The organism is Pseudomonas sp. 7-41 (assembly GCF_021233075.1).
Lineage (GTDB): Bacteria > Pseudomonadota > Gammaproteobacteria > Pseudomonadales > Pseudomonadaceae > Aquipseudomonas > Aquipseudomonas veronii.
The window spans coordinates 1,382,718-1,438,930 of the sequence record NZ_CP089551.1 but is presented as its reverse complement, the minus strand read 5'-3'; the positions used below and the strand labels follow the sequence as shown (position 1 = coordinate 1,438,930).

The window sequence follows — 56,213 nt, the reverse complement described above, 5'->3', positions numbered from 1 at the left end:
GTGCTCGTCGTAGTCCACGCCATAGGTCACGGCAACGTTTTGCGCTTCACTCACCGCGCCGCTTTTACGCAGCTCGCTGATGCGCTGGTGGATCTGGAACTGCGGGCTCTCCTTGAGCTTGCGCGCCATGATCGCAATCACGATGGCCGGGATCGCAGCAAAAATGAAGCACCCCTGCCAGCCGATGATTGGCAGCAACAGCGCGGTCAAACCGGCGGCAATCAATGCACCGACCGGCCAGCCGCCCTGCACCAGGCTGTAGATAAACCCGCGACGCTTGGTCAGTCGGGGGTCTTCCGAGGCGCCATACAGCTCGCTCAAATACGTGGCGTTGACGGTTTCCTCGGCATAGCCCAGACCGCCCAACGAACGGATCAGAATCAGCGGCGACTTGCCCCACGCCCCACCGATCGCGGTCAGCGCCGAGCACACTGCGGAACCGGCCACGGTGAAGATGATCCCTTTGCGTCGCCCCAACTTGTCGACAACGGGGCCAATGGCAAACGCCACCACCGCCGTGCCCACCGCCACCCAGGTCGCGATTTCAGCTTGCTCCACCTCGCCCCAGCCGAAGTGCCGGCCGATCTCCGGCAGCAACGTGCCGAACAGGATGAAGTCGTACACCGCAAACACCCAGGCGAAAAACGCGATCCAGGTGGCGAAGCGCACTTCCTGGGACGTCAGTTGCCGGGGTTTCCAGCCAGTCAGGTCAAGCTTGTTGTAGATGGACATGAATCGCGCCTCAAAGGTGGGGGGATCAGCTACGCGGTTTGAACCCATCTTGTAGGAGCGAGCTTGCTCGCGAAAATCATCAACGATGACGCGGGCATCCTGGATGCACGCGGCGTTCTCAGGTTTTTCGCGAGCAAGCTCGCTCCTACAAGGGCTGGGGATCAGGTACGCGGTTGCCGACGGATAAAGTCATCGGCGATTTCGTCGAAGGTGACGAAGCGCACGCCGGCATGGCTCTGGATGTGTTCGATCAAGCGTTCGAGCATCAGCAGCACTTGCGGGCGGCCGGACACGTCGGGGTGGATGGTCATGGTGAACACCGCGTGTTCGTGTTCGCGGTAGACCCAGTCGAACTGGTCGCGCCACATTTCTTCGAGGTGACGCGGGTTGACGAAGCCGTGGCTGTTGGGCGCCTTTTTGATGAACATCATCGGCGGCAGGTCGTCGAGGTACCAGTTGGCCGGGATCTCCACCAGGTCGGTTTCTTCGCCGCGTACCAGAGGTTTCATCCAGGTGTCGGGGTGCTGGCTGTAGTCGATCTTGGTCCAGCTGTCGCCCTTGCGCACGTAGTAGGGGTGGAAGTCGTTGTGCATCAGGCTGTGGTCGTACTTGATGCCTTTTTTCAGCAGCAGCTCGTTGGTGACCTTGCTGAATTCCCACCACGGTGCGACGTAGCCAGTCGGACGTTTGCCCGTCACTTGGGTGATCAGTTCGATGGACTTGTCGAGCACGATTTCTTCCTGCTCGGCGGTCATCGCGATCGGGTTTTCGTGGCTGTAGCCGTGTACGCCGATTTCGTGACCGGCGTCGGCCACCGCCTTCATCTGCGCGGGAAAGGTTTCCATCGAGTGGCCGGGGATGAACCAGGTGGTGCGCAGGCCGTAGCGCTCGAACAGTTTGAGCAGGCGCGGCGCGCCGATTTCACCGGCGAACAGGCCGCGGGAAATGTCGTCGGGCGAGTCTTCGCCGCCGTAGGAACCGAGCCAGCCGGCGACGGCGTCAACGTCGACGCCGAATGCACAGAGGATGTCTTTAGCCATGGGGGTGTCTCCTTAGATAGTCAGTTGGGATTCGACGGACAGCGCCGCCCGCAACAGGCGTGCGTCTTCCCCCGTCGGGGCGCTGAGCAGCAGCCCGGTGGGCAAGCCCAGGGCGTCGCAGCCGCTGGGCAAGGTGACGCCGGGCATGTCGAGAAAACTGCCGGGCATGGTCAGGCGCAGGGTGGCGAGGTTGGTGCTTGCAAAGCGTTCGTCGTCGACTTCCAGCGCTGCCAGCGCCGGGGCGACATGGGCGACGGTCGGGGTGATCAACAGGGCGCCGTCGAGTTCGTCGACCAGTTGCTGTTGCAGACGGCGACGCGCGTCGATCAGTTGGATCAGGCGGCTGGCCGGCAGCGACCGCGCCGCTTCGAGGCGGCGCCGGACACGCGGATCGAGCCGAGCGGCGTCGGGGCTGTCGAGCAGCGCTTCGTGCAGGGCGAAGGCTTCGAACGCGCCGAGCCAGCCTTGCTGCTGGATCAGTTCCAGGGTGGCCTGGAAGGTGGCGCACGGGCGCACGTCGATCAGCGCGCCGGCGGCGTTGAGTTGCTCGACGGCGCGCAGCAGGTTGTTGCGCACCGCCGGTTGCACGTCATCCAGCAGGCGTTGCTCAAGCACCAGGCGCAGGCCCTTGAGGCTGCGGGCGCGATGGGTTTGCCGGCGGCCGTTGAGCAGGTCGTCGATGGCCAGCACATCACGCACGCTGCGGGTCAGCGGGCCGAGGCTGTCGAGGGTGCGGGCCAGCGGGAACACACCGTCGCGGCTGTAGCGCCGACTGCTGCTGCGGTAACCGACCAGGCCGTTGAAGGCGGCGGGGATGCGGATCGAACCAGCGGTGTCGGTGCCCATGGCGATGGGCACGATGCCGGCGGCGACGGCCACCGCCGAACCGGACGACGAACCGCCGGGAATCCGCGGCTGGTCACGCCCATGGGGGTTGTGCGGCGTGCCGAAATGCGGGTTCAGGCCAAGGCCGGAATAGGCCAGCTCGCTGAGGTTGGTCTTGCCCACGCTGACCATCCCGGCGCGGCACAACAGGCCCACGCTCGGCGCATCGAGCAAGGCGGCGGGCGCGTCGCGGCGGTAGGCGGCGCCGGCGGTGGTGACGCTGCCGGCCACGTCGAACAGGTCTTTCCAGGCCAGGGGCACGCCGTCGAACACACTCAAGGGCTGGCCGGCGCGCCACCGGGCGGCGGCGGCTTCGGCTTCGCGGCGGGCGCGGTCGGCGGTCAGGGTGATAAACACCGCGGCCGCGCGGCTCGCGTGGTCGAGCGCCTGTTCGAGGGCTTGCACCGGGTCGCTGCGACCGCTGGCGAAATCCTCGGCCATTGAAGTGGCGTCTGACATCAGGTTGACCCTCATAAAACGTACATATTAATAAAATGTACATTTAATAAAGGCAGCTTTCGTGCCAGTCTGTGTCGATGGCTTTTCCCGCGGTTGCGCTTTATCGACCAGAGCGCCGGGCTAGATGGTTTTGTAGGAAGCAAAAAAACCTGGCGCGGACTCTGCAACCCACGCCCAAGCCAATAATGTATCTTTTATTAATAAGTACATTTTAGTGCAGAAAAGTAACAGTCCTAGATTCAAGGCCCCAAAAAAGTGCCACCGACGTGGCGCGGAGTGACAGGCGCATCTATGAGAGAATCCCCGGCTTCGTCCTACATACACCAGACCTCTTTACCTCAGAGAACACGATGAAAGCAGTGTCCGCCTCGGCCTCCCGTTACGCGATGATTCACCAGCTTTTGCGTGACGCGATCGTCAACGGCACCGCCCGCCACGGCTTGGTCCTGCTCGAAGCGCCGCTGGCCGAATTGTTCGGCACCAGCCGCGTGCCGGTGCGCAAGGCGCTGGACCTGCTGCATGCCGAAGGGTTGATCTGCCGTTTCAACGGGCGCGGTTACCTGATCAACCCCGAGGGCGTGGCCATGGAACCGCTGCGCCTGCCGCTGAGCGCTGCGCACCTGGGCCTGAACGACGAGGACGAGTTGGTGGATACACGGCCGTTGGGCGAGCGGATCGTCGAGGAAATCGGCGCGGCGCTGTCCACCTGCATAGCCTTTGGCCATTATCGCCTGGATGAGCAAGCCGCCGCCGACCACTATGGCGTCAGCCGCGCAGTGGTGCGTGAAGCGCTGATGCGTCTGCGCGACCGTGGCCTGGTGGAAAAAGAGCCCTACTCCCAATGGCTGGCCGGGCCGTTGACGGCGCGGGAAGTCACCGAAGACTACGAACTGCGCGCCTGCCTGGAGCCTGAAGCGCTGCGCCAGAGCGCGCCGAACCTTGACCGCGCGCTGCTCGAAGCCATGTTGCAACGCGTGCTCGACGCCCAGGACAGCCCGCAGTGCAGCCTGGAAGCCATCGAGCAGATCGAAGAAGACTTGCACCAACGCTGCCTCGCCGGCCTGCAGAACCGCAAGATCGCCGCGCTGATCCGCCAGGGCCAGAGCCCGATGATCATCAGTCGGATTTTCTATCGCTTGCTGGGGATCGGCGCCGACCCGGCGATGCTCGCCGAACACCGCTTGATCCTTGAATTGTTGCTGCACGGCGCGTTCGATGCGGCGGCGTTGAACCTGCGCGAGCACCTGCAACGGGCGCGGCAGCGGATGTTGCAGCGGTTGAAGGTATTGTCGGTGTTGCCGGAACAGCCCCTGCCCGCCTACCTGCACAAAATCAGCTGACGGCATGCGGTTAACCTTGTGGGAGCAAGCCCCCTCCCACCTTGACCGAGTCTCTGCAGTAATTTCATGCAATATGTTGCTATCTAGCCCCCGCCATTGAAACCGCCGCTGGCCCGCCCCATCTAACTTGCATACTTCCTGATGCAGGTGCCCCATGAGCGACCAGCAAGATACCCCCGATTACGACGCCAACGAATACGCCGACCCTGAAAACGCCGAGGTTCACTCGTCCAATACCGGCCTGGCCCTGCCTGGGCAGAACCTGCCGGACAAGGTCTACATCATCCCGATTCACAATCGACCGTTCTTCCCGGCGCAAGTATTGCCGGTGATCGTCAATGAAGAGCCGTGGGCCGAAACCCTGGAGTTGGTGAGCAAATCCGACCATCACTCCCTGGCCCTGTTCTTCATGGACACGCCGCCCGAAGACCCGAGGCATTTCGACACCTCCGCGCTGCCGCTGTACGGCACCCTGGTCAAGGTCCACCACGCCAGCCGCGAAAACGGCAAACTGCAATTCGTCGCCCAGGGCCTGACCCGCGTGCGGATTCGCACCTGGCTCAAGCACCATCGCCCACCGTACCTGGTGGAAGTCGAATACCCGCACCAGCCGACCGAGCCGACCGATGAGGTCAAGGCCTACGGCATGGCGCTGATCAATGCGATCAAGGAACTGCTGCCGCTCAACCCGCTGTACAGCGAAGAGTTGAAGAACTACCTCAACCGCTTCAGCCCCAACGACCCGTCGCCGCTGACCGACTTCGCCGCCGCCCTCACCTCCGCCACCGGCAATGAGTTGCAGGAAGTGCTGGACTGCGTGCCCATGCTCAAACGCATGGAAAAAGTCCTGCCGATGCTGCGCAAGGAAGTCGAAGTCGCGCGCCTGCAAAAAGAACTCTCCGCCGAGGTGAACCGCAAGATCGGCGAGCACCAGCGCGAATTCTTCCTCAAGGAACAGCTCAAGGTCATCCAGCAGGAGCTGGGCCTGACCAAGGACGACCGCAGCGCCGACGTCGAACAGTTCGAACAGCGCCTGGAAGGCAAAGTGCTGCCAGCCCAGGCGCAGAAACGTATCGATGAAGAACTGAACAAACTGTCGATCCTCGAAACCGGTTCGCCGGAATACGCGGTGACGCGCAACTACCTGGACTGGGCAACCTCGGTGCCGTGGGGCGTGTACGGCAAGGACAAGCTCGACCTGAAACATGCGCGCAAGGTCCTGGACAAACACCATGCCGGGCTGGACGACATCAAGAGTCGTATCCTCGAATTCCTCGCGGTGGGCGCTTATAAAGGCGAAGTCGCCGGTTCCATCGTGCTGCTGGTCGGCCCGCCGGGCGTGGGCAAGACCAGCGTGGGTAAATCGATTGCCGAATCCCTCGGGCGGCCGTTCTATCGCTTCAGCGTCGGCGGCATGCGCGACGAGGCCGAGATCAAGGGCCATCGCCGCACCTACATCGGCGCCCTGCCCGGCAAGCTGGTGCAGGCGCTCAAAGATGTGGAAGTGATGAACCCGGTGATCATGCTCGACGAGATCGACAAGATGGGCCAGAGCTTCCAGGGCGACCCGGCTTCGGCGCTGCTGGAAACCCTCGACCCGGAACAGAACGTCGAATTCCTCGACCACTACCTGGACCTGCGCCTGGACCTGTCGAAAGTGCTGTTCGTGTGTACCGCCAACACCCTCGACTCGATCCCAGGCCCCCTGCTGGACCGCATGGAAGTGATTCGCCTGTCGGGCTATATCACCGAAGAAAAAGTCGCCATCGCCAAGCGCCACCTGTGGCCTAAGCAGTTGGAAAAAGCCGGCGTGTCGAAAAACAGCCTGACCATCAGCGACGGCGCCCTGCGCGCATTGATCGACGGCTACGCCCGCGAAGCCGGGGTGCGCCAGTTGGAGAAACAACTGGGCAAGCTGGTGCGCAAGGCGGTGGTCAAGCTGCTGGATGAGCCGGACGCGGTGATCAAGATCGGCACCAAGGACCTGGAAAGCTCCCTGGGCATCCCGGTGTTCCGCAACGAACAAGTGCTGTCTGGCGTCGGCGTGATCACCGGCCTGGCCTGGACCAGCATGGGCGGCGCGACCCTGCCGATCGAGGCGACCCGCATCCACACGCTCAACCGCGGCTTCAAGCTCACCGGGCAGTTGGGTGAGGTGATGAAAGAATCCGCTGAAATCGCCTACAGCTACGTCAGCTCCAACCTGAAATCGTTTGGCGGTGATCCGAAGTTCTTCGATGAAGCCTTCGTCCACCTGCACGTCCCCGAAGGCGCCACACCGAAGGACGGCCCCAGCGCTGGCGTGACCATGGCCAGTGCGCTGTTGTCGCTGGCGCGCAACCAGCCACCGAAGAAAGGCGTGGCCATGACCGGCGAGCTGACGCTGACCGGGCATGTCCTGCCGATTGGCGGGGTGCGTGAGAAGGTGATCGCGGCGCGGCGCCAGAAGATTCACGAGCTGATCTTGCCGGAGCCGAATCGCGGCAGCTTTGAGGAATTGCCGGAGTATCTGAAGGAAGGGATGACCGTCCACTTCGCCAAGCGCTTTGCGGACGTGGCCAAGGTGCTGTTCTGATAGGCCGTTAGCGCTTGGGCGGGCGTCATCGCGCGCAAGCCCGCTCCCACACTTGACCGAGTACATCCTTTGGAAGGCGGCCAAGATGTGGGAGCGGGCTTGCGCGCGATGGCGTCCGTCGCCGCCCTCTTGTCACACCCTGTCGCATCTTCGGTTATGCTCGCCCTTCGTCGCACATCAACGGAGTCTTCATGACCGCTGCCCGCCTGCTTCTCCCCTTGAGCCTTGCCCTGCTGGCCGCGTGCGCCAGTGCCCCGCAGCAAAACGTCAGCGTGGAAAAACAGAGCGCCTGCCCGCTCCAGCTCAAAAACGGACAAAACCTGATCCTGACCCTGCCAAGCAACCCCACCACCGGCTACCGCTGGGCCATCCAGGATTCCGCCGGCGGCGTGCTGCGCGCCCTGGGGCCCGAGGTCTACAGCAGCACGGAATCCGGCGTGATCGGCGGCGGCGGCCAGTCCACCTGGCGCTTCCAGGCCTTTGCGGCCGGCCAGGGCCGTTTGCGCCTGACCTCCCAGCAACCCTGGGAACCGGAAGCCGAACCGGCCGAGACGTTCGACTGCGCCATCACGGTGAACTGATATGCCATGGCTGATTCTTGCGTTGATGGGCGCCGGTACCTTTATCTACGGCCTGACCGTCCACGCGGCGTTACTGTGCCTGCTGGTCAAACCGTTGCCGGTGCTGGCGCTGCTGGGCTGGCTGCATGATGCGCCGCCGAGCGACTATCGACGCTGGATCAGCCTGGGGCTGATTTTCTCCCTGGTCGGCGATGTGTTGCTGGCGTGGCCGGGCGACTTGTTTATCTTTGGCCTGGGCGCGTTTCTGTGCGCGCACCTGGCGTACCTCAAAGCCTATTTCAGCGACTGCCGACGCTTGGCATGGCTGCCGTTGATGCTGGCGCTGGGCGTCGGCGCGATGCTGCTGAGCATCCTGATCGCCCATGGCCTCGGCGACTTGCTGATTCCAGTGGTGGTCTACGCCTTGGTGATCAGCGCGATGCTCTGGCGGGCGCTGGCGCGACTGGGCAGCGCGGTGCCCAAGCGTTCGGCGCTACTGGCGGCGGCGGGGGCCGTATCGTTTGTGGTTTCCGACACGCTGATCGGTATCAATCGCTTTGTGCTGAGCTTCGACGCGGCGCCGTATCTGCTGATCGCCACTTACTGGCTCGGCCAATGGGGCATCACCGCCTCGGCGTTCCATCAGACAACCCGCGCATCCAAGGAGCAACTTGGCTAAAATGCCCGCCTTTCCCCCCTCGTCGCCGGAACAACCGTGAGCAAAGAACCCGATCGCCTATTCGCCCAGCCCCTGCCCCAGGTGCCGGACTTCGCCTTTAACGAAGACGTGGTGCGGGTGTTCCCGGACATGATCAAGCGCTCGGTGCCCGGTTATCCGACCATCGTCGAAAACCTCGGCGTGCTCGCCGCGCAGTTCGCCCAGCCCAACAGTGTGCTGTACGACCTGGGGTCCTCCCTCGGCGCGGTCACCCAGGCGTTGCGCCGCCACGTGCGTACCGACGGCTGCCACGTCATCGCGGTGGATAATTCGACGGCGATGGTCGAGCGCTGCCGCGAGTACCTCAATGGCCAGGACTCGATGTTCCAGGAGTTGCTGCCGGTCCAGGTGATCGAGGGCGATATCCTCGCGCTGCAGTTCCAGCCGGCCTCGGTGGTGGCGCTGAACTTCACCCTGCAATTCATCGCCCCCGATCAGCGCCTGGCGTTGCTCGGGCGCATCCGCCAGGCGTTGTTGCCCGGCGGTGCGCTGATCCTCTCGGAAAAGCTGCGCTTCAATGACCTTGAAGAACACGCGCTGCTCACCGACCTGCACATCGCGTTCAAACGCGCCAACGGCTACAGCGAGCTGGAAATCGCCCAGAAGCGCAGCGCCATCGAAAACGTCATGAAGCCCGACAGCCTCGAAGAACACCGCGAACGCCTGCTGGCGGCCGGGTTCTCGAAAGTCGTGCCGTGGTTCCAGTGTCTTAACTTTGCCTCGTTGATTGCCTTGCCATGATTGATCTGTCCCCCCTCGCCCGCCATCTGGTCGGCACTCCCCTGGCCGTGTGGGCCCAGGGCCTGCAAGCGCAACTCGATAGCAAGATGGAAAAGGGGCATGGCGACCTGGAGCGCTGGCAGAGCGCGCTGGATGCATTGCCGAAGATCCAGCCCAGCGAAGTCGATTTGCTCAATGGCCTGACCCTCGACAGCGATTGCGGCGATGCCACGCGCGCGCAGATGCACAGCGCATTGATGGGCCTGTGCCCGTGGCGCAAGGGCCCGTTCCACTTGTTCGGCGTGCATGTGGACACCGAATGGCGTTCGGACTGGAAGTGGTCGCGGGTCGCGCCGCACCTGGACCTGAAGGGCAAGCGCATTCTCGATGTAGGCTGCGGCAATGGGTATTACATGTGGCGCATGCTCGGCGCCGGTGCCGACAGTGTGATCGGCGTGGACCCGAACTGGCTGTTCTTCTGCCAGTTCCAGGCGGTGCAACGTTACCTGTCGGCGCCGAACGCCTGGCACCTGCCGTTCCCGTTCGAGGACTTGCCGGCGAACCTGGAAGGCTTCGACACTGTGTTTTCCATGGGCGTGTTCTACCACCGTCGCTCACCGATCGAGCATTTGCTGGCGCTGAAAGACTGCCTGGTCAAAGGCGGTGAACTGGTGCTGGAAACGCTGGTGATCGAAGGCGATCAGCAACAGGTGCTGGTGCCGGAAGACCGCTACGCGCAGATGCGCAACGTATGGTTCCTGCCATCGGTGCCGGCGTTGATGCTGTGGCTGCGCCGGGCCGGGTTCAGTGAGGTGCGCTGTGTGGATGTGAGTGTGACCACGGTTGAAGAACAGCGGGGGACGGAGTGGATGAAGTATCAGTCGCTGAGTGACTTCCTCGACCCGGACGATCACAGCAAGACCATCGAAGGGCTGCCGGCGCCGATGCGGGCGGTGATCATCGCCAGGAAGTGACCCCAATCTCCCTGAAAAAATGAAGATCAAAAATGTGGGAGGGGGCTTGCCCCCGATAGCAGTGTGTCAGTCAGCTTATCTATAACTGACCCACCGCCATCGGGGGCAAGCCCCCTCCCACATTTGGTCATCAGTGTTCTTTAGAGGGCTGGTTTGGCTCTGCGGGCCTTGAAGAACTCGCTCAACACCGTCCCGCATTCCTCGGCCAGTACCCCGCCTTCAAACAGCACCCGATGGTTGAGAAAGCCCTGGGTAAAAAACTGCCCTTGGCTTTGCACAATCCCCGCCTTCGGCTCCAGTGCGCCGTAGACCACCCGCGCAATGCGCGAATGCACGATCAGGCCCGCGCACATGCTGCACGGTTCCAGCGTCACATACAGCGTGCTGCCGGGCAGGCGATAGTTGCTCAGCGCCTGGGCGGCGGCGCGGATGGCGACCATTTCGGCGTGGGCGCTGGGGTCGTTGCCGCTGATCGGGCAATTGAAGCCACGGCCGATGATCACACCGTCCTGCACCAGCACCGCGCCCACCGGCACTTCGCCCAACGCCGCGCCCTGTGCCGCCAGGGCCAGTGCTTCGCGCATGAAGTCCTGGTCGCGGCTGCGGTCGATGATCGCCGTGGGGCGAAACTGGCGCATCACGCTACCTCGATGGCGGCCATCAGGCCGGTTTCCATGTGGTCGATCACATGGCAGTGGAACATCCACACGCCCGGGTTATCCGCCACCAGCGCGACGCGGGCACGTTCGTTCTTGCCCAGCAGGTAGGTGTCGGTGAAGTACGGAATCACCGTGTGGCGGTTCGAAGCGATCACCTTGAAGCTCATGCCGTGCAGGTGGATCGGGTGCTGGTATTGGGTCATGTTTTTCAGTTCGAAGATGTAGCTTTTGCCCTTCTCCAGCTTGGCAATCGGGCGGTCGGCGCAGGCCTTGTCGGTGATGTCCCAGGCCTGGCCGTTGATCTGCCACAGGCTCGGCGGTTTGCCGTTGTCGACGTTGACCGACACCGAACCGACCCATTCGAAATTGAAGTTGAGTTTCTCGGCGTTGGCCAGGTCCGGCTCGCTGATCGGGTTGGCGGGCAGCGCCGGCGGCCATGCGCTCGGCGCGTCGGCGTTGGCCACCGAACGGAACGTGCCCAGGCGCACCGGGCCGTTGCGGATCGACAATTCTTCGCCCGCCGGCGGGGCCTTGATCGCTAGGCAGAGGCGCATGCCCGGGCCGAGCCAGTATTCCTTGCCCAAGGGGCGCGGCTCGATGGGGTTGCCGTCCAGCGCATAGATCTGCGCGTCGGCGTCGGGAATATTGAGGCGATAGGTCAGCGTGTTGTCGAGGTTGAGCAAGCGCACGCGGGTGATCTGCCCGGCCGGCAAATCGATCACCGCCTGGGCCACGCCATTGATGGTCGACAGGCGCCCGGCCGTACCGCCACGCGCCGCTTCACGGGGCACGCTGAAGGCGACAAAGGCGCCCTCTTCGTCGACGTGCCAGCTTTTCAGGCTGAGGGTGCGTTCGTGCTTGAAACCGGTGGGTTCGCGCTCTTCCACGATCAGCGGGCCGACCAGGCCACGGCCGAGTTCTTCGCTGCTGTTCACATGGGGGTGATACCAGTAGCTGCCGGCGTCGGGCACGCGGAACTTGTAGTCGAAGTATTCGCCGGGCAACACCGGCAATTGCGAGACGTAGGGCACGCCGTCCATTTCCAGCGGCAGGCGGATGCCATGCCAATGGATGGTGGTGGCGACCGGCAGGTGGTTGATGAAACGCACCCGCAGCCATTCGCCCTGGCGCACGCGCAGCTCGGTGCCGGGGGCCGACGGGCCGAACGCCCAGGCTTGGGTCTTGTGCCCCGGTACCAGTTCCACATCGAGGGGCGCGGCGATCAGTTCGTAGTCATGTCCCGCCTCGGCCTCGGCGACTTTCCCCAGCCAGTAGCGGTAGCCGCCACCGGCACCGACGCCCACTACGGCCAGGCCGGCAAGACCACCCAGGATTTGTCGACGGGAAAAGGATCGGGACACAACAACCTCACGTATCTGCTGCGGGCCGAGGGCCTGCAAAGGGCAGATACGATACACCTGCGACGGCTAAACAGTAAGACTTCGCATTGCCGCATGCCAAAAACACCGAAGTCTAATGTGGGAGGGGGCTTGCTCCCGATTGCGGTGGGTCAGCTAGAGATGAGTTGACTGACACACCGCTATCGGGGGCAAGCCCCCTCCCACATTGGATCTTCATTGCTTTTAGTGTTTGGCAGCGGCCAGGATCAGGGCCTTCATCTCGGCGACCGCACCTTTGAAACCGACGAACAGCGCATGCGCCACCAGCGCGTGGCCGATGTTCAGCTCGTTGATGCCCTTGATCGCCGCCACGGCTTCGACGTTGTGGTAATGCAGGCCATGGCCGGCGTTGACGATCAGGCCTTCACGCAGACCTTGGGCCACGCCGTCGATAATGCGCTGCAACTCGGCGGCGACTTCGCTCGGCGTGGTCGCATCGGCATAACGCCCGGTGTGCAATTCGATGGCCGGCGCACCGACCCGGTGCGCGGCTTCGATCTGGCGCTCGTCGGCGTCGATGAACAGCGAGACTTCGCTGCCGATCTGCGACAGACGCTCCACCGCAGCCTTGATCCGCGCTTCCTGGCCGGCTACGTCGAGGCCGCCTTCGGTGGTCAGTTCCTGACGGGTCTCCGGCACCAGGCAGATATGCGCCGGGCGGATGCGCTCGGCGAACGCCATCATTTCTTCGGTGACGCCCATTTCGAAGTTCATGCGGGTTTGCAGCACGTCCTTGAGCAGCAGCACGTCGCGCTCCTGGATGTGACGGCGGTCTTCGCGCAGGTGTACGGTGATGCCGTCGGCGCCCGCTTCTTCGGCGTCCAGCGCGGCTTTGACCGGGTCTGGGTAACGGGTGCCCCGGGCCTGGCGCAGCGTGGCGACGTGGTCGATATTGACGCCGAGAAGAATGCGATTGCTGGTGGTCACGGAAGCGCTCCTGAAAAGGGGAAAGAAACGCTGCACAGCATACACGGGGTTGTCAGGGCTTTCGAAACAACTCGCGACTGACCAGCGGCCGCCCGCCCAGATGCACGGCCAGGGCCTGGCGCATCAGGCGCTTGGCGGCGGACAAGGCGCCGGGGGCGCTCCAGTCGGCCTCGCTCATGGCCAGCAGCTCGGTGCCCTGGAACAGGCCGGGTTGCAGCAGGTACACACGCTCCAGGCCGGCGTCGACCTGCAGACGATACATGCCGTCGGCGGCAATGGGTTCGCCATGCAGGTCGTTACTCAGTTCGAAGCCATAGCCGAGGTCGTCGAGCAGGCGCCATTCGAACGCGCGCAACAGCGGCTCCAGCGGGCGGCCTTCGGCCAGGGCCAGCAGCGTCGCGGCATAGTGATCGAAGACCGCCGGGTGCGGGTCTTCGGCCGGCAGCAGGCGGATCAGCAATTCATTGAGATAGAGGCCACTGAACAGCGCTTCGCCATTGAGCCAGGCAGAGTTGCCGACGCTTTCCAGGCGGCCGACGTTTTTCAGCTCGCCCTTGCCACGAAACTCCACGTCCAGCGCCACGAATGGCCGCGCCAAAGTGCCCGCCTTGCCCCGCGCACTGCGCAACACCGCGCGCAGGCGACCTTGGGGCGTGAGGAAGTCCACCAAGGCGCTGGTCTCGCGGTAGGCGCGGCTGTGCAGCACGTAGGCGGGCTGGCTGGGAGGCGGGGTTGAGGACATGGGTTCTCGTTGCTGGAATGCACTAGTGAAAACGACACAAACCTAATGTGGGAGGGGGCTTGCCCCCGATGGCGGTGGCTCAGTCAAAATATTTAGTGACTGACACTCTGCTATCGGGGGCAAGCCCCCTCCCACATTTTTTGCCCTGCGGTGTTCTTACAGGTCGCCGTAACCCAGGGAGCGCAATGCGCGCTCATCATCGGACCAGCCACCCTTCACCTTCACCCACAGGTTCAGCATGATCTTGGAATCGAACAGCAATTCCATGTCCTTGCGCGCTTCGGTGCCGATGCGCTTGATGCGCTCGCCCTTGTCGCCAATGATGATTTTCTTCTGGCCGTCACGTTCGACGAGGATCAGCGCATGAATATGCAGGGTTTTGCCCTGCTGCTTGAACTCTTCGATTTCGACGGTGATCTGGTACGGCAGCTCGGCGCCCATCTGGCGCATGATTTTCTCGCGTACCAGTTCGGCGGCGAGGAAACGGCTGCTGCGGTCGGTGATCTGGTCTTCCGGGAAGAAGTGCTCGTTCTCCGGCAGGTAGCCGGCGATCACGCGCTCCAGGGCTTCGAGGTTGTGCCCGTGCTGGGCCGAGATCGGCATGATCTGGGCATTCGGCAGTTGTTCCTGCAGCCAGCTCAGGTGCGGCATCAGCTCGGCTTTGTCTTCGATGCGGTCGGTCTTGTTCAGCGCGACGATCAACGGGCCGGTGACATATTGCACACGTTCGAGAACCATCTGGTCTTCGTCGGTCCACTTGGTGCGGTCGACCACGAAGATCACCACGTCGACGTCTTTCAACGCGGCCGAGGCGGTCTTGTTCATGTAGCGGTTCAGGGCTTTCTCGCCGCCTTTGTGCATGCCCGGGGTGTCGACGTAGACCGCTTGTACGGCGCCTTCGGTCTTGATGCCCAGCATGTTGTGGCGGGTGGTCTGCGGCTTGCGCGAGGTGATCGCAAGCTTCTGGCCGAGGATGTGGTTGAGCAGCGTGGACTTGCCCACGTTGGGACGGCCGACGATGGCGACATAGCCACAGCGTGTTGCGGTTGAATCAGTCATGGCCATTCTCCACGCCCAGGGCAATCAGTGCTGCAGCGGCCGCTACCTGTTCGGCAATACGACGGCTCACACCCTGACCTCGGCTTTTTTCATTCAATAAGGTGATTTCACATTCCACGAAAAAGACGCGGCAATGGGGCTCACCCTGGATATCCACCACTTCGTAGCGTGGCAGTTCGCACCCGCGGGACTGCAGGAATTCCTGCAGGCGGGTCTTGGGATCTTTGTTGGTGTCGACCAGGGTCAGGCTTTCGATCTCGGACGTCAGCCAGGCGGTGACGCGCGCCTTGGCCGCTTCCATGCCCGCATCCAGATAGATGGCGCCGATCAGCGCTTCAAGGGCGTCGGCCAGGATCGACTCGCGACGGAAACCGCCGCTTTTCAACTCACCGGAGCCCAGGCGCAGGTACTCGCCCAGGCCAAAACCACGGGCCAGCACGGCCAGGGTCTCGCCCTTCACCAGCCGCGCACGCAAGCGCGACAACTGGCCTTCACGGGCTTGCGGGAAGCGTTCGAAGAGCGCTTCACCGGCAACGAAATTGAGGATGGCGTCACCGAGGAATTCCAGGCGTTCGTTGTTACGCCCAGCAAAACTGCGGTGTGTGAGGGCAAGGACCATCAGTTCCTGGTCCTTGAAGGTGTAGCCGAGCAGGTGCTCGAGACGGCTTAGAGAAACGCTCACGGTTTACCCATATCTGTTTGGTGGCACCGGCGGCCATCGACGATTGACGCAGTGTTCAAATTCAAATCCTGATTGGTGCTGCATGAGGCCGGAAATTGTCCCAGCCCCAGAAAAGCATTCGGCGCTGTGATCACAGCGCCGTCTGTATTACTTGATCAGCCCGACCCGCGAGAAGTTCGGCAGGTGGCTGAGCTTGGGTTCCGGCCAGCTCATCCAGACCGCGAAGGCCTTGCCGACGATATTCTGGTCGGGAACCATGCCCAGCAGGTCCTTGGGAATGGTGGGATCATCCCAATAGCGGCTGTCGTTGGAGTTGTCGCGGTTGTCGCCCATCATGAAATAGTGCCCGGCCGGCACTTTCCATTCGCCATCGGGCATTGCGCGGTAGCGGCTCATCTCCTTGCGGATTTCGTGCTCCACCGCACCGAGTTTTTCCTGATACAGCTCGGCGCTGCCCAGGGTGTTCGGCTCGGCGCCCAGCAGCTTCTCGGCCACCGACTCGCCGTTGATGAACAGGCGCTTGTCGCTGGTATAGCGAATCACGTCACCTGGCAGGCCGACCACACGCTTGATGTAGTTGACGTTCGGATCGCTCGGGTAGCGGAACACCATCACATCGCCGCGCTGCGGGTCACCGATCTCGATGACTTTCTTGTCGATCACCGGCAAGCGGATCCCGTAGGAAAACTTGTTCACCAGGATGAAGTCGCCCACGTCCAGGGTCGGTTTCATCGACCCCGACGGAATCTGGAACGGCTCCACCAGGAACGAGCGCAGCACCAGCACGATGAACAGCACCGGAAAGAACGATTTGCCGTATTCAACCAGCAAAGGCTCTTTGTTCAGCTTCTCGATCACCACGACATCGGGCTGGCTGACGCTGCCCTGATAGGACGCGATAGCCGCCCGCCGACGCGGGGCGAAGAACACCAGATCGAGCAACGCCAGGAGTCCGCAAACGGCAACGGCGATGACCAGCAACAGCGGGAAATTTAGCGACATAGGACCTAACTATCCAACCTGAGCACCGCAAGGAAGGCTTCTTGTGGAATTTCCACGTTGCCCACTTGCTTCATGCGTTTTTTACCGGCCTTTTGCTTCTCAAGCAGCTTGCGCTTACGGCTGACGTCGCCACCGTAGCATTTGGCCAGTACGTTCTTTCTGAGTGCCTTGACGGAAGTCCGCGCAATGATCTGCCCGCCAATGGCGGCCTGGATCGCGACGTCGAACATCTGGCGCGGAATCAGTTCTTTCATCTTCTCGGTCAACTGTCGACCTTTGTAGTGCGCGTTGTCCTTGTGCACGATCAGTGCCAGGGCATCGACCTTGTCGCCGTTGATCAACACATCCAGTTTCACCAGATTAGCCGATTGGTAACGATCGAAATGGTAATCCAGCGAAGCATAGCCGCGACTGGTGGATTTGAGACGGTCGAAGAAGTCCAGGACCACTTCGTTCATCGGCAAATCGTAGGTCACTTGTACCTGGGTTCCGAGGAACAGCATGTCGTGCTGGATGCCGCGCTTCTCGATACACAGGGTAATGACGTTGCCCAGGTGCTCCTGCGGCACAAGAATATTGGCGCGCACGATCGGCTCACGCATGTCTTCGATGGAAGACAGGTCCGGGAGCTTGGACGGGTTGTCGACGTAAATCGTTTCACCGTTTTTCAGCAACAGCTCAAAAATAACGGTTGGCGCGGTGGTGATCAGGTCCAGGTCGTATTCGCGCTCAAGGCGCTCCTGGATGATCTCCATGTGCAGCATGCCGAGGAAGCCGCAACGGAAGCCGAAGCCCAGGGCGTCGGAGCTTTCCGGGGTGTACTGCAACGACGAGTCGTTGAGGGTCAGCTTCTGCAGGGCTTCGCGGAAGTCTTCGAAGTCGTCGGAGCTGACCGGGAACAGGCCGGCGTAGACCTGCGGCTGGATGCGTTTGAAGCCCGGCAGCACGTCGACGTCAGGGGTGCTGCTCAAGGTCAGGGTGTCACCCACCGGCGCGCCGTGGATGTCCTTGATGCCGGCGATGATGAAGCCGACTTCACCGGCTTTCAGATCAACGGTGGCAGTATGCTTCGGGTTGAACACACCGACGCTGTCCACCAGGTGGATCTTGCCGGTGGATTTGACCAGGATCTTGTCGCCTTTCTTCACACGGCCATGGCGCACGCGTACCAGGGAGACAACCCCCAGGTAGTTGTCGAACCAGGAGTCGATGATCAACGCCTGCAGCGGATCTTCGATGTTGCCGGTAGGCGCGGGGATGGTCTTGACCAGGCGCTCGAGCACTTCGTCGACGCCCAGGCCGGTCTTGGCGCTGCACTCGACGGCGTCGGTGGCGTCAATGCCGATGATTTTTTCGATTTCTTCCTTCACGCGGTCCGGATCGGCCTGCGGCAGGTCGATCTTGTTCAGCACCGGCATGACTTCCAGGCCTTGCTCGATGGCGGTGTAGCAGTTGGCCACGGACTGGGCTTCGACGCCCTGCCCCGCGTCCACCACCAGCAGCGCGCCTTCGCAGGCCGCCAGGGAACGGCTGACTTCATAGGTGAAGTCGACGTGGCCGGGGGTGTCGATGAAGTTCAGCTGGTACTTGATACCGTCTTTGGCGGTGTAGTACAGAGTCACGCTGTGGGCCTTGATGGTGATCCCGCGCTCGCGCTCGAGGTCCATGGAGTCCAGTACCTGGGCTTCCATTTCACGCTCGGCAAGGCCGCCGCACATCTGGATGAATCGATCGGCCAGCGTCGACTTGCCATGGTCAATGTGGGCGATGATGGAGAAATTGCGGATATGACTCAAATCACTCACGGATCAACACTCAAAAAGGCTGCAGGCAGACTGCCCGCTGAAAAATAGCCGGGAATTGTACCTGATGCTCGGGCAGGACGTCATCTTTGCTGACCAGAACAAAAATGCCCCGATCTCTCGAACGGGGCATTTTTTGCTCATAAGCGCAGGCTCACCCGGCGCGGCGCAGCAGCCAGAACCCGGCCAGGGCGCAGATCGCGGTCGGCACCAGCACCGCAAACAGCGGCGAGAAGCCGAACACCAGGCTCGACGGGCCAAGCAAATCCTGGGCGATCCGGAACGCGAAGCCCACCAGAACGCCGGTGAAGACCCGCTGACCGAGGGTCACGGAGCGCAACGGGCCGAAGATGAACGAGATCGCCATCAGCACCAGCGCGGCGGTGACCACGGGTTGCAGCACCTTGACCCAGAACGCCAGCCAGTAACGGCCGTTATTCAGGCCCTGATCCTTGAGGTAGTGGATATAACTCCACAAACCGGAGATCGGCAGGGCTTCCGGGATCATGACCACGGTATTGAGCAGTTCCGGCTTCAGGGCGATGTCCCATTGCTCGGTCGGCACACTGATCACTTCCGTGCTGGCCTTGATGCCTTGGCCCACATTGCGGAAGTAAGTGGTGGTGACATCACTCAGCGTCCATTTCTCAGCACTGTACTGCGCGCGCTTGGCGAAACTGGAGGTCAGCATGTGCCGCTCTTTGTCGAACGTGTAGCGCGTCACACCAATCAGCAGGCCGTCGGGCTGCACGGCGTTGATGTGGATGAATTCATCACCCTGACGGTGCCACAGGCCGTGCCTGGCGCTTTGCGCATCGCCCGAACCCTGGGCCAAGGCACGATTGGCCTGGGCAGTGGCTTCGGACGGTGGCGCCACGTACTCGCCGATCAGCACGCTGCACGCCATCAGCAACAGCATCGGTTTCATGACGGCCCAGACGATACGGCCGATGGAAACCCCGGCCGCACGCATGATCGTCAGCTCGCTGTTGCTGGCCAGGCCGCCCAAGCCGATCAGGCAGCCGATCAACCCGGCCATCGGCATCATTTCGTAGAGACGACGCGGGGCGGTCAGCGCCACGAAGCTCAATACGTCCGTCACGGTATAGGTGTCGGTGACGTTGCCCACTTCATCAATGAAGGCGAACAACGACGCCAGCCCGAGAATGATGCCCAACACCGCCAGGATGGCGATCAGTACGCTGCTACCGATGTAGCGATCGAGCTTAGCCACGAGCCAACTCCTTCTGGCCACGACGGCTCTTCATTTTCAGACGTATAGGTTCCCAATAGAGCAGCCCGAGGCCGATCATCAGGAAGACCCCGTGTACCCACCACAGGCCCAGGGTCGGCGACAGCTTGCCCTTTTCCAGGGAACCACGGGCGGAGATCAGGATGGTCAGGTAGGCCATGTACAGCAGGATCGCCGGCAGCAGCTTGAGGAAGCGGCCCTGGCGCGGGTTGACGCGGGACAGCGGCACGGCCATCAGCGTCACGATGAACACCAGCAACGGCAGGGAAATACGCCATTGCAGCTCGGCGATGGAGCGCAGTTCCGGGCTGCCGAAAAGCGACGACGTCGGGAGTGCATCGCGGTCGGTGACTTCTTCGCTGATATCAGGACGAGCCAGCATTACGCCATAAGTGTCGTATTTGATTGCCCGATAATCCGCCAGGCCCGGGCTGCCGTCATAGCGATAGCCATTTTCCAGGATCAGGTAACGGCTGCCGTCGGGGCGAACTTCCTGCCGGCCGCTGTCGGCCACCAGAATCGAAATGCCACGGTCTTTCTGGTTCTGCCCAAGGTTTTTCTGGGAAATGAACACGCCGCCGAGGTTGGCGCGGTCATCGGTCATGGTTTCGGTGTAGGTCACCCGCGTGCCGTCGTTGAGTGCCTGAAAGCGTCCGGGCTCGAGGGTGTCGAACTCAGTCATCGCGTCCTGTTTGTTCAGCAGCAACTGGAACTGCATGGCACCTTGCGGCGCCAGGCTCATGCTCAACCAGGCCACCAGCAGGGCAACACCGGCGGCCGGCACCATGGTCATGGCCAGCAGACGCTGCTGGCTCATGCCGGTGGCCGAAAGCACAGTCATTTCACTTTCAAGGTACAACCGGCCGTAGGCCAGAAGAATGCCGAGGAACAGGCCGAGCGGCAGAATCAGCTGCAGAAAGCCAGGCAGGCGAAAGCCCATGATCAAGAACAGCGAGCCCGGATCCAGGGCGCCAGAAGCCGCCTGGGCAAGGAACTTGACGAAACGACCACTCATGATGATGACCAGCAATACCGCGCTCACGGCACTCAGGGTCAACAGGACTTCGCGGGACAGATAACGGAAGACAATCAAACCAGACACTCCAGGGTTGTCAGGCTAAGGCGGCCAAACAAGCAAGCATAACGAGTCGGCCCGTTTAAACAGGCCGGCTAAAAAGATTGCGCATTATCCTGTGATTGACCGCGCCTGTCACGGAGCTTACTCATGCGCGTACACAAAGCCTGCGGCAAGGGTTGTCAGGCTCCGCCGCCGAGGTTCAAACTGCGGCCTTTGTCGCTGGCGGTTTACACGGCTGCCAGGCTTTAAAAGCCGGAGCACACAGACTCCAGGCTCACAGACCTTTATAAGGGACCCGAACATGGAATTGGTTGTAAAAAGCGTTAGCCCCGAAACGTTGAAAACCGCCACCCTCGTGGTCGCTGTCGGCGAAGGCCGCAAGCTCGGCGTTGCGGCCAAACAACTCGACGAACTGAGCGGCGGCGCCATCAGCGCGGTCCTCAAGCGCGGCGACCTGGCCGGCAAGGTCGGCCAGAGCCTGCTGCTGCAAAGCCTGCCGAACCTGAAGGCCGAGCGCGTATTGCTGGTGGGCGTGGGCAAGGACGCCGAACTCGGCGACCGCCCGTTCCGCAAGATCATCAGCGGCATTCTCACCACCCTCAAGGGTCTGGGCGGCAGCGACGCGACGCTGGCACTCGATGAAATCGTGGTCAAGGGCCGTGACAGCTACGGCAAGACCCGCCTGCTGGCCGAAAGCCTGCTCGACGGCGGCTACATCTTCGACCAGTTCAAGAGCCAGAAAGCCGAACCGCGTGCCTTGAAGAAAGTCACCCTGCTGACCATCAAGGCCGCCCAGGCCGAAGTCGAACGCGCCGTGAGCCACGCCCAGGCCATCGCCGCCGGCATGTCGTTCACCCGCGACCTCGGCAACCTGCCGCCGAACATCTGCCACCCGACCTACCTGGGCGAGCAGGCCAAGGCGCTGGGCAAGGAATTCAAAAGCCTGAAAGTCGAAGTGCTGGATGAGAAGAAGATCAAGGAACTGGGCATGGGCTCGTTCTATGCGGTCGGCCAGGGCAGCGACCAGCCGCCACGCCTGATCGTGATGCAATACAACGGCGGCAAGAAGGCCGAGAAGCCTTACGCCCTGGTCGGTAAAGGCATCACCTTCGACACCGGCGGCATCAGCCTCAAGCCGGGCCTGGGCATGGATGAGATGAAGTACGACATGGGCGGCGCCGCCAGCGTGTTCGGCACCCTGCGCGCGGTGCTGGAGCTCAAGCTGCCGATCAACCTGGTGTGCATCCTGGCCTGCGCCGAGAACATGCCGAGCGGCGGCGCGGCCCGTCCGGGCGATATCGTCACCACCCTGAGCGGCCAGACCGTCGAAATCCTCAACACCGACGCCGAAGGCCGCCTGGTGCTGTGCGATGCGCTGACCTACGCCGAACGCTTCAAGCCACAGGCGGTGATCGACATCGCCACCTTGACCGGTGCCTGCATCGTTGCTCTCGGTTCCCACACTTCGGGTCTGCTGGGCAACAACGACGAGTTGATCGAGCAACTGCTCAGCGCCGGCAAGGCCGCCGATGACCGCGCCTGGCAACTGCCGCTGTTCGATGAGTACCAGGAACAGCTGGACAGCCCGTTCGCCGACATCGCCAACATCGGCGGCCCGAAAGCCGGCACCATCACTGCAGCCTGCTTCCTGTCGCGGTTCGCCAAGAACTTCAACTGGGCGCACCTGGACATCGCCGGCACCGCCTGGACCAGCGGCGGCAAGGACAAGGGTGCCACCGGCCGTCCGGTGCCTCTGCTGACCCAGTACCTGCTGGATCGCGCCAAGGCCTGAAAACCGTGACTCCGGGGCGGCGTTACCGCCGCCTCGGGCTCCAGGAACCGCAATGACCCAAGTTGACTTCTATATACTGCCCAGCGCCGATCCGCTCGCGCGCCTGGACTTTGCCTGCAAACTCACCGAAAAAGCCTGGCGCATGGGCCACCGCATCTACCTGCATTGCAGCGATGCCGCCCAACGCGACGAGCTCGACGCACGCCTGTGGCGCTTCAAGGGCGAAAGTTTCGTGCCCCACGGCCCTGCGGAAAGTGAACCCGACGGCCAGGTGGTCCTGGGCGTAGGCGACAGCTGCGGCGATCACCATGACCTGCTGGTCAACCTCGACCTGAAAGTCCCGGCCTTTGCCAAGGCGTTCGCCCGTGTGGCGGAAGTGGTGGTGGAAGATCCGGCTATTCGTCAGGCCGCGCGGGAGAGTTTCCGTTTCTATCGCGAACAGGGCTATCCTTTGCAGGATCACCGGCTACAACGACTTTGAGTGCATGATGGACACCCCGAACACGCTAAAAAAAGACGACCACCTGTTGGACGACCTGGAGTCGATCCGTCAGTTGCTGGGTGATGACAACCTTCAACCGCCGCTGCTGACGGAAACCGTCAATGGCGACGTGCAGATTCCCCTGCTGTTCGACATGGTCGGCACCAAGCCGGTTGAGCCGCTCGAACCGCCACCTGCCCCGGCCACCCCGGTTGTCGAAGCGGCGCCCGCTGCAGCGCCTACCGAAAAGACCCCGGATGCCTTGCTGCTGCACCTGGACAACGAACTGCGCGCCGCCGCGCAACTGATCATGCAAGACGTGATCGACGACTTCGCCCCGCATATCGAAACCGAGATCAAGCGCCGGATGGATGCGCGGATGGAACGGTTGCTCAGCCAGTACCAGAATTAGCGCCCCTGTAGGAGCGAGCTTGCTCGCGAAAAACGTCAATGATGGCGCGGACATCCTGAATGAACGCGCGGCCCTTCAGGTTTTCGCGAGCAAGCTCGCTCCTACCCCTCGCCCCTATCCCCCGTTATACTTGCCGGCTTTCCTGAATTAATGCCAACTAGGGTCCCGCCGCGCATGGATAAGACCTACCAGCCGCACGCTATTGAAACTTCCTGGTACCAGACCTGGGAGTCCGAGAATTATTTCGCTCCGCAAGGTGCGGGCGATTCCTACACCATCATGATTCCGCCACCGAACGTCACTGGCAGCCTGCACATGGGCCATGGCTTCAACAATGCGATCATGGATGCGTTGATCCGTTTCCGCCGCATGCAGGGCCGCAACACCCTGTGGCAACCGGGCACCGACCACGCCGGTATCGCCACGCAGATGCTGGTGGAGCGCCAACTCGAAGCCACCGGCCAGAACCGTCACGACCTGGGCCGCGAGAAATTCCTGGAGAAAGTCTGGGAATGGAAGGACCAGTCCGGCGGCAACATCAGCCGTCAGATCCGTCGCCTGGGTTCGTCCGTCGACTGGAGCCGCGAGCGCTTCACCATGGACGACGGCCTGTCGGAAGCCGTGAAAGAAGCCTTCGTGCGCCTGCATGAAGACGGCCTGATCTACCGCGGCAAGCGCCTGGTCAACTGGGACACCAAACTGCACACGGCGATTTCCGACCTCGAAGTGGAAAACCACGACGAGAAAGGCTTCCTGTGGAACCTCAAGTACCCGCTGGCCGACGGCGCCAAGACCGCTGAAGGCCACGACTACCTGATCGTCGCCACCACCCGTCCGGAAACCATGCTCGGCGATGCCGCCGTGGCCGTGAACCCGAACGATGAGCGCTATCAGGCCCTGATCGGCAAGTTCGTCGAGCTGCCGCTTGTCGGCCGCCGCATCCCGATCATCGCCGACGACTACTGCGACCCCGAATTCGGCACCGGCTGCGTGAAAATCACCCCGGCCCACGACTTCAACGACTACGAAGTCGGCAAGCGCCACAACCTGCCGCTGCTGAACATCTTCGACAAGAATGCCGCCGTACTGCCGGCCTGCCAGGTCTTCAATCTGGACGGCACGCTGAACGCGAGCATCGACGGCAAGATCCCGGCCGAATACGTCGGTCTCGACCGTTTCGAAGCGCGCAAGCAGATCGTTGCCGCCTTCGACGCCGCCGGCCTGCTGGTCAGCGTCGACGACCACAACCTGAAAGTGCCGAAGGGCGACCGCTCCGGCACCATCATCGAACCGTGGCTGACCGACCAGTGGTACGTGTCTACCAAGCCGCTGGCTGAGCCTGCGATTGCAGCCGTGGAAGATGGCCGCATCCAGTTCGTGCCTAAACAGTATGAAAACATGTACTTCTCGTGGATGCGCGACATCCAGGACTGGTGCATCAGCCGTCAGCTGTGGTGGGGCCACCGCATTCCGGCCTGGTACGACGAGTCGGGCAAGGTCTATGTCGGCCGCGACGAAGCCGAAGTGCGCGCCAAGCACAACCTCGGCCCGGACGTGGCGCTGCAGCAGGACAACGACGTACTGGACACCTGGTTCAGCGCGGGCCTGTGGACCTTCTCCACCCTGGGCTGGCCGCAGCAGACCGAGTTCCTGAAGAAATTCCACTCCACCGACGTGCTGGTCACCGGCTTCGACATCATTTTCTTCTGGGTTGCCCGGATGATCATGCTGACCATGCACCTGGTGAAGAACGAAGACGGCACGCCGCAAGTACCGTTCAAGACCGTGTACGTCCACGGCCTGGTGCGCGATGGCCAGGGCCAGAAGATGTCCAAGTCCAAGGGCAACGTTCTGGACCCCCTGGACATCATCGACGGTATCGACCTGGAAACCCTGGTGCAGAAACGCACCTCGGGCATGATGCAGCCGAAACTGGCGAAGAAGATCGAGAAGCAGACCCGCGACGAGTTCGCCGACGGCATCGCCAGCTACGGCACCGACGCCCTGCGCTTCACCTTCTGCTCGCTGGCGTCCACCGGTCGCGACATCAAGTTCGACATGGGCCGCGTCGAAGGCTATCGCAACTTCTGCAACAAAATCTGGAACGCGGCGCGCTACGTCCTGGATAAAGGCGAAGACTGCGGGCAGAACGGCGAAGAAGTCGAACTGACCCTGGCAGACCGCTGGATCATCTCGCAACTGCAGCGTACCGAAGCCGAAGTGACCCGCCAACTCGACCAGTTCCGTTTCGACCTGGCCGCGCAGGTCTTGTACGAGTTCATCTGGAACCAGTATTGCGACTGGTACCTGGAACTGTCCAAGCCAGTGCTGTGGGACGAAAATGCGCCGGTCGAACGCCAGCGCGGCACCCGTCGCACCCTGGTGCGCGTCCTCGAAGTGGCACTGCGCCTGGCGCACCCATTCATGCCGTTCATCACCGAAGAAATCTGGCAGCGCCTCGCGCCGCTGGCCGGTATCCAAGGCAAGACCATCATGCTGCAACCTTGGCCGGTGGCCAACGAAGCCCGCATCGATGAGGCTGCCGAAAGCGATATCGAATGGCTCAAGACCCTGATGCTCGGCACGCGCAACATCCGCGCCGAGATGAACATCGGCCCGGGCAAGCCACTGGCGGTGTTCGTGAAGAACGCCAGCGCCGAAGACCAGCGTCGTCTCAGCGAAAACGATGCGCTGCTCAAGAAGCTGGCCAAGCTCGAATCGATCACCGTATTGGCGGATGACGCCGAAGCGCCACTGTCGGCGACCGCACTGGTCGGCGACATGGAAGTGCTGGTGCCGATGGCCGGCCTGATCGACAAAGGCGCGGAACTGGCCCGTCTCGACAAGGAAATTGCACGCCTGCAAGGCGAAGTGCAGCGGGTCGGCGGCAAGCTGTCCAACGCGGCATTCGTCGACAAGGCACCGGCTGAAGTAATCGACAAAGAACGCGCCAAACTGGCCGAGGCCGAACAGGCCCTGGGCAAGCTGGCGGAGCAACATGCGCGGATTTCCAGCCTGTAAGGGCTAGCCGTGTGAAAAAAGAGACCTGCGGGTCTCTTTTTTTTCCTTTGCAAACCCGATCAATGTGGGAGGGGGCTTGCTCCCTCCCACATTTGATCGAGTTGACCTCAGGATGTGTGACAATGCCCACCACTTTGAGCCAACACCAGAATCATCATGACCGCCCCCAGCACACCGAAACCTCCGCGCAAGAAGCCCAAGACCGCCGCCACGGCCAAACCCGTCGTGCCGCGCAAAGAGGCCAGCCTGCACCCGCGCAACCGCCACCAGGGCCGTTACGACTTCCCGGCGCTGATCAAGACCACGCCGGAACTGGCGCAATTCGTGATCATCAACCCCTACGGCAAGGAAAGCATCGACTTCGCCAGCCCGGACGCCGTGCGCGTATTCAACCGGGCGCTGTTGAAGTCCTTCTATGGCGTGCAGCATTGGGACATCCCGGCGGATTACCTGTGCCCGCCGGTGCCAGGGCGTGCCGACTACGTCCACTTCCTCGCCGACCTGCTGGCCAGTGTCAATGACGGCGAAATCCCCCGCGGCGCGCCGGTCAAGGTGCTGGACATCGGCATGGGCGCCAACTGCGTCTACCCGCTGATCGGCTACAGCGAATACCGCTGGCACTTCCTCGGTTCGGAAGTCGACCCCACCGCCGTCGCCGCCGCCAAGGCCATCGTGCAGTCCAACGGCCTGAACAAGGCGATCCAGCTTCGCCAGCAAAGCAACCCCAAACAGATCCTGCTGGGCCTGCTGGAACCGGGCGAGCGCTTTGATCTGACCATGTGCAACCCGCCGTTCCACGCGTCCATGGACGAGGCCACCAAAGGCAGCGAACGCAAATGGCGCGCCCTGGGCAAGGCTGACCCAAAACGCAAGTTGCCGGTGCTGAACTTCGGCGGCCAATCGGCCGAACTGTGGTGTGAAGGCGGTGAAGCGCGCTTCGTGACGCAATTGATCGCCGAGAGCGCGCACTTTGCCCACAAGGTGTTGTGGTTCAGCACCCTGGTGTCGAAAGCCTCGAACCTGCCCGCGATCGAGACCGCGCTGAGAAAAGCCGGCGTGCTGCAAAGCCAGGTGGTGGAAATGTCCCAGGGCCAGAAACAGAGCCGCTTTGTCGCCTGGACCTTCCAGACCCCATCCGAGCAGCAGGTATGGCGCCAGCGCTGGGCGCGCAAAGACTGAGCCTAAATCCCGGGCAACAAAAAACCGTGCCCGGATCGCTCCGGCGCACGGTTTTTTTTTGCTGCGCCTTACTTGTTAACAGCGTCGGTCAGGCCTTTGGCCACAACCAGCTTGATAACTTTCTTGGCAGCGATTTCGATGGCAGCGCCAGTCGAAGGGTTACGGCCAGTACGGGCAGGACGCTCGGTCACTTTCAGTTTGCCAACGCCTGGCAGAGTGATTTCGCCGCCGTTTTCCAGCTGATCAGCAACAACTTGGCTCAGTTGGTCCAGCAGAGCGCGCACGGTGGTTTTCGGTGCGTCTACTGCTTCAGCCAGGTCAGCGATCAGTTGGTCTTTAGTAATAGCCATTGTGGTGTTCCTTCCCTATCAAATTCATATGGATTGCAGAGTGCAGTGTCAGCCGTCGAGCCCGACCGTCAAGGCCTGGCATCCCCGGCTATAACCTCGGAGATCGGGGTTATAGATGCTTGAAACGAGGATTGGTTCGACCTGACAAATACTGAATGCACGCTTAACGCCGAGTCTTGGGCGTAAGACCGGGCAAAACTAGCACAGAGACGGGGAAATATCCGCTTCTACCTACCCATTTGGTCAGCTTTATCGCTCTAAACCGTGAAAAAAAGGCATATGGCCCGTCGGAGGCCTTCCAAAACACCTTCAAAGCACGTCTTGGCCAATGGGTGCGGTACACTGGGCGACTTTTCGGGGAGGCCAACCGCTCCCCTATCAACCAGCCGAGAAGCCTATGCCGATCCGTCATTGCATCGTCCACCTGATCGACAAAAAACCCGACGGCACACCCGCAGTTCTCCACGCCCGCGACTCCGAACTTGCCGAGTCGGCCGCGATCGAGAACATGCTTGCCGACCTCAACGAGAGCTACAACGCCAAACAAGGCAAGGCCTGGGGTTTCTTCCATGCCGAGTCGGGCGCGCACCCGTTCAGCGGCTGGTTGAAGGAATATTTCGACGGTGGCCAGGATTTCACCACGTTCAGCCGCACCGCCGTCGAACACCTGCAGAAGCTGATGGAAGAGTCCAACCTGTCCACCGGCGGCCACGTGCTGTTTGCCCACTACCAGCAAGGCATGACCGACTACCTGGCCATCGCCCTGCTGCACCACAGCGAAGGCGTGGCGGTCACCGACGAACTGGACGTGACGCCATCGCGCCACCTCGACCTGGGCCAGTTGCACCTGGCGGCGCGGATCAACGTGTCCGAGTGGCAGAACAACAAGCAGTCCAAGCAGTACATCTCGTTCATCAAGGGCAAGAACGGCAAGAAAGTCTCGGAGTACTTCCGCGACTTCATCGGCTGCCAGGAAGGCGTCGACGGCCCGGGCGAAACGCGCACCCTGCTCAAGGCGTTCAGCGACTTCGTTGAAAGCGAGGACCTGCCGGACGAAACCGCCCGCGAAAAGACCAAGACCCTGGTGGACTACGCCAGCAGCCAGGCCAAGCTCGGCGAGCCGATGGGCCTGGAAGAACTGTCGGGTCTGATCGATGAAGATCGGCCTAAGGCGTTTTATGACCACATCCGCAACAAGGACTATGGGCTGTCGCCGGAGATCCCGGCCGACAAACGCACCCTCAACCAGTTCCGCCGCTTCACCGGGCGCGCCGAAGGGCTGTCGATCAGCTTTGAAGCGCACCTGCTGGGCGACAAGATCGAGTACGACGAAGCCGCCGGCACCTTGATCATCAAGGGCCTGCCGACCCAACTGACCGACCAGCTCAAGCGCCGCAACTGATGCTCGGCGGGGTCCTTAAAAAAGTCCTGCTGGTGTTGCTGGTGGTGGTGGCGATCCAGAACTGGGGCAAGGTCGAACGGCTGTTCAACCCGTCCCAGGTGGTCCCGGAGCAAACGCGGGCCTCGGCGCGCGTGGTGCTCTACTCCACCGAGTGGTGTGGCTACTGCAAACAGATCCGCCGCTTCCTCGACCAGAAAGGCATTCCGTACCAGGCGCTCGATATCGAAAAAGACGCCCAGGCGCGCAAGGCCTATGAAGCGTTGGGCGGCGGCGGGATTCCGTTCGTGGACGTGAACGGCACGTTGATTCGCGATTACAGCCCCGAGAAGATCATGGCGGCGCTGAAGTAATCAGCGCACCACGATCAGCCGCCCCAGCAGCGTGTGCTGCTCGAACCCCAGCACCGCTTGCAAGCCATTCAGCACGGCTTGCGGATCGTTGCTCGGGAAGCTGCCGCTGACACGCCGGGAGCCCACTTCGTCGTTGAGCAGCAGGATGCGCCCAGGGTAGTAACGCTGCAGATCCTCGATCACCTCGGCCAGCGGTGCCTTGTAGTAGTTGAGCCAGCCGTCGCGCCAGGCCAGGCGAGATTCGCTGTCGACCGCGTGCAGGGGCTCGGCCACGCTCTCGGCGTAGCTCATTTGCTGGCCCGCCGTAAGAATTTGCTGCGCACCCTGCTTGGCCGGCGTGACGCCGACCCGCCCCGACAACACTGTCACCTGCGCGCCCGCCGGTTGCAGACGCACTTCGAACTGCGTGCCCAGCACCCGTGTTTCACCACTGCCCGCGCCCACCACAAATACCGCGCCGGTGTGAGTCACGCTGAAAAAGCCCGCGCCGCGCCGCAGTTGGACATGCCGCTCACCTTGGCTGAAATCCACGGCGATGGCGCTGTCGGCATCCAGGGTGACGCGGGATTGATCGGCCAGGGTCACGGTTTTCACCTCGCCCGGCGCCGTCACGTAGTCCGCCCCCAGGTCATCGACCCAGCGCGACGGTTGCCAGCCGCCGCCCATGCACACCATCAACACCAGGCACGCGGCCATGGCCAGGGCGCCCACCCCGCGCATGGCCCGTGAGCGCTGCGAGGTGTGCATCGCATTCAGGTAGCCGTGTAAGGCCAACGCGTCTTCGTCCGCCAGTTTACGCGCCGGCACTTCGCTCAACTCCCATAGCACCTGGGCCTGGGAATAGGCCTCGACGTGTGCCGGATCAGCCCGCAGCCAAAGGCTGAAGGTGGCCTGGTCGCCGCTGCTGGGCTGGTCGTGCAACAGGCTCAGCCAGGCCAGTGCGGCCTGTTGCTGGTCGGGCGTGGGAGTGACGTTCACGGTGCTTTCCCTGGCGTGCGTGGAGACAATGGCTCGCGAAGGCTGGCTTTGCAGGCTTCGAGGGCACGCATCATATGTTTTTCCACGGCACTTTGGGACAGCCCCATGGCCTTAGCGATTTGCGCGTATTTGCGGCCATGGATGCGGTTGAGCAGGAAGATCTGGCGGGTGCGCTCGGGCAAGCTGCGCAAGGCCGCCTCGACGTGGCGCAGGTCGTTGCCGGCCTCCAGTGCAGCCTGGGGTTCGGAGCCTTGATTGTCCTGCTGCTCGGGCAACCAGCCTTCGTTGCTGCGCACCCGCGCGCCTTCGCTGCGCAGGTGGTCGATGGCGATATTGCCGGCGCAGCGCAGCAGGTACGTGCTGAGTTCTTCGACCTGCACCAGCGGCCGGCGCCAGAAGCGCAGGAACAAGTCCTGCACCAGGTCGGCTGCAGTGGCACGACAGCCCACGCGCCGGCTGACCAGCGCTTCCATCTGCGAACGCTGGGACAAAAACACCTGCAGGAAATGCGCGCGCCCACCCGCCGCGTCCGCGTGCGGGCTGTCCTGGGGTTCCGGTGGCGTACTGATCATCATGCGCGGCTCACAGGGTGGCAAAGGCTGCGACGGGACCGGCCAGCAGGCCGACGCCCGCCAGGCTCAAGGCCAACCTCGGCCAATACGGCAACAGCAGCACCAGCAGCAGCGCGCTGAGCATCAACACCGCGCACCACTCCACCAGGCCTTGGGCCCACCCCGAGGCAGCCACCGCTGGCCAGATCGATAGCGTCAAGCCCCCCCCACCGACCGCGCGCAACCCCAGGCGGCGGCGCGGCGACGGCTTGCTGCGCAGCAGTTCGCCATGGTGACGGTCGGTGGACAGGCACAGTGCGGTAAACCCGACGTAGCACATCAGCCATGCAAGCAGCATTCAATGCGCCTCCGGTTTGAGAGTGAGCGCGCGCGCCCGTTCGGCCTTGGGCTGGGGCGCCGTGCGGTGGTGCATCTTCCAGGCGGCCCAGGCGAGGAATACCCCGCTGCCCAGGCACGTCAGGTCGAAGCCGGCCATGGCCCAGTCGCCCGTCGCCAGTGACACGCCCAAGTGGTGCGAGGTGGTCAGCGCGTTGAGCGCAGGGATCGCGCCAAACAACAGCGCGCCAACGCTCAGTTGCTCGACCCAGGCCTGGCGCCCTCGGCGCAGCATGGCGTGCAACAGGCTCAGGCCCCACGCGATAAAGAACATTTGCACTTCCCAGTCGGCGCGCTGGGCGAAGCTCACCGGCAACAAACGGTTGGCCCAGAAGAACGCCGCGATGGCGATCAACAACCCGGACATGCTGGCGATATTGAGCACTTCGACCAGGCGCAGCTCAAACGGCATGCCGCCGGTTTTGGCGTGCTTGAGCTGGCGCTTGCCGAGCCAGATCACCAGGCCGGTGCCGATCATCGCGGTGCCCGCCAGCCCACAGATAAAATACAGCCAGCGCAACACCGGGCCGGCGAAACGGCCCATGTGCAGGCCATAGAAACTGCCACCGATCGCCGCCGGCAGCGATTGCTCGGCGCTGACCCGCAGCCGCTCGCCGGTACTGCCGTTGAACGACACGGTGCTGCCGAAATCATGCACCACGCGGTCGGCGCCGGCGCGGACCACATTGACCGAGGCATTCGCATCACTCGGGTTATTCACCACCAAACGCCCGACATGCCCGCCCGCCCACTGCGCCCGCGCCTGTTCGTACATCGGCAGCAACGGCAACAATGTGCCGGGCTGGCCCAGCGCCGGGGCGTTGTCGGTGGCGGGGAACACCTCGTTGAAGAAGGCCCGGCTGTCGTTGCCGTAAGAGGCCACGATCGGGGCCGGCATGACCATGCTCATGAAGATCACCAGGCTGCTGTAGGTGATCATCAAATGAAACGGCAGCACCAGCACGCCCACGGCGTTATGCCCGTCGAGCCAGGAGCGCTGGCCCTTGCGGGGGCGGAAGGTGAAGAAGTCCTTGAAGATTTTTTTGTGGGTGATGATGCCGGTGATCAACGCGACCAACATCACCATCGCGGCGAAGGTGGATAACCAGCGGCCCCAGGGGTACGGCATTTGCAGCTGGAAGTGGAAGCGATAGAAGAACTCGCCGCCCATGCTTTCGCGGGCTTGCACGGCTTGGCCGCTGACCGGGTCGAGGACTTTCTGGATGAAGTTGCCGCGTTTGCCCGGGTCGACCTTGTCTTGCCACATCACCGACAGGCCAGGGTCGCGGCTGTTCGGCAAGGTAATAATCCAGCGCGCGGCGGTGGGCGCCTGCTGCTGCAGGTAGGCTTGGGCCACCGCGAGGCTGCGCCCATCGTCCAACGGCCTGGCCTGCACTTCGGGCTGGGTCCAATGGCTGATTTCATCCTTGAAATACGACAAGGTGCCCGTCAGGAAAATCGCAAACAGCAGCCAGCCAAAGATCAGTCCGGCCCAAGTGTGCAACCAGGCCATGGCCTGGCGGAATCCTTCTTTCATGTGCGTGCCATCCATACACCCACACCTGCCAGGGTCGCGAACAACGCGCTCGGCAGCATCACGCCACACCAGGCACGCCATGCCGTGCGGCAGGCAAAGCACCACAGCACCGCCAACAGGTAGAACACAAACGAACTCATCATCCCGGTGATCACTGCGTCGGCGCGGGACGTGGGCAGCCACAGCGCCAGGCAGACGGCGGCCAGAGACGCCATCAGATAGCCGCCGACCACAGCGGCCAATGCGCGTGACGTGACAGCGAGGCGGTAAGCGGCGGGAAGCGAGGTTTTGCTTTTCATGCGGGGAGCGCCAGGTTCATCAGAGCGCAATATTAATGATAAATATTCTCATAAGCAAAAGAGAACGGATGAATCACCTGCTCGAAGGCGTGAGATCTAGCTGCCCGCCAGGCAACTCGGGGTGCCCGCGACCAGGGCGTCGATGGCGCAGCGCGTCTTGGCCGGCATGTGCGCCGCGGTGGGCCAGATCACATGGATCGGCGCGGGTTGCTCGCGGTAGCTCGGCAGTACCGCTTCCAACTGCCCGCGCAGCACATAGTGCGCGATCAGCCAGCTCGGCAACCAGGCCAGGCCCACGCCAGCGATGGCGGCATCGGCCACGGCCTGGAGGTCGTCCATCATCAGCGGCGAGGCGACCCGCGCGCGGTGCGGGCGGCCTTGGGCATCATTGAGTTCCCACTCCAGGCGTGGCGCATTGCAGCGGTAGGCAATGCCGCGGTGCCCGGCCAAATCCTCGAGACACTCGATTCGACCGACGCGGCGCAAATACGCCGGCGCCGCCGCCAGGCCGATGGCCTGTTCGCCCAGGCGCCGCGCGCTCAAGCGGTCGGTGTCGGGTAACGCGCCGATTCGCACCGCCAGGTCGAAGCCTTCCTGGGCCACGTCGATCAGCCGGTCAGAAAACGAAATATCAATCTCCAACTGCGCAAAACGGTCCAGCAAACCCCACAACGCCGGCGCCGCGTAGTGATGCCCGAAAGCCAGCGGCAGGCTCGCCCTCAAGCGCCCGCGAGGCTGCTGCCGACCGCTTTCGAGCACAGATTCGGCCGCTTCCAGCTCGGCCAGCGCGCGCAGGCAATGCTCGTAATAAGCCTGCCCGTCCTCAGTCAACCGCTGGCGGCGGGTGGAGCGCTGCAACAGGCACGTGCCCAGGCGCGCCTCGAGGCGCGCCAAGCCTTTGCCCACGGCCGAACGGGTGAGGTTCAGCCGTTCGGCGGCTTCGGTCAGGTTGCCGCTCTCGACGATCTGCAGAAAGAGTTCAACGCCATCAAAACGTGGGGTGGCCATGCTGTAATTGTCGCCTTTGATTCCCTGATTGAAGGAAAACTTGTCACGAATAAAGAATCTACTTCCCGCGAGAATGACACGCTCCACCTCTCGAAAGGAAGACCCCATGCCTCCCGCCGTCGCTGTATCGGCTGTCAGCCCATCAAGCTCCGCCAGAAACGCGCTCGCCCTCACCGCCGTGTGCCTGGTGGCGCTGATGTTCGGCCTGGAAATCTCCAGCGTGCCGGTGATCCTGCCCACGCTGGAACAACAATTGGGCACGGGTTTCCAGGATGCCCAATGGATCATGAACGCCTACACCCTGGCCTGCACCAGCGTACTGATGGCTGCCGGCACGCTGGCCGACCGCTTTGGCCGGCGACGCATGCTGGTGCTGTGCCTGTGGCTGTTTGGCTTGGCCTCACTGGCCTGCGGGCTGGCTGAAGACGCGTCCCAGCTGATCACGGCGCGTTTCGTCCAGGGCGTGGGCGCCGGGGCGATGATGATCTGCCAGTTCGCGATTTTGTCGCACCAGTTCCGTGAACCGGCGGCGCGGGCGCGGGCTTTTGCGGTGTGGGGCGTGCTCGCGGGCCTGGGCCTGGGCTTCGGGCCGATGGTCGGGGCGTTGATCCTGGCGGTGGCGGACTGGCGCTGGGTGTTTCTCGTACATGTGCCGCTGACCTTGCTGACTCTGGTGCTGCTGCATGTCAGCGTGCAGGAGTCGCGCGACCCGGCCAGCCATCGCCTCGATATCGCCGGCATGCTCACCTTGACGCTGTCGGTGTTTGCGTTGGTTTATTTCATCACCCAAGGCACCGAGAATGGCTTTGGCGCACCGGCCATGCTGGGCTGGGCCGGCCTGTCGCTGGCCGCGCTGCTGCTGTTCAGCTTGATTGAGCGGCGCAGCGCCCATCCGATGTTCGATTTTTCGGTGTTTCGCATCCAACGCTTCAACGGCGCGTTGATGGGGTCGATCGGCATGAACTTCAGCTTCTGGCCGTTCATGATCTACCTGCCGTTGTACTTCCAGGCGGGCCTGGGCTACGACACCCTGACCACCGGCAGCGCCCTGCTCGCCTATACCCTGCCCACATTGCTGGTACCGCCGCTGGCCGAACGCCTGGCCCTGCGCTACGGCGCCGCACGCATCATCCCGCTGGGCCTGGGGGTGATGGGCACCGGTTTTCTGGCCATGGCCGCTGCCAATGGCGCCGCGCATCCAAACATCGTGCTGGTGCTGTTCAGTTGCGCGATGGCCGGCGTGGGCTTGGCGCTGACCAACTCACCGACCACCAACACCACCACCGGCTCGGTCTCGGCGGATCGCGCCGGCATGGCCTCGGGTATCGACCTCAGTGCGCGGCTGATCACCCTGGCGCTGAATATTGCGCTGATGGGTTTGGTGCTCTTGCTGGGGATCAGCCATCAACTGGCCGAAGTGCTGCCCGAAACCAGCGCACTGGATTGGCCCGCGATCAGTCAGCACATTGCAGCGGGCAAGCTGGAAGTGCTGAGCTCGATGGGGCTGGCGCGCGCGGATGCCCAAGCGGCGCTGCGCCACGGCGCAGGTTGGGCGATGTTGTTTGCGGGCGTAGGGGCGTGTGGGTTGGCGTGGTTGAGCGGGTATTTTTTCCGACGCAGCAGGTAAACAAAAACGGGCCTGCATCTGCAGGCCCGTTCTCAGTGGGGAATGAAAAAACTGTCAGCTGTTAATTGCAGCGTTTTCGTTTTCCAGGAATTCCTCTTCAAGCGCGTCATCATTCACTTTGTTGGCCGGCACATTTTTCGCGGCAGCGCGTGGCTTGCCTTGCAGTTTGCCGAACAGGTGTTCCAACGCATGGTCCAGCTTGGTCGCGGCACCGTCGATCGCCAGTTCCAGCGTATCGGCTTTATGCAGCACCGAAAGCGGTTGATGGCCCTTTGGCCGTGCTTCCAGGCGGCAGCTTAAATCGTGGGGACCGGGCTTGTCGCCGTTCTCATCCCGCAGGTAGACCTCAACGCGGGTCAGGTCTTCTTCATAACGTTCGAGCGTGCTTTCAATGGTATTACGTACCCACTCCTCCAGTCGGATGCTGCTTTCAATATGGTTATCGCTATTGACTTGGATTTGCATAGTTCTTCCCTTATTTCAGCTAGCTCGCGAGAGGTCACAAACTGCAACACCGGGGTGGTGAAACCATGACCTCTTGATTACACAATTGAGCAGTCAGAGAAACAATTCAACCCCTTTGAAAAGATAAATCCAACATTACAAATTAACCCTGACTACAAGCAAAAACGCTGGTAGGGTGGGGAGTTAGTTACATCTTCCTACCCCCCGCAATCTTCATCGTTGCCCCGCGCGCGCCTGCTTGCGCCGCCGACCAATCATGCACCGCATTCTCGCTATTGCCCTGAAACAAAGCACGACACCAACCCACGTGGGAGCCGGCTCGCCCGCGATAGCCGTCTCTCAGCCGAGGATTCATGAGCTGATCCCCCGCAATCGCGGGCCAGCCCTCTCCCACAGGTGTGTTCCAGCGTCAGACAGGTCGCTGTACGGCACGGCCCTTGCTGTACAGCTGATGAGGCAAACGGATGTTGTGAACCCTCAGCGACGGAGTGGCCGGTGGTCAGGCAACGCGAACTAATCCAGACCTCGGTCGTCAATGACTGCATGTTCTTATCAGGCGGTAACGCACCATGGACAATCCTTTTCAGATCATCACCGACACCTTCACCCCACAATACCGGGTCAACCTGAGCATCCAGCGCCTGGATGGCAGCATCATGCTGACCCTCTCGAATGAGCAGGGCGTGGTGGTCAAGCGCATGATCAGCGCCGCACAACGCAACGACCCGCAACGGCTCAAGCGCCTGGTGCAAAGCATCCAGTTCGGCATTGCCATCGAGCAGGGCCACAGCGCCATGGAAATCCTGGCAGTGATGACGGACGGGGACAGTCACAAGCTGTTGCAGCGACCGCCCACCCGCGCCCAGCCCTTGAGCGTCAGGTTTTAAACGCTGTTTCAGGGCTCTCACCCATGCGGCGCGGGCCTTGCACCTTCACCGACGGAAACGCCGAAGAATAACCATGGGTACGTTTTTGATCACCACCGAGACTGGCAGAACTGCGCGAGAGGGATGGACGATTCATTCTCGAGTGCATCAAGCCATCGACTAGCTGTTTCTTACTCGAAACGCGCCTTAAACTCACACTGACTTCTCTATATTTCAATAATCGATAGCGTTCGGTAGAACAGCTATATTTAAGAAATAAACGCTGACCGTCCAGACGTATCCCGCGTAATTATCGGCCCTTGATGCAATGAGCTGTTCAGCCGAAGCCTCAATAAAGCACCAATACGCGAACGGAATAACTTCCAATAATCCAGCGAACGAGAGAATGCAACAGGAAAGAAATTCGAGCTGGAAAACCAGCTCGACATCTATGCACTAATTAGCACGAAGCTGATTAGCAAAGTGTAGATCGATCAAACTATTCGTATCATCCCACGACAAGGGAGAAGCGGAAAACGAAATCCTGTCAGCCCCCACTGGAATATCGTGATCTGTAAATATCTGGTTATGCTTATAATGCATTCTCAGCATCCTGACGGCCTCAGGATCTGATTCGCTCTTGCCGCGTTTCTGGGCGAGCCTCAACCGGTCCCTGGCATGGAGACCCGCACCTTGAATCACCCATTCAATTTCGCCTGCCTCGTCACGAACAAGCAGGTTTTCGACAAACCCTAAAAAATCCTCTTCCCAATAAACAAACTCAAACTCGGTACGACTGACATTCCAGTGTTTCAAAAGAATTAAGGATTTAGCAGTTTTTATACCGCGCGCATCCATCTGCTCCTTGATTCGAGAGTACATATAGCTCAAAAGTATTTTCCCTTGAGCTGCGGCATTATCACCACCCGCCGCACGCAAAACCCGAACTTCATCCACATCACAAAATCGCTGCTCTTGAAGATCCACCCTGACCGCATTGGGACTTTTGAATAAAGTTTTAACAGAATACCCAACATCCCCATCGATAATATCGAAAAGCTCCTTGCGTTTCGACCTGGGGCCAACTGCTTTCTTTACGATTCTGATTAACGTTTCTGCATCCTTGCCATCCAAATCGGTCGAGTACGGCAAACAGAAAAAAGTTCTAAGCAGACGTGACAGCTCCACCAGCTGATCTTTCGAGAGATAGCTCACCTTACACTCCAGAACTTGTATTCTTGGTTAAACCGTCTAATTCCACTAGTAGTTCGCTGGGAGGAATGCCCAACCCCTCCGCAAGTCTATAAATATTTTCAAGACTAATATTCCGCTCCCCTCTCTCGACTTGACCGACATAGCTACGGTCAAGTCCACACCGGAGCGCCAAGCCTTCTTGGGTAATAGATAGCTGATGGCGTAGATCCCGGAGTCGATCACCAAAAGCCTGTTTTACCTTGGCCCCCCACATATCGTCAGCTGTCATTTGCACCCCTCTCATGAGATGCGTATAGTCCGGACATGAAGACCATGAATCCACGGACTATCAGTACCTTTTGAAATGAAAAAAAAATATCGCGTTATTGACCTTTTTTGTGGGTGCGGTGGAATCAGCAGGGGACTTGAGCGCACTGGGCGCTACTCAATTGAAGCTGGGATCGAGATAGAAGCACATCCAATACGGACATTTGTGGCCAACCATCTCAATTCAGCAGGGTCTCCGCCACTTTCGTACCAAGGCGATATAAGAGAAATAGCGGGACCAGACGCAACAAAGAACATCAGTGATTGGCTACGCCCTACAGGCTTGGATACTCCCGGAGAACTGGACCTATTGGTGGGTGGCCCACCCTGCCAAGGTTTCAGTAGAAATGGCGTTCGGCAGTACGAGGAGTGCGGGGTAAAACGCTTCTATGACGACCCGAGAAACCATTTATACCGTGCATTTTTGAGCACCATTGAGACCTTGAGGCCTAAGGTTGTTCTTATTGAAAACGTTAGAGAGTTTCTGAGTTTCGGTGGAGGGCGATTTGCCGAAGACTTATTAAAGCGATTAGATGAGTTGGGTTACACCGCCGATTACAGAAAAGTTTGCGCGGCCGATTATGGAGTGCCTCAAATCCGCAACCGGGTAATATTTATTGGCATCCATCGCGGCTATATGGATATCCCAACATCGAAGCTACCTTTCCCTACCCCTACGCATGTCAAACCCAGCAGCAACCAACTGGACCTTATTGCCGACAAGCCTTACAACACTGTCAGCGATGCGATTGGTGACCTTCCTGAACCCTCTTATGTACAAGGGACACGACTCCCCTACAACAGGAAAAGTCAGAATGCGTTTGCGACCTTGATGCGTTCAAAATCAGGTGAAGTTCGCAACCATATTGCGAGAATTCTCAGTGAAAAGAGCTTACAGCGTATCAACGCGGTAGGTACAGGCAGAATGAAACATGTCGATGAAAGCTTACAAACTCGAAGCTTCTATGGCAGTGCTTATAGAAGGCTCGACTGGAACGAGCCGGCATTGACAATCACCACATGGGTTTACCATGTCGGTTCGGGTAGATTCGCACATCCAGTCGAGGATAGAGCAATTACCATGCGTGAGGCCGCGCGGTTGCAAAGCTTCGATGACGACTTTGTATTTCCTGATTTGATAAACCCTGTGTCTCAGATGATAGGCAACGCTGTCCCCCCTCTTATGGCTCAGGCTTTTGGACAGGCGATAGCGGATCTATTAGATAAGGATAGCCTTAGCCATCTGACGCAATAATTCAACGTAACTATGAAGGAAAATCCTCCTTCATAGTCACCACCGTCATACAATAAACAGTCTCAGCATATTGAATTACCCCCAACAACAAAAATACTCAATCCCAAAACAACCTTGATACTCAATCACTCCTTTCTTTCACGGATGGATATTTTGACGAAGAATATCTTACAACCAGAATCGAAAAAGCGAGAAGCAGAACGCCGCCACTGATATACAGAATCCCTTCATCAGGAGCTTTGTGGTGCGACACATCGCTAATCAGTAGCCGAATCAATGCCGTCACTCCAATGTAAAGGAGGAACCTCAATGGCATATGATTCGTTTTAAAATAGATACCCGACATGGCGAGTAATTCGAGATAAATGAAAAGCAGCAAGATGTCATCGACACTGACTTTCTCTTGATGCAGCATATCAACAAACGCCGAAATACCCGCCCATACGGTGATTGCGCCAATTGCGAACAATGCTAGATAGTGAAAAAACTCTACACTCAGGTTCCCTAAGCTATTAGCCCCAGCATGAAGCCGCACCCGCATCCGATCTGCCCACTTCATAACTTCCCACTCCCCATCGCACGTCAAACCGAAAAAAAAGACCACGCATTGCCTCTACCGCACGGCTCATCCAGCCCCCGTATCCGAGGCTACACAGTAACAAATTGATCTTGCGGAGTTCTTCCTAAAAACAGGCCAACGTTAAGGATATAAGTAAACTTGACCTTGCTCTTGAAGTAAATCCAGAACATGGCGCCCAACGCCAGGTAGTCGAACGTCTCGACAAACAGATTGCCCAGCGACTCAGCCAGCCCGTGGACATTCTGACGCAGCTTTTCGACCCGGTTGATTTTCACGATGATGCTTCCTTAGGTCGGCTCGACCGGATAGTGCCGCTTGGACGTGACGGTTGTTCTGCATGCAGAAAAAAGGCCAGCGGCAGGGGTAAGATGATGGCGGGGTGACATGAGACACTCCAAACCTGTATTTCCGGGCTACATTAAAAAACTGCTACCCAAACCCCACGGTTTGGCTTACCCTTTTAGCTGTATATAAATACAGTAGTCGCAAAAGACAACTATCGTGAAGGCATGTGAGGTGGTGAATGGCCGTCGAAGTGGTATACCGCAGCAGCCGAGATCTGGAGCGTTTGTTCATGGATAAAGCCGAAGCTGACCGTCATGACAAGATGCTTGAACTCGCTGAGTTGCTCGCAGAAGTGTTGCAAAAAGCCGTGCCGTCGTTGAGCGAGCAGCAGGTTGAAGAGGCCGGGATCTACATGGCGAAAAACCGCGATGTCTTTGCCAAGGCGTTCAAGAGCCAACCGGACGCGCTGTCCGAGTTGCTGAACCCGCCGGCGGAATAAAGCCCGAATTGAACAGGCCCTGAATCGATGATTCAGGGCCTTTTTAATGCGTGGGCTAGCGGTAAAGCAGGCGCTCGGCCAGTTCATCGGCGACCCGTGCGGGGGAGCGTTTTTCGGCCTGGGCGTGGGCGAAGATTTCGGTCAGGCGCGTGCCGATGTTCGACAGGTGCGCGGTGATGGTCGGCAGTTCGGCGCCGCTGTGTTTGAGGGCGACGTAGATCAGGCCACCGGAGTTGATCACATAGTCCGGGGCGTAGAGGATGCCGCGCCCTTCCAACTGGTCGGCGACTTGCAGGTTGGTCAGTTGCGCACTGGCGGAACCGGCCACGGCGGCGCAACGCAGTTGGCCGACGCTGTTGCGATTGAACACGGCGCCGAGGCCGCAGGGCGCGAGGATGTCGCAGGGGGTGCTGAGCAAGGCGTCATTGGCGATCGGGTGTGCGCCGAGTTGCTCCATGGCCAGTTGCACTTTGCCTTGGTCGATGTCGCTGACCAGCAGTTCGGCGCCGGCGGCATGCAGTTGTTCGGCGAGGGCGTAACCGACGTTGCCCAGGCCCTGGATCGCCACGCGCAAGCCTTCGAGATTGTCGCTGCCCAGGCGCGCCATCGCGGTGGTGCGGATACCGGCGAATACGCCCATGGCGGCATGGGGCGCAGGGTCGCCGGCGGCGGTGGTGCTGGTGACGAAGCGGGTTTGCTGGGCAATGCAATCCATGTCGGCCACCGAGGTGCCGCTGTCGATGGCGGTGATATAGCGGCCATCAAGTTGCTCGACACATCGCCCGAAGGCTTCAAACAGGGCTGCGCGGCTTTCCACATGGGCGGGGCGCAGGATCACGGCGCAACCGCCGCCTACCGGCAAACCCGCCAGGGCGGCCTTGTAGCTCATGCCTTGGGCCAGGCGTGCGGCGTCGGCCACCGCGCTTTCGTCGTCGGGATATGCGAGGTAACGACAACCACCCAGGGCAGGCCCCAGGCGGCTGTTGTGGATGGCTATGATCGCCTTCAACCCGGTCGTCGGGTCGATGCTTAGGTGCAGCGATTCAAGGCGGGTGCTGTGCATGAGAGCAAACATCGTCAAGCTCCCGAATCACTTCTGGTGTCGCCAAGTATAGGCCTGCGGCAGAAAACTGCCGAAGTGCGCGGGAATAAGCCACCCGGTTTTGCGGGGCCTGCGACATAAGCAAGTAGGATATCTCTCAAGCTACTGGACGAAAATTCTCAGCAAGGCTAAAACGGGAGCATCCGCCGGAGAATGCAATGAACCCCCGTCACGCCTTTTTCGCCTGCCTGGAACGTTCGCCCCCTGCGCTGTTTGAAGCTGCGCTGTGGATTGCGGCCGAGCATGACCCAACGGTGCAACCGCTGTTGATCCTGCAGGAGCTCAACGTGCTGCAACAGCAGGTCAGCCTGGGCATGCCCCTGTTGCCGGCGGATGAGCTCGGCCAGCCGTTGCTGCGACGCCTGAATGACCTCGGGTTCGCCCAGGATGACTTCACCCCGCTGCGCCCCGCCGCCGCGCTGCTGGACAAGGTGTTGCAGCGCAAGCGCGGACAACCCCTGGCCATGGGGCTGATCGCGATGGAACTGGCGCAACGCCTGAATATCCCGATGGTCGGCGTCAACTTCCCCGGCCACTTCCTGCTGCGGGTACCCGGCGCCGATCACCTGCTCGACCCTTGCGGCGGCCGACGCCTGTACCCCAACGATTGCCGCGAACTGTTGCAACGCCAATACGGCCCTGACCTCAAGCTGCAGGCCGACCACCTGCGCACCGCCAGCCCACGCTCGATCCTGCAACGGCTGTCGCGCAACCTGCGCCAGTTGTACCTCTCCAATGACGACCCGCTGGCCGCCCTGGTCGACGCCGAGCGCGTGCTGGAACTGGGCCATGCCAGCGCCGCCGATTACCTGGCGCGGGCCAGCCTGTATCAACGCCTGGACTGCCCAAGCGCCGAGCGTTTCGACCTGGAGCACGCGCTGCTGCTCAGCGAAGACCCGATCCAGCGCCTGCGCCTGACCCAGCGGCTGGGCCACTTGCCGCCCAACTCGGTGATTCACTGAACACAACGAGCGCGTCTAGGGTGTATCAGGCTGGTTGGCAGGGTGCGCCTGGATAAACGCCGGATGCTGCGCCGCCAAAGCCGCCACCCGCCCGATACGCGGATACCCCGCCAACGCCACCTTGAAGCGCTCGGCGGCATACAGCTGCGGAATCAGAAACGCATCCGCCAGCCCCGGCTGCTCGCCAAAGCAAAACCCGTGATCGCCAATCAACTGCTCGACCGCGTCCAAGCCCTGGCTGATCCAATGACCGATCCAGGCCAGCACCTGGGTTTCATCATGGCCCCACTGGCGCAACAGGTTCTGGGTGCTGGAGTTGTGCAGCGGGTGAATGTCACAGGCGATGATCGACGCCACCGCGCGCGCATGGGCGCGGGCTGCCAGGTCCTGGGACAGCAGCGGCACCTGTGGATAACATTCCTCCAGGTATTCGATGATCGCCGACGACTGGATCAACAGTTCGCCGTCATCGGTGCGTAGCGCCGGGACGCGACCTTGCGGGTTGATCGCCAGGTACTCCGGCTGGCGATGGGCGCCGCCCGCCGGCGCCACTAGGTTGACCGGCACGGCGGTGAAATCCAGGCCCTTGAGCGCCAGCGCGATCCGTACCCGGTACGACGCAGTGGACCGATAGTAAGTGTAAAGCTCCATCGCCCTGCCCCTCAGCGCGCCGCGACCACCGTGCCACGGCATTCGCCGAAGCCGATGGAGGCAAAACCGTCACGGCTGCAACGGCCGCGCAGGATGATTTCATCACCGTCTTCGAGGAATTTACGCACCTCGCCCGACGCCAGTTCAATCGGCTTCTTGCCGCCCTCGGTGATCTCCAGCAGGCTGCCGAACTGCCCCGGCTGCGGCCCGGACAAGGTGCCCGAACCGAACAGATCGCCGGCCTGCAACTGGCAGCCATTGACGCTGTGATGCGCAACCATTTGCGCCACGGTCCAGTACATGTACTGGGTGTTGCTCAGGGTCAGGCGCTGGGCCGGCAGGTTCTGTTCACGCATCGACGCCGTGGTCAGCAGCACCTCCAGCTCGATATTGAACGCGCCCGCCGCCTGATCGCGTTGATCCAGCAGGTACGGCAGCGGCTGCGGATCGCCTGCGGGACGAGCCGGTTGTGCCTGGCGGAACGGCGCCAGCGCTTCGGCCGTCAGCACCCACGGCGAGATACTGGTGATAAAACTCTTCGACAGGAACGGCCCCAACGGCTGGTACTCCCAGGCCTGGATATCCCGCGCCGACCAGTCGTTGAGCAGGCAGAAACCGGCAATGTGCTCGGCCGCCTCGCCAATGGCAATCGAGTCGCCCATGGCATTGCCCTGGCCGATCCAGATGCCCAGCTCCAACTCGTAGTCCAGCCGCGCGCAGGGGCCGAAGCTCGGCTCGGTCTGGCCGGCCGGCAGGGTCTGGCCTTTGGGGCGGCGCACCTCGGTGCCGGACGGGCGAATGGTCGATGCACGGCCGTGATAACCGATCGGCACGTACTTGTAGTTGGGCAGCAGCGGGTTGTCGGGGCGGAACAGTTTGCCGACGTTCTGCGCGTGTTCGATGCCAACGTAGAAATCGGTGTAGTCATTGATCTTGGCGGGCAGGTGCATCTGGCAATCGGCGGCGCGGTGCAGCACTTCGGCCTCGCGTGCGTGCAGCGGGCTGCCCTCCCCGAGCAATGCCAACAGGCGCTCGCGCATGGCCACGCGCGGGCCACGGCCCAGCTCGAAGAACGCGTTCAACTGCCCGCCGGCAGTGGCATCGACGGCGCGCAGCGCTTCACCGTCAAACGCATCGCGGGCGGCCAGCAGGTCGAGAATGCAGTCGCCGATCGCCACGCCACTGCGCGGCGCCGCGCCGTTGATGCTGAACACCCCCAGCGGCAGGTTTTGCAGGGGAAAATCACGATGACCGTTGGCGCTGGTGACCCAACTGCGGGCGAGCGTTGATTGCGTCATGGGTTATCTCCGGTTCGGGTCGAAGGTGACGGGCAGCGAGGCCCAGCACGCATCATAAGCAGATTGTAGTTGCGGGCAGTCCAGGGCGAAGCGCGTCGGGCGCAGCACTTGGCTGGTCTCGAACATGAACGCCATGGTGTCATCGATCTTGTGCGGGGCCAGCTCGACATTGATCGCCTTGGTGCAGGTCTCGCCATCCGGGCCGTGGGCGCTCATGCAGCTGTGCAACGACGCGCCACCGGGCAGGAAGCCTTCGGCCTTGGCGTCGTAGGCCCCCTGGATCAGGCCCATGTATTCGTTCATCAGGTTGCGGTGGAACCACGGCGGCCGGAAGGTGTTCTCGGCCACCATCCAGCGCGGCGGGAAGATCACGAAATCGAGGTTGGCCAGGCCATGCACGCTGGTGGGCGAGGTCAATACGGTGAAGATCGACGGGTCGGGATGATCGAAACTCACCGTGCCGATCGTATTGAACCGACGCAGGTCGTATTTGTACGGCACGTTGTTGCCATGCCAGGCCACGACGTCGAGGGGCGAATGGTCGAGTTCGCAGGCCCACAGTTCGCCGAGGAATTTCTGCACCAGGGTCGTCGGCTGCTGGCGGTCTTCGTAGTGAGCAACCGGGGTCAGAAAATCACGCGGGTTGGCCAGGCCGTTGCTGCCGATCGGGCCGAGGTCCGGCAGGCGCAGCGGGGCGCCGTGGTTTTCGGCGACATAACCGCGCGCCTGCGCATCCAGCAGTTCGACGCGGAATTTCAGGCCGCGTGGCAGCACGACAATTTCCAACGGCTCGACCTCCAGCACCCCGAGTTCGCTGGCGATACGCAAGCGGCCCTGCTCGGGCACGATCAACAGCTCGCCATCGGCGTTGAAGAACACGCGCTGCATCGAACGGTTGGCGCCGTAATGGTAAATACTGATGCCCGACGGTTGCTCCGCCCCGGCATTGGCCGCCATGCCGACCAGGCCATCGATGAAGTCGGTCGGCTCGCTCGGTATCGCCAACGGGTCCCAACGCAGCCGATTCGGCGTCACCGCGCCCAGCGCCCCTCCAGCCAGTTGTCGCTCCAGTTTGACGAACGCCGGATGATGGGCCGACGGCTGGATGCGATACAACCAGGTACGGCGCGCTTCACTGCGCACCATGGTGAAGGCTGTGCCGGAGAAGAGTTCGGTGTACAGGCCGTAAGGCGCTTTTTGCGGGGAGTTCTGGCCGACCGGCAGCGCGCCGGGCAGGGCTTCGCTGGCGAATTCATTGCCGAAGCCCGAGAGGTATTCGAGGTTCATGGATCATCCTCTGACGGAAGTTGTTTTTATCGTAATCCAGTTACGCATAACGTAATTTGATCGCTGTCGACCGTCAAGCTATAAAGACGCCCACTCATCTCTCGGATTCCCGTTGCCCCATGGAAAAGCCCCGCGACACCGGTAAACAGAAAGTCCGCTCGGCCGAAGTGGGCACCGACATCCTCAAGGCCCTGGCCGAACTGTCGCCCTCCACCTCGCTGTCGCGCCTGGCCGAGCATGTGCAGATGCCGGCGAGCAAGGTTCACCGCTATCTCCAGGCCCTGATCGCGTCGGGGTTCGCCGAGCAGAACAGCGCCACCAACCATTACGGCCTGGGTCGCGAAGCATTGCGCGTGGGCCTCGCCGCACTGGGCAGCATGGACGTGCTCAAAGTCGGCGCCCTGCCCCTGGCCGAGCTGCGCGACGAATTGAATGAAACCTGCTTCCTGGCGGTGTGGGGCAACCAGGGTGCGACCGTGGTGCAGATCGAACCGGCGGTGCGCGCGGTCACCGTGGTGACGCAGTTGGGTTCGGTGTTGCCGCTGCTCAGTTCATCCACCGGACTGGTGTTCAGCGCCTTTTTGCCAGCGCGGGAAACCATCGAATTGCGCGAGCGCGAGATCCAGGCGGGCATCGCCCACGCCCTGGCGGACGACCAGGCCTACGCCAGCGCCTGCGAACAGATCCGCGCGCGTGGCTTGCACTTTGTGCATGGCCTGCTGATGCCGGGTGTGGATGCGTTGTCGGCGCCGGTGTTCAACGCGGTCGGCCAGGTGGCTGCGGTGATGACCGTGGTCGGCCCCACCTCGCTGTTCCATGCCGATGAAGACGGCCCGGCGGCGCAGCGCCTGCTGGCGGCGACCCGGGCGGTGAGTTGGCGGATGGGCTACCAGCCCTGAGTCAGTCGCGCCATTGCGTCAGGGCGACCGCCAGGCGGTTCTCCAGAGCGCGGACCGGTGCGGCGTCGCTCAGGTAGTTGTTGCTGATCATCGAAAACACCAGGCGCCGCCCGTGGGCGTCGGTGAGGTAACCGCTCAATGACGACACGCCGCCCATGGAGCCGGTCTTGGCATGCAGGTTGTCTTGCGCCGGCGTGCCGCGCAGGCGATAACGCAGGCTGCCGCCGCTCATGCGCGCGGGGTTGCCGGCAATCGGCAAGGCGTTGTACCACGCGTCGAACCAGGGTTGCCTGGACGTCGCCAGCAGCAGGTCGGTGAGCGTCTGCGCCGACACCAGATTGCGCCGCGACAACCCCGAACCGTCCACCTGATTCAGGCTCGCCGGGTCCAACCCCTGGCGCCGCATGAAGGCCGCCACCGCCGCCACGCCCGCCTGCGCGGTTCCGGCGTTCGCGGTCTGGCGGCCCATGGCCTTGAGCAAGGCTTCGGACATGTTGTTGTTCGAAAGTTTGAGCAGCGGCGTGATCAGTTCCTGCAACGGGGCCGATTGATGCTCCGCCAGCAGCCGCGCCGTCGCCGGGCTGCTGCCTCCGATCACTCGCCGGCCCAGCACCTGGATGCCCTGCTGCGCCAGCGCCTGTTCAAACAGATTGGCCACCAGTTGCGTCGGTTCCCACACACTCACCCATTGCCGGCTGTGCTTGCCCGGCGCCAGCGCGCCCGTGAGTTGCAGCAGGTTGGTGCCGTGCTGGCGCGTGATCCCATAGCTGTTGCCGGGGCCGCTCACCGCGCGGTTGCTCAGTTGCACGTAATCGGTGGCCGGGCTGATCGCCACACTGACCGGCTGGCCGGGGCTCATGGGCGCGGTGGCGGTGACCATCAAGGTGCCCGCATCAAAATCAGAATTGGGTGACACGGTCAGCGCCGAAATCTGCGCGCCGTAGTAGGTGCTTTCATCGTCCTGAGCCCAATCCACGCCGAGGCGCTGTGCATCGAACCAGCTGTCATCGAACACCAGGTCGCCCTGCACCTGACGCACGCCCTGGCTCGCCAGTTGCGCGGCGAGTGCCTGGTAATCGGCGAACTGCGTGGTCGGGTCGCCCAGGCCGCGCAGGTACAGGTTGCCGTTCAGGCGTTCGCCTTGCTGCGTGCCGTTGCTCAGCAGTTGGGTGGAAAACCGATACTGCGGGCCCAGCACGTCCATCGCCGCTGCGGTGGTCAGCAGCTTGAGGTTGGAGGCCGGCACCAGCCGCGTGCGCGGGTTGTGTTGATAAAGCGTGTTGCCGCTGCGGGCGTCGCGCACCACGAGTGAAACCGTGGCGCCATTGAGGGCCGGGTCGGCCAACAGGCGGTCCAGGGTTGAAGGGCCGGCGGTCGGCGCAACGCTGGCGCAGCCCCCCAATAAAACGCTCAAGCCGACCAGCATCGCGCTGGTGTGTAACCCTCGTGCAAACCGCATCAGTACCGTTTTCCGCAAAGCCGTCAGTGGCGGCAACGCTAACAGCTCATGCCGTTTGTGGCGAGAGAGCGTGCTCGCGCTGGGGGGGCGAAGCGCCCCTGACAGGCTCGACCACTGCCCTCGCCGCCGGCTCAGAACTCCAGCGTGCTGGACACCGACACCTGCCGCGCATCCCCCATCGACACAAACACCCGGCTGGCCGCCGAGGTGTAGTAGGTGCGATCGAACAGGTTCTTCACGTTGAGCTGGAACTTGACCTTCTGCCCTTCGATTTTGGTGTTGTAGGAGGCGAACACATCGGCCACGGTATAACCCGGCAGATTGAAGCTGTTATTCGCATCGCCTTCGCGCTGGCCGACGTAACGCGCGCCAGCACCGACGCGCAGATCATCCCCGCCGATCAGGCTGCCGACGTCGTACACCGCCGACAACGAACCGGTGTGCTTGGCCACGTTCTGCAGGCGCTTGCCTTGCAGCGCCGGGTCTTTGGTGACTTCGGCATCGGTATAGGCATAGCTGCCGATCAGGCTCCAGCGCTCGCTGAGCTGGCCGCTGGCGTCCAGCTCCAGGCCACGGGAGCGCACTTCGCCGGCCACGCTGTAGACCGTGTCGACACCGGAGCCGACGGACACCAGCACGTTGCGCTTGGTGATATCGAACAGCGCCGCGCTGGCGGTGATGCGCCCCGGTATGTCGAGTTTGGTCCCCAGCTCCCAGGCCTTGGATTGCTCCGGCTGCAGGTCGCCCTGAAGCACGCTGCCATCGTTCAGCGCGGCAATGGTCGAGTTGGGTTTGAACGACTCGGTGTAGCTGCCGTAAAACGACAGCTCGTCGGTGTAGCGGTACACCAGGCCGGCACGCGGCACCCATTTCTGGCCATTGCCGTCGGTATTGGCCTTGAACGGCACGCCTTTGCCGGCGTATTGGTCGTACATCTGATAGCGCGCGCCCCCCACCAGAATCCACTGGTCGGTCAGGTGAATCGCATCCTGGAAGAACAGTGAGTCACTGCGCAGCAAGTCGGTCTGCGCGCTGTCCTTGGCGCTCACCGTGGTGCCTTGCACATCGTTGCCATACACCGGATTGACGTAGCTGAAGGCACTGCGCTGCGCCTGGCGGATCAGTTCGGCGCGATAGATCTTGCGGTACTCATCGTCGAGGCCGAACACCAGGTCATGCTGCATGCCGCCCAGCTTGACCTTGCCTTCCAGGCTGGCCGTGGCGAAGCGGTCGGTGGTCAGTGCGCCACGCGTGCCGTCCATGCTGCGGGTCAAGGTGCCGTCGGCATTCACCGAGGCGACGCGCACCTGGCTGGCGTCATAGGTTTCGCGGTTCCAGCTGTAGCCGACGTGCGCCTTCCAGTCGTCGTTCAGGTCGTGATCGGCCTCCAAGCGATACAGGTCAGAGCGGCCTTCCATGTTGTTGAACGGCTCATCCAGGCGCCGGGTGGCGGGGATGTCCAACGGGTGATTGGTCTTGGGGTCGATGGCGGTGCCGCGGTCGAACGGCGAGAGAAACTCGCGGTGTTCGTAAGCGAACACCACCTGGGTGGTGTCGCCATACCAGGCCAGGGATGGAGCGATCAGGCTCTCGCGGTGAGTGCCGTAGTTGCGCCAGTAGTCTTCGTCCTCGTGGTCGACGATCAGGCGATACGCCAGCCCGCTGTCGCCGATGGGCCCCGTGGTGTCGAGGTTGCCGCCGCTGCCGTTCTTACCGTTGCCGAAGGTGGAGCCACGGACGGTCAAGGAGGTGGACTGCAGCAACTGCGGCTTTTTGCTGACGATATTGACCACGCCGCCCGGGTCCTGGATGCCATACAGCAGCGACGACGGGCCCTTGAGCACTTCAACCCGTTCGGCCGTAGCGTTCAGCGCCCGGCCCTGCACCACGGGCATGCCGTCCTGCATGATCGAACCGTTACGGTTGTCGCCAAAGCCGCGCAGCATCACCGCATCCTGGGTGCTGCCGAGGGTGTTGGCCTGGGTGATCCCGCTGATATTGGCCAGGGCGTCATCCAGGTTGCGCGGTTGTTGATCACGCAGCACTTGGGCGGGCACTACGTTGACGGTTTGCGGGGTCTCCAGCAGCAGGCCACGGGAACGCATGACCGAGCTGGTGGGTGGCGGCTGGTAGCTGGTGCTGTCAGCGGGTTCGGCGACCGCGCTGATGGTGGTGGCGCCCAGGTTCAGCGCGCCGTCGCTGGGCACCGGCTCCAGGGCCAGGGTGCGGGCGTCGATCTGGCGGAAGGTAAAACCGGAGCCGCCCAACAGGCGTTGCAAGGCCTGGGTCGCGCTCATCGGGCCGCTGACGGCCGGGGCATTGAGGCCGTAGGGGGCTTCGTCGGTGTAGATCACACTGAGCCCGGTGACCCGGCTGAAATCGCTGAGCGCCTGGGGCAGCGGCTTGGCCGTCAGGGCAAAGTTGAACTGGGCACTTTGTTGTTCCTGCGCCTGCGCCACACTCAGGGGCAGCAGTGCCAGCCCCGATACCGTCAAGACCGAGGCTCCCAGCCACTGTTTAACCCAACCGCCCGCCGTCGATTTCATGCTTGTGAGCACCCGTGTAGAAAACGCTGTTAATGCGAATAGATCGCAGTTTCAAGCACTACACGGATGGGCGTCGGGTTTACCTCACCTCCGGTTGAAAATAATCCGGTTTTATTGCGCCTGAATGCAAAAACCCAGGCGCGGGAAGTGAACATGCACGGTGCCGCCGCGTTCGTCGGTACGGCGCAGGATCAGTTCTTCGCGGCCGGCAAACAACAACTCACCGAGCACCGGGTCGGTACCGTAGTCGGTGGCCGCAATGCTCACCTGCTGGCCGGCCGTGAAGCCATTCAAGTCCTCGAACACTTCAGCGGGCAACGCCGCCGGGGTGGCGTGACGCGCTACGTCAAGGGCTTGCTCGGTGCTCATCTCGGTGGCGGTGCCATGGCCAAAGCTCAGCACCCGGTCGAGCCAGGTGGCAACGGCGGGATGTGCGTCAACCAACGGCGCGGTCACCACCGAGCCTTTGAGGAACCACAGCGGATGGGCCAGGGCAAAGTCGGCAATCGAAGGCTCACCGAACAGAAAATCTCCCTCTTGGTGCTGCAATTGCTGGTCGATGCGGCTGATGATCGCCGGCCATTGATGCTTGGCCTGCTCCAGATGCAGACGGGCTGCGGTGCCGCCGCTGAACAGCTTGGCACGATCGGCCACCAGCACTTTGAGCATTTCGGGCGGCACTTTGGCGAACTTGGCCGCCAGGGATTCGGGCTGGAATACCAAGGCCACGGCATGGGCAAACACCACCGAATCGGCCCAGGCGGCGAACCCCTGGGCGAGCAGTTCCAGGCCTTGGGGAAACAGCGCCGGCCCGGCTTTTTCCTGTTCCAGGCGGTGCGCGATCAGTGCTGTGTCACAGTAGATGTCGGCGCCGATCTGCAGCACCGGAGTCTTGCGATAGCCGCCGGTGAGGGCGATCAGGTCAGGCTTGGGCATCACCGGCGAGATCAGCACCGAGCGCCAGGACAAGCCCTTGAAGCCCAGGAGCAGGCGGGCTTTTTCCGCGAAAGGGGATTGCGGGTAGTGGTGCAGGATCAACTCAGACATGCCAGGCTCCGCTCAATTAAATGAGCATTCAGCTTAGCCTGCAAAATCACGCGTGGGTGAAATAGGCCCCCATCAATCAGGTCAATGAGCCACTCGCCGCCAGGCATTCCTTGGCGCTCTTCTTCAATTTCTTGATCAAGCGTTCCTGGCGCAGCGCCTCGCCCTTGCTTGCACACTGCTCGGTGTACACCAGCGCGACGGCGGGGCTGGAGAGGAAAAACCGCGCGCCCTTGCCGCTTTGATGGGAGGCAAACCGGCGCAGCGGGTCATTGCTGATGCCGCAATACAGCGAGCCGTTGGCGGCACGCACCAGGTACACGAACCAGGGCTTGGGTTCAGGAAGATCAGTCACGGGTCGATTCGGCCTGCCAGAAGAGCGCCAATCTTATCAACGACTGGCCTGAAATGCCCTCAGGCCTTTGAGCGCCTGGGCGCGCACGGCGTTTTTCAGCGCGGGCGACCAGCCCAGCAGCAGCCCCTTGAGGCCCAGGGCCTGGCGCGACCAGCGCCACAGGTCGAAGTGGTCGTGGTGTTCGCAGATCTTGCCGTCGCGAAACACGAAGCGTGCGCCGATGTCGTTGACCACCGTGTTGCCGGTCGCGCTGAACAGGTACGTCGCCACCCAATGGGCGCTGCCAGTACTGTCGTCACTGCGCACGTGGTCGAAGGTCAGGGAAAAGTCCTTGGCCCGCGTGGTGAGCATGCGCCACATATCCCCGGCATCGCGCCCGCGCAGCTCGCCGAACGCCGGGTCGCTGAACACCACGTCGTCGGTGTAGCAGGCGGCCATGGCTTCGGCATCCAGATGTTGGAAGGCCGTATAGAACTCGGTGATCAGGACGTTGTGGGCATCACTCATGGGCAACATTCGCACGATGGTCAGGGGTGCTGAACGATAATCCTCGTAACACGGGAAAGCCATGGTTATTCGTCACGAGAATAAGTGATGCCTGGCGGGGTTAAAGGTAGATAACGTCCAAAGTGGCGCTGCCGTCTATCTGGATTTCTTCCTCACCCGGCAGAGAGTCTTTGGGCGCGAGGACTGTACTCAACATCAGGTCTGTCTTAAGGGTCGTCACTGCCACGGGAATTATATTACCGTTACTCACGGTGCGCAGCCAACGTGGTTGCCACGTTGCGTTATCGGCAGCAAACCACGTCTCTTTATCGATGGACTCAATCACGACTCTCGGTTGTTCGTCGGCTGTCACATCGTTCATCTTAAGTTCGTACCTGCCGATCTTTTGCCCACCACTTGCCAAGCCCAAACCATACACGGTGAGCGGGTCATGTGACGGTGATTGAACAGCCGCAGTTCCGGCTCGATTGTCCAGACTCCTGACTGCCATCAAAGTCGGCGCGTCACAAGTAACCTCCAAGTTTATCGTCGCCGCTGGCAGTACCATCTCCCCCAGTCTAGGAAAATCGTTGATCGAGATCTTCCCATAATCCACCGTACCGGCATCAGATAAAGTTGGCGTACAGGCCGACGGAATGATAGTACCGACCACGCTGATATCCACACTGGATGCGGCCATTACATTAGAAACACCGGCCAGTAAAAACGCGGCGGCAACAAGTACACGGGACGGTTGCATAACAGGCTCACTTTCGGTCATTACTTGATGAGCCAGGCAAGCGCACAGACGCGCTTACTTTAACTCGCCAGCAAGACAAAACTATTAGAATGAAGTGTATGCCCCGACCAAACAATGCCAGGACAGCCATCGCAAGTTAAGGGATAACTCATTCAAACTTAATACAAGTAATACGATACTCAGCCACTGCCTGACTCACTCTAGCACCGTCATGAAACTGCAACTTTCTACGGCACCATGCCCGCCGCACGCGCATAAGCGAACAAATCCACATCGGTGGAGATGCACAGCCGGGTCATCGCGGTGCTTTTCTGCTTGCTGATGGTCGAGATGCTGCGGTTGACCCGCGCCGCGATCTGGCTGACGGTCATGCCGCTGGCGAGCATCCGCACCACTTCGCGCTCTTTGCCGGACAACTGCGGCACGGCTTGCTGATTGCCCGTCCCGGCCTCCGCCAGTTGTGCGCGCAGACACTCGCTGACGAAGGTGCGCCCTTCACTGACGGCGGCAATCGCCAGGGGCAGTTCGCGGGCCGACGCGCTTTTGGCCAGGATCGCCCGCGCGCCCTGGGCAAACGATTCGCGCAACGTGGCGACGTTGGCAAACATGGTCACCAGAATCACCGGCAAGTCCGGGTGCCGGCGCCGCATCAGGCCGAGCAAGCCATAGCCGTCGGCTTGCTGGTTACCCGGCATGGCGAAGTCCGTCACCAGGATATCGCACGGGGTGCTGTCCACCAGCGCCAACAACTGATCCGGGCCGTCGGCCTCGGCGACAACTTTGCACCGGCCATTGGCTTCTATCACCACTTTCTGCCCGATACGCACGATGGGATGATCGTCAGCAATAATTACGCGAAGCATGAGCACCACCATGATGGCAACTTGAATCCGCGCAAAATACTCCCGGATCGGATCGGCAACAACCGCCCCCAAACGCCGTAATGGCAGATAGCCCAGCAATCCCTGGGAGCAGAATTTTACCCCACAGAAAAAAAGGAAATTACCCACTCTGAAGACCTACAGAAGCCATCGGTCTTAGCTGTCATCCTTTTCCTAATAGCGACAAATATTTCAGATACCCCATCAAGTCGCTGCGCAAGGCGAGCAAGCGCTGAAGGTGCATGGCCACACCGTCGCGGTTGATCGCCTCGATCAACTGATGACCGCGCATTTCCAGCGGTGTGGCGCCGAAGAACGCCACGCTGCCGATCAAGCGGTGCAAATGCTCGACCGTGGCCTGCGCTTGCAGGCCGTCGGTGGCCTGGGCCAGCGCATGCAGATCGAGCTCGGCCTCATACACCAGGCTTGCCAGGATGCCGGGCAGCGCCTCGCTGCAGCCGAACAGTTGCCCCAACCGGCCGCGACTCGGCCAGCGCCCCTCCACCGCCGTGACCGGCTGCGCGGTCTCGCTGATACGCGGGCCGGGCAGCCAGTCGCCGAGGACTTGGCGCAGTTGTTGAAAGGTCACCGGTTTGGCCAGCCAGGCATCCATGCCCGCAGCCTGGCACTGCTGGATTTCGCGCGCGCCCAGCTTGCCGGTGAACGCGATGACCGGCACGCGCTCCGCGCCGTCACGCAGTTCGCGGCGGCGCAGCTCGCGGGTCATGGCATAGCCATCCATCACCGGCATTTGGCAGTCGCTGAAAATCAGGTCGGCGCGGCTGACGTCCAGAATCGCCAGGGCAGCCTGGCCGTGCGCGCACACTGCAAATGCCAGCCCCAGCCGCTCCAGCATCGCGCCCATCAGCAGGCAATACGCGGGATGATCGTCTACCAACAACACCTTGAGCTCACGCCAATGCCGGGTTGACGCCGGCTGTGCGGCCAGGTCATCCCCTGCTCGGTCGCCTGGGATAGGGCCTGATGACATGACTACCTCAAATTCAATAAGCGCACGGCGCG

General features: G+C 61.6%; 56 protein-coding genes (1 of these 56 only partly in view). 19 read left to right on the top strand and 37 right to left on the bottom strand.

Annotation, left to right across the window (positions count from 1 at the left end; translation table 11 throughout):
* The 3 genes from LQ249_RS06435 to LQ249_RS06420 all read right to left on the bottom strand — a co-directional run.
* A protein-coding gene (locus LQ249_RS06435) for an MFS transporter (RefSeq protein ID WP_017844557.1) crosses the window boundary here: on the bottom strand, window positions 1–732 show its 5' portion. The gene continues 609 nt to the left of window position 1, outside the view; 732 of the gene's 1,341 nt are visible here — the first part of the coding sequence; the start codon lies at window positions 730–732; the stop codon falls past the left edge of the window.
* Window positions 733–893: 161 nt separating this feature from the next.
* Complete coding sequence (locus tag LQ249_RS06425) at window positions 894–1,772, bottom strand: polysaccharide deacetylase family protein (protein ID WP_046384579.1); 879 nt, start codon at window positions 1,770–1,772, stop codon at window positions 894–896.
* Between the two features lie 12 nt (window positions 1,773–1,784).
* Complete coding sequence (locus LQ249_RS06420; RefSeq protein ID WP_232566267.1) at window positions 1,785–3,116, bottom strand: amidase; 1,332 nt, start codon at window positions 3,114–3,116, stop codon at window positions 1,785–1,787.
* Between the two features lie 350 nt (window positions 3,117–3,466).
* Between LQ249_RS06420 and LQ249_RS06415 the strand changes: the two genes are divergently transcribed.
* The 6 genes from LQ249_RS06415 to cmoB all read left to right on the top strand — a co-directional run bounded on the left by LQ249_RS06415 (window position 3,467) and on the right by cmoB (window position 10,003).
* Entirely contained in the window at window positions 3,467–4,456 is a 990-nt protein-coding gene (locus tag LQ249_RS06415; protein ID WP_046384581.1) for a GntR family transcriptional regulator, read from the top strand.
* 154 nt (window positions 4,457–4,610) lie between these two features.
* Entirely contained in the window at window positions 4,611–7,031 is a 2,421-nt protein-coding gene (gene lon, locus LQ249_RS06410; protein ID WP_017844553.1) for an endopeptidase La, read from the top strand.
* 191 nt (window positions 7,032–7,222) lie between these two features.
* Window positions 7,223–7,612: a protease inhibitor I42 family protein gene (locus LQ249_RS06405; RefSeq protein WP_017844552.1), complete on the top strand. Its 390-nt coding sequence runs from the start codon at window positions 7,223–7,225 to the stop codon at window positions 7,610–7,612.
* A 1-nt stretch (window position 7,613) separates the two neighbouring features.
* On the top strand, window positions 7,614–8,270 hold the full coding sequence (locus tag LQ249_RS06400) for a lysoplasmalogenase (protein WP_232566266.1): 657 nt from the start codon (window positions 7,614–7,616) through the stop codon (window positions 8,268–8,270).
* 36 nt (window positions 8,271–8,306) lie between these two features.
* Complete coding sequence (gene cmoA, locus LQ249_RS06395; protein WP_017844550.1) at window positions 8,307–9,050, top strand: carboxy-S-adenosyl-L-methionine synthase CmoA; 744 nt, start codon at window positions 8,307–8,309, stop codon at window positions 9,048–9,050.
* Window positions 9,047–10,003 (top strand): tRNA 5-methoxyuridine(34)/uridine 5-oxyacetic acid(34) synthase CmoB, encoded by a 957-nt coding sequence (gene cmoB / locus LQ249_RS06390; protein ID WP_177029751.1) that lies wholly within the window; start codon window positions 9,047–9,049, stop codon window positions 10,001–10,003. Before cmoA ends, cmoB begins: the two co-directional genes overlap by 4 nt.
* A 140-nt stretch (window positions 10,004–10,143) precedes the next feature.
* On the opposite strand, the gene tadA is transcribed toward cmoB, so the two are convergent.
* The 10 genes from tadA to lptF all read right to left on the bottom strand — a co-directional run bounded on the left by tadA (window position 10,144) and on the right by lptF (window position 20,621).
* Window positions 10,144–10,641, bottom strand: a complete 498-nt coding sequence (gene tadA / locus LQ249_RS06385; RefSeq protein WP_046384584.1) for a tRNA adenosine(34) deaminase TadA — start codon at window positions 10,639–10,641, stop codon at window positions 10,144–10,146.
* Entirely contained in the window at window positions 10,641–12,023 is a 1,383-nt protein-coding gene (locus LQ249_RS06380; RefSeq protein ID WP_108525932.1) for a multicopper oxidase family protein, read from the bottom strand. Before LQ249_RS06380 ends, tadA begins: the two co-directional genes overlap by 1 nt.
* A gap of 222 nt (window positions 12,024–12,245) precedes the next feature.
* Window positions 12,246–12,989 carry a pyridoxine 5'-phosphate synthase gene (gene pdxJ, locus LQ249_RS06375; RefSeq protein ID WP_017844546.1) on the bottom strand — a complete coding sequence of 248 codons (744 nt, stop codon included), beginning with the start codon at window positions 12,987–12,989 and terminating at the stop codon, window positions 12,246–12,248.
* Between the two features lie 52 nt (window positions 12,990–13,041).
* Window positions 13,042–13,731, bottom strand: a complete 690-nt coding sequence (gene recO / locus LQ249_RS06370; protein ID WP_017844545.1) for a DNA repair protein RecO — start codon at window positions 13,729–13,731, stop codon at window positions 13,042–13,044.
* Between the two features lie 156 nt (window positions 13,732–13,887).
* Window positions 13,888–14,790, bottom strand: a complete 903-nt coding sequence (era, locus tag LQ249_RS06365; protein WP_003210432.1) for a GTPase Era — start codon at window positions 14,788–14,790, stop codon at window positions 13,888–13,890.
* Window positions 14,783–15,472 (bottom strand): ribonuclease III, encoded by a 690-nt coding sequence (rnc, locus tag LQ249_RS06360; protein ID WP_046384585.1) that lies wholly within the window; start codon window positions 15,470–15,472, stop codon window positions 14,783–14,785. Before rnc ends, era begins: the two co-directional genes overlap by 8 nt.
* 147 nt (window positions 15,473–15,619) lie before the next feature.
* Window positions 15,620–16,474, bottom strand: a complete 855-nt coding sequence (gene lepB / locus LQ249_RS06355; protein ID WP_046384586.1) for a signal peptidase I — start codon at window positions 16,472–16,474, stop codon at window positions 15,620–15,622.
* Between the two features lie 5 nt (window positions 16,475–16,479).
* A complete protein-coding gene (lepA, locus tag LQ249_RS06350; RefSeq protein WP_017844542.1) occupies window positions 16,480–18,279 on the bottom strand; it encodes a translation elongation factor 4 in 1,800 nt (599 codons plus the stop codon).
* Window positions 18,280–18,430: 151 nt separating this feature from the next.
* Entirely contained in the window at window positions 18,431–19,510 is a 1,080-nt protein-coding gene (gene lptG / locus LQ249_RS06345) for an LPS export ABC transporter permease LptG (RefSeq protein ID WP_046384587.1), read from the bottom strand.
* The gene (lptF, locus tag LQ249_RS06340; RefSeq protein ID WP_046384588.1) at window positions 19,503–20,621 is read right to left on the bottom strand and encodes an LPS export ABC transporter permease LptF; all 1,119 of its coding nucleotides are present in this window, start codon (window positions 20,619–20,621) and stop codon (window positions 19,503–19,505) included. The genes lptG and lptF overlap by 8 nt, the downstream gene beginning before the upstream one ends.
* A gap of 286 nt (window positions 20,622–20,907) precedes the next feature.
* Here lptF and LQ249_RS06335 point away from each other — a divergent pair, with 286 nt between their 5' ends.
* The 5 genes from LQ249_RS06335 (at window position 20,908) to rlmF (ending at window position 27,491) form a co-directional block, all read left to right on the top strand.
* The gene (locus LQ249_RS06335) at window positions 20,908–22,398 is read left to right on the top strand and encodes a leucyl aminopeptidase (protein WP_017844539.1); all 1,491 of its coding nucleotides are present in this window, start codon (window positions 20,908–20,910) and stop codon (window positions 22,396–22,398) included.
* A gap of 52 nt (window positions 22,399–22,450) precedes the next feature.
* Entirely contained in the window at window positions 22,451–22,879 is a 429-nt protein-coding gene (locus LQ249_RS06330; protein WP_057004309.1) for a DNA polymerase III subunit chi, read from the top strand.
* A gap of 7 nt (window positions 22,880–22,886) precedes the next feature.
* Window positions 22,887–23,291 carry a DNA polymerase III subunit chi gene (locus LQ249_RS06325; protein WP_232566599.1) on the top strand — a complete coding sequence of 135 codons (405 nt, stop codon included), beginning with the start codon at window positions 22,887–22,889 and terminating at the stop codon, window positions 23,289–23,291.
* A gap of 174 nt (window positions 23,292–23,465) precedes the next feature.
* The gene (locus tag LQ249_RS06320) at window positions 23,466–26,312 is read left to right on the top strand and encodes a valine--tRNA ligase (RefSeq protein ID WP_057004307.1); all 2,847 of its coding nucleotides are present in this window, start codon (window positions 23,466–23,468) and stop codon (window positions 26,310–26,312) included.
* Window positions 26,313–26,468: 156 nt separating this feature from the next.
* A complete protein-coding gene (rlmF, locus tag LQ249_RS06315) occupies window positions 26,469–27,491 on the top strand; it encodes a 23S rRNA (adenine(1618)-N(6))-methyltransferase RlmF (RefSeq protein WP_046384592.1) in 1,023 nt (340 codons plus the stop codon).
* Between the two features lie 68 nt (window positions 27,492–27,559).
* Here the strand turns inward: rlmF and LQ249_RS06310 are convergent, their stop codons facing one another.
* Window positions 27,560–27,841, bottom strand: a complete 282-nt coding sequence (locus tag LQ249_RS06310; RefSeq protein WP_003188840.1) for an HU family DNA-binding protein — start codon at window positions 27,839–27,841, stop codon at window positions 27,560–27,562.
* A 397-nt stretch (window positions 27,842–28,238) separates the two neighbouring features.
* Here LQ249_RS06310 and yejK point away from each other — a divergent pair, with 397 nt between their 5' ends.
* Both yejK and LQ249_RS06300 read left to right on the top strand, forming a co-directional pair.
* Entirely contained in the window at window positions 28,239–29,243 is a 1,005-nt protein-coding gene (gene yejK, locus LQ249_RS06305; RefSeq protein WP_017844533.1) for a nucleoid-associated protein YejK, read from the top strand.
* Entirely contained in the window at window positions 29,243–29,593 is a 351-nt protein-coding gene (locus LQ249_RS06300) for a glutaredoxin family protein (protein ID WP_017844532.1), read from the top strand. The genes yejK and LQ249_RS06300 overlap by 1 nt, the downstream gene beginning before the upstream one ends.
* On the opposite strand, the gene LQ249_RS06295 is transcribed toward LQ249_RS06300, so the two are convergent.
* The 6 genes from LQ249_RS06295 to LQ249_RS06270 form a co-directional block, all read right to left on the bottom strand.
* Complete coding sequence (locus LQ249_RS06295; protein WP_057004305.1) at window positions 29,594–30,571, bottom strand: FecR family protein; 978 nt, start codon at window positions 30,569–30,571, stop codon at window positions 29,594–29,596.
* Window positions 30,568–31,146 (bottom strand): RNA polymerase sigma factor, encoded by a 579-nt coding sequence (locus tag LQ249_RS06290; protein WP_232566265.1) that lies wholly within the window; start codon window positions 31,144–31,146, stop codon window positions 30,568–30,570. The genes LQ249_RS06295 and LQ249_RS06290 overlap by 4 nt, the downstream gene beginning before the upstream one ends.
* Window positions 31,147–31,153: 7 nt before the next feature.
* Window positions 31,154–31,480 carry a DUF3325 domain-containing protein gene (locus tag LQ249_RS06285; RefSeq protein ID WP_108525912.1) on the bottom strand — a complete coding sequence of 109 codons (327 nt, stop codon included), beginning with the start codon at window positions 31,478–31,480 and terminating at the stop codon, window positions 31,154–31,156.
* Window positions 31,481–33,055: a PepSY domain-containing protein gene (locus LQ249_RS06280; protein WP_128191562.1), complete on the bottom strand. Its 1,575-nt coding sequence runs from the start codon at window positions 33,053–33,055 to the stop codon at window positions 31,481–31,483. It abuts the gene before it with no gap.
* Window positions 33,052–33,354 carry a DUF3649 domain-containing protein gene (locus tag LQ249_RS06275; protein ID WP_046384598.1) on the bottom strand — a complete coding sequence of 101 codons (303 nt, stop codon included), beginning with the start codon at window positions 33,352–33,354 and terminating at the stop codon, window positions 33,052–33,054. Before LQ249_RS06275 ends, LQ249_RS06280 begins: the two co-directional genes overlap by 4 nt.
* Window positions 33,355–33,450: 96 nt before the next feature.
* Window positions 33,451–34,362, bottom strand: coding sequence for a LysR family transcriptional regulator (locus LQ249_RS06270; RefSeq protein WP_026139741.1), 912 nt, complete (start codon window positions 34,360–34,362; stop codon window positions 33,451–33,453).
* Between the two features lie 106 nt (window positions 34,363–34,468).
* Here LQ249_RS06270 and LQ249_RS06265 point away from each other — a divergent pair, with 106 nt between their 5' ends.
* A complete protein-coding gene (locus LQ249_RS06265) occupies window positions 34,469–35,989 on the top strand; it encodes an MFS transporter (RefSeq protein ID WP_232566264.1) in 1,521 nt (506 codons plus the stop codon).
* 54 nt (window positions 35,990–36,043) lie between these two features.
* Here the strand turns inward: LQ249_RS06265 and LQ249_RS06260 are convergent, their stop codons facing one another.
* Complete coding sequence (locus tag LQ249_RS06260; RefSeq protein ID WP_046384600.1) at window positions 36,044–36,454, bottom strand: HPF/RaiA family ribosome-associated protein; 411 nt, start codon at window positions 36,452–36,454, stop codon at window positions 36,044–36,046.
* A gap of 569 nt (window positions 36,455–37,023) precedes the next feature.
* Here LQ249_RS06260 and LQ249_RS06255 point away from each other — a divergent pair.
* On the top strand, window positions 37,024–37,341 hold the full coding sequence (locus tag LQ249_RS06255) for a DUF3509 domain-containing protein (protein WP_057004300.1): 318 nt from the start codon (window positions 37,024–37,026) through the stop codon (window positions 37,339–37,341).
* 435 nt (window positions 37,342–37,776) lie between these two features.
* On the opposite strand, the gene LQ249_RS06250 is transcribed toward LQ249_RS06255, so the two are convergent.
* A complete protein-coding gene (locus LQ249_RS06250) occupies window positions 37,777–38,535 on the bottom strand; it encodes a hypothetical protein (RefSeq protein WP_232566263.1) in 759 nt (252 codons plus the stop codon).
* A 1-nt stretch (window position 38,536) separates the two neighbouring features.
* On the bottom strand, window positions 38,537–38,788 hold the full coding sequence (locus LQ249_RS06245; RefSeq protein ID WP_082643824.1) for a helix-turn-helix domain-containing protein: 252 nt from the start codon (window positions 38,786–38,788) through the stop codon (window positions 38,537–38,539).
* Between the two features lie 90 nt (window positions 38,789–38,878).
* On the opposite strand from LQ249_RS06245, the gene LQ249_RS06240 reads away from it, so the two are divergent.
* Complete coding sequence (locus LQ249_RS06240; protein WP_082643817.1) at window positions 38,879–40,096, top strand: DNA cytosine methyltransferase; 1,218 nt, start codon at window positions 38,879–38,881, stop codon at window positions 40,094–40,096.
* A gap of 121 nt (window positions 40,097–40,217) precedes the next feature.
* Here the strand turns inward: LQ249_RS06240 and LQ249_RS06235 are convergent, their stop codons facing one another.
* Together LQ249_RS06235 and LQ249_RS31690 are read right to left on the bottom strand one after the other, a co-directional pair.
* Window positions 40,218–40,655, bottom strand: coding sequence for a phosphate-starvation-inducible protein PsiE (locus LQ249_RS06235; protein WP_057004297.1), 438 nt, complete (start codon window positions 40,653–40,655; stop codon window positions 40,218–40,220).
* A gap of 89 nt (window positions 40,656–40,744) precedes the next feature.
* Window positions 40,745–40,951, bottom strand: coding sequence for a hypothetical protein (locus LQ249_RS31690; protein WP_442962249.1), 207 nt, complete (start codon window positions 40,949–40,951; stop codon window positions 40,745–40,747).
* 248 nt (window positions 40,952–41,199) lie between these two features.
* Between LQ249_RS31690 and LQ249_RS06225 the strand changes: the two genes are divergently transcribed.
* A complete protein-coding gene (locus tag LQ249_RS06225) occupies window positions 41,200–41,460 on the top strand; it encodes a YebG family protein (protein ID WP_010564043.1) in 261 nt (86 codons plus the stop codon).
* A gap of 55 nt (window positions 41,461–41,515) precedes the next feature.
* Here the strand turns inward: LQ249_RS06225 and LQ249_RS06220 are convergent, their stop codons facing one another.
* A complete protein-coding gene (locus LQ249_RS06220; protein ID WP_017848678.1) occupies window positions 41,516–42,535 on the bottom strand; it encodes a Leu/Phe/Val dehydrogenase in 1,020 nt (339 codons plus the stop codon).
* Window positions 42,536–42,720: 185 nt separating this feature from the next.
* Here LQ249_RS06220 and LQ249_RS06215 point away from each other — a divergent pair, with 185 nt between their 5' ends.
* Window positions 42,721–43,524 carry a SirB1 family protein gene (locus LQ249_RS06215; RefSeq protein WP_046488617.1) on the top strand — a complete coding sequence of 268 codons (804 nt, stop codon included), beginning with the start codon at window positions 42,721–42,723 and terminating at the stop codon, window positions 43,522–43,524.
* Between the two features lie 15 nt (window positions 43,525–43,539).
* Here the strand turns inward: LQ249_RS06215 and maiA are convergent, their stop codons facing one another.
* Genes maiA through hmgA form a run of 3 tightly spaced genes read right to left on the bottom strand, consistent with a single transcriptional unit; the run spans window position 43,540 to window position 46,760 of the window.
* Window positions 43,540–44,175 carry a maleylacetoacetate isomerase gene (maiA, locus tag LQ249_RS06210; RefSeq protein WP_057004295.1) on the bottom strand — a complete coding sequence of 212 codons (636 nt, stop codon included), beginning with the start codon at window positions 44,173–44,175 and terminating at the stop codon, window positions 43,540–43,542.
* Between the two features lie 11 nt (window positions 44,176–44,186).
* Window positions 44,187–45,473 (bottom strand): fumarylacetoacetase, encoded by a 1,287-nt coding sequence (gene fahA / locus LQ249_RS06205; RefSeq protein WP_232566262.1) that lies wholly within the window; start codon window positions 45,471–45,473, stop codon window positions 44,187–44,189.
* A 3-nt stretch (window positions 45,474–45,476) separates the two neighbouring features.
* Window positions 45,477–46,760 (bottom strand): homogentisate 1,2-dioxygenase, encoded by a 1,284-nt coding sequence (hmgA, locus tag LQ249_RS06200; RefSeq protein ID WP_057004293.1) that lies wholly within the window; start codon window positions 46,758–46,760, stop codon window positions 45,477–45,479.
* A gap of 119 nt (window positions 46,761–46,879) precedes the next feature.
* Here hmgA and LQ249_RS06195 point away from each other — a divergent pair, with 119 nt between their 5' ends.
* Complete coding sequence (locus LQ249_RS06195; protein ID WP_046384607.1) at window positions 46,880–47,659, top strand: IclR family transcriptional regulator; 780 nt, start codon at window positions 46,880–46,882, stop codon at window positions 47,657–47,659.
* 1 nt (window position 47,660) lies between these two features.
* On the opposite strand, the gene dacB is transcribed toward LQ249_RS06195, so the two are convergent.
* From dacB to LQ249_RS06155, 8 genes are all read right to left on the bottom strand, one after another.
* Entirely contained in the window at window positions 47,661–49,118 is a 1,458-nt protein-coding gene (gene dacB, locus LQ249_RS06190; RefSeq protein ID WP_232566261.1) for a D-alanyl-D-alanine carboxypeptidase/D-alanyl-D-alanine endopeptidase, read from the bottom strand.
* A gap of 131 nt (window positions 49,119–49,249) precedes the next feature.
* Window positions 49,250–51,664, bottom strand: a complete 2,415-nt coding sequence (locus LQ249_RS06185; RefSeq protein ID WP_232566260.1) for a TonB-dependent siderophore receptor — start codon at window positions 51,662–51,664, stop codon at window positions 49,250–49,252.
* A gap of 111 nt (window positions 51,665–51,775) precedes the next feature.
* The gene (locus tag LQ249_RS06180) at window positions 51,776–52,711 is read right to left on the bottom strand and encodes a glutathione S-transferase family protein (RefSeq protein WP_232566259.1); all 936 of its coding nucleotides are present in this window, start codon (window positions 52,709–52,711) and stop codon (window positions 51,776–51,778) included.
* A 76-nt stretch (window positions 52,712–52,787) separates the two neighbouring features.
* A complete protein-coding gene (locus LQ249_RS06175) occupies window positions 52,788–53,063 on the bottom strand; it encodes a GIY-YIG nuclease family protein (RefSeq protein ID WP_026140234.1) in 276 nt (91 codons plus the stop codon).
* Window positions 53,064–53,099: 36 nt separating this feature from the next.
* The gene (locus tag LQ249_RS06170; protein ID WP_046385353.1) at window positions 53,100–53,570 is read right to left on the bottom strand and encodes a nuclear transport factor 2 family protein; all 471 of its coding nucleotides are present in this window, start codon (window positions 53,568–53,570) and stop codon (window positions 53,100–53,102) included.
* 100 nt (window positions 53,571–53,670) lie between these two features.
* Entirely contained in the window at window positions 53,671–54,309 is a 639-nt protein-coding gene (locus LQ249_RS06165) for a DUF1120 domain-containing protein (protein ID WP_046384610.1), read from the bottom strand.
* Between the two features lie 227 nt (window positions 54,310–54,536).
* Window positions 54,537–55,172: a response regulator transcription factor gene (locus tag LQ249_RS06160; protein ID WP_026140231.1), complete on the bottom strand. Its 636-nt coding sequence runs from the start codon at window positions 55,170–55,172 to the stop codon at window positions 54,537–54,539.
* A gap of 181 nt (window positions 55,173–55,353) precedes the next feature.
* Window positions 55,354–56,181 carry a response regulator gene (locus tag LQ249_RS06155; RefSeq protein WP_232566258.1) on the bottom strand — a complete coding sequence of 276 codons (828 nt, stop codon included), beginning with the start codon at window positions 56,179–56,181 and terminating at the stop codon, window positions 55,354–55,356.
* Window positions 56,182–56,213: the final 32 nt, after the last annotated feature.

What these genes read in the sequence shown, in the direction of transcription:
- LQ249_RS06235 (WP_057004297.1), bottom strand. Translation starts at nt 40,655, where the DNA reads ATGAAGTGGGCAGATCGGATGCGGGTGCGGCTTCATGCTGGGGCTAAT.
- LQ249_RS06215 (WP_046488617.1), top strand. Translation starts at nt 42,721, where the DNA reads ATGAACCCCCGTCACGCCTTTTTCGCCTGCCTGGAACGTTCGCCCCCT.
- era (WP_003210432.1), bottom strand. Translation starts at nt 14,790, where the DNA reads ATGACTGATTCAACCGCAACACGCTGTGGCTATGTCGCCATCGTCGGC.
- LQ249_RS06400 (WP_232566266.1), top strand. Translation starts at nt 7,614, where the DNA reads ATGCCATGGCTGATTCTTGCGTTGATGGGCGCCGGTACCTTTATCTAC.
- fahA (WP_232566262.1), bottom strand. Translation starts at nt 45,473, where the DNA reads ATGACGCAATCAACGCTCGCCCGCAGTTGGGTCACCAGCGCCAACGGT.
- recO (WP_017844545.1), bottom strand. Translation starts at nt 13,731, where the DNA reads ATGTCCTCAACCCCGCCTCCCAGCCAGCCCGCCTACGTGCTGCACAGC.
- LQ249_RS06225 (WP_010564043.1), top strand. Translation starts at nt 41,200, where the DNA reads ATGGCCGTCGAAGTGGTATACCGCAGCAGCCGAGATCTGGAGCGTTTG.
- LQ249_RS06165 (WP_046384610.1), bottom strand. Translation starts at nt 54,309, where the DNA reads ATGCAACCGTCCCGTGTACTTGTTGCCGCCGCGTTTTTACTGGCCGGT.
- LQ249_RS06335 (WP_017844539.1), top strand. Translation starts at nt 20,908, where the DNA reads ATGGAATTGGTTGTAAAAAGCGTTAGCCCCGAAACGTTGAAAACCGCC.
- LQ249_RS06245 (WP_082643824.1), bottom strand. Translation starts at nt 38,788, where the DNA reads ATGTGGGGGGCCAAGGTAAAACAGGCTTTTGGTGATCGACTCCGGGAT.
- LQ249_RS06170 (WP_046385353.1), bottom strand. Translation starts at nt 53,570, where the DNA reads ATGAGTGATGCCCACAACGTCCTGATCACCGAGTTCTATACGGCCTTC.
- LQ249_RS06405 (WP_017844552.1), top strand. Translation starts at nt 7,223, where the DNA reads ATGACCGCTGCCCGCCTGCTTCTCCCCTTGAGCCTTGCCCTGCTGGCC.
- LQ249_RS06260 (WP_046384600.1), bottom strand. Translation starts at nt 36,454, where the DNA reads ATGCAAATCCAAGTCAATAGCGATAACCATATTGAAAGCAGCATCCGA.
- LQ249_RS06330 (WP_057004309.1), top strand. Translation starts at nt 22,451, where the DNA reads ATGACCCAAGTTGACTTCTATATACTGCCCAGCGCCGATCCGCTCGCG.
- LQ249_RS06275 (WP_046384598.1), bottom strand. Translation starts at nt 33,354, where the DNA reads ATGAAAAGCAAAACCTCGCTTCCCGCCGCTTACCGCCTCGCTGTCACG.
- dacB (WP_232566261.1), bottom strand. Translation starts at nt 49,118, where the DNA reads ATGCGGTTTGCACGAGGGTTACACACCAGCGCGATGCTGGTCGGCTTG.
- LQ249_RS06195 (WP_046384607.1), top strand. Translation starts at nt 46,880, where the DNA reads ATGGAAAAGCCCCGCGACACCGGTAAACAGAAAGTCCGCTCGGCCGAA.
- LQ249_RS06265 (WP_232566264.1), top strand. Translation starts at nt 34,469, where the DNA reads ATGCCTCCCGCCGTCGCTGTATCGGCTGTCAGCCCATCAAGCTCCGCC.
- LQ249_RS06255 (WP_057004300.1), top strand. Translation starts at nt 37,024, where the DNA reads ATGGACAATCCTTTTCAGATCATCACCGACACCTTCACCCCACAATAC.
- LQ249_RS06220 (WP_017848678.1), bottom strand. Translation starts at nt 42,535, where the DNA reads ATGTTTGCTCTCATGCACAGCACCCGCCTTGAATCGCTGCACCTAAGC.
- LQ249_RS06310 (WP_003188840.1), bottom strand. Translation starts at nt 27,841, where the DNA reads ATGGCTATTACTAAAGACCAACTGATCGCTGACCTGGCTGAAGCAGTA.
- LQ249_RS06320 (WP_057004307.1), top strand. Translation starts at nt 23,466, where the DNA reads ATGGATAAGACCTACCAGCCGCACGCTATTGAAACTTCCTGGTACCAG.
- LQ249_RS06270 (WP_026139741.1), bottom strand. Translation starts at nt 34,362, where the DNA reads ATGGCCACCCCACGTTTTGATGGCGTTGAACTCTTTCTGCAGATCGTC.
- LQ249_RS06420 (WP_232566267.1), bottom strand. Translation starts at nt 3,116, where the DNA reads ATGTCAGACGCCACTTCAATGGCCGAGGATTTCGCCAGCGGTCGCAGC.
- LQ249_RS06240 (WP_082643817.1), top strand. Translation starts at nt 38,879, where the DNA reads ATGAAAAAAAAATATCGCGTTATTGACCTTTTTTGTGGGTGCGGTGGA.
- rlmF (WP_046384592.1), top strand. Translation starts at nt 26,469, where the DNA reads ATGACCGCCCCCAGCACACCGAAACCTCCGCGCAAGAAGCCCAAGACC.
- hmgA (WP_057004293.1), bottom strand. Translation starts at nt 46,760, where the DNA reads ATGAACCTCGAATACCTCTCGGGCTTCGGCAATGAATTCGCCAGCGAA.
- lon (WP_017844553.1), top strand. Translation starts at nt 4,611, where the DNA reads ATGAGCGACCAGCAAGATACCCCCGATTACGACGCCAACGAATACGCC.
- LQ249_RS06280 (WP_128191562.1), bottom strand. Translation starts at nt 33,055, where the DNA reads ATGAAAGAAGGATTCCGCCAGGCCATGGCCTGGTTGCACACTTGGGCC.
- lepB (WP_046384586.1), bottom strand. Translation starts at nt 16,474, where the DNA reads ATGTCGCTAAATTTCCCGCTGTTGCTGGTCATCGCCGTTGCCGTTTGC.
- LQ249_RS06160 (WP_026140231.1), bottom strand. Translation starts at nt 55,172, where the DNA reads ATGCTTCGCGTAATTATTGCTGACGATCATCCCATCGTGCGTATCGGG.
- yejK (WP_017844533.1), top strand. Translation starts at nt 28,239, where the DNA reads ATGCCGATCCGTCATTGCATCGTCCACCTGATCGACAAAAAACCCGAC.
- tadA (WP_046384584.1), bottom strand. Translation starts at nt 10,641, where the DNA reads ATGCGCCAGTTTCGCCCCACGGCGATCATCGACCGCAGCCGCGACCAG.
- LQ249_RS06415 (WP_046384581.1), top strand. Translation starts at nt 3,467, where the DNA reads ATGAAAGCAGTGTCCGCCTCGGCCTCCCGTTACGCGATGATTCACCAG.
- LQ249_RS06300 (WP_017844532.1), top strand. Translation starts at nt 29,243, where the DNA reads ATGCTCGGCGGGGTCCTTAAAAAAGTCCTGCTGGTGTTGCTGGTGGTG.
- LQ249_RS06425 (WP_046384579.1), bottom strand. Translation starts at nt 1,772, where the DNA reads ATGGCTAAAGACATCCTCTGTGCATTCGGCGTCGACGTTGACGCCGTC.
- LQ249_RS06290 (WP_232566265.1), bottom strand. Translation starts at nt 31,146, where the DNA reads ATGATGATCAGTACGCCACCGGAACCCCAGGACAGCCCGCACGCGGAC.
- maiA (WP_057004295.1), bottom strand. Translation starts at nt 44,175, where the DNA reads ATGGAGCTTTACACTTACTATCGGTCCACTGCGTCGTACCGGGTACGG.
- cmoB (WP_177029751.1), top strand. Translation starts at nt 9,047, where the DNA reads ATGATTGATCTGTCCCCCCTCGCCCGCCATCTGGTCGGCACTCCCCTG.
- LQ249_RS06185 (WP_232566260.1), bottom strand. Translation starts at nt 51,664, where the DNA reads ATGAAATCGACGGCGGGCGGTTGGGTTAAACAGTGGCTGGGAGCCTCG.
- LQ249_RS06285 (WP_108525912.1), bottom strand. Translation starts at nt 31,480, where the DNA reads ATGCTGCTTGCATGGCTGATGTGCTACGTCGGGTTTACCGCACTGTGC.
- LQ249_RS06325 (WP_232566599.1), top strand. Translation starts at nt 22,887, where the DNA reads ATGGACACCCCGAACACGCTAAAAAAAGACGACCACCTGTTGGACGAC.
- LQ249_RS06155 (WP_232566258.1), bottom strand. Translation starts at nt 56,181, where the DNA reads ATGTCATCAGGCCCTATCCCAGGCGACCGAGCAGGGGATGACCTGGCC.
- LQ249_RS06180 (WP_232566259.1), bottom strand. Translation starts at nt 52,711, where the DNA reads ATGTCTGAGTTGATCCTGCACCACTACCCGCAATCCCCTTTCGCGGAA.